Origin of the sequence: Micromonospora sp. NPDC048839 (genome assembly GCF_040649915.1) — a bacterium.
GTDB lineage: Bacteria > Actinomycetota > Actinomycetes > Mycobacteriales > Micromonosporaceae > Micromonospora.
This window is the reverse complement of record NZ_JBEZGL010000015.1, coordinates 1-46,992: the sequence shown is the minus strand read 5'-3', so window position 1 is coordinate 46,992 and position 46,992 is coordinate 1. Positions and strand designations below refer to the sequence as shown.

44 protein-coding genes and 1 pseudogene are annotated in these 46,992 nt (G+C 71.7%); 17 read left to right on the top strand and 28 right to left on the bottom strand.

The window, feature by feature from the left end:
• From AB0C25_RS25375 to AB0C25_RS25355, 5 genes are all read right to left on the bottom strand, one after another.
• On the bottom strand, positions 1-408 hold a 408-nt coding region (locus AB0C25_RS25375), incomplete at its 3' end, for a hotdog domain-containing protein (RefSeq protein WP_357376724.1).
• The gene (locus tag AB0C25_RS25370) at positions 405-1,154 is read right to left on the bottom strand and encodes an OAM dimerization domain-containing protein (RefSeq protein ID WP_357376723.1); all 750 of its coding nucleotides are present in this window, start codon (positions 1,152-1,154) and stop codon (positions 405-407) included. The genes AB0C25_RS25370 and AB0C25_RS25375, both read right to left, overlap by 4 nt.
• 134 nt (positions 1,155-1,288) lie before the next feature.
• Complete coding sequence (locus AB0C25_RS25365) at positions 1,289-2,845, bottom strand: lysine 5,6-aminomutase subunit alpha (RefSeq protein ID WP_357376722.1); 1,557 nt, start codon at positions 2,843-2,845, stop codon at positions 1,289-1,291.
• A gap of 70 nt (positions 2,846-2,915) precedes the next feature.
• A complete protein-coding gene (locus AB0C25_RS25360; RefSeq protein WP_357376721.1) occupies positions 2,916-4,481 on the bottom strand; it encodes an amidohydrolase family protein in 1,566 nt (521 codons plus the stop codon).
• A gap of 5 nt (positions 4,482-4,486) precedes the next feature.
• Positions 4,487-5,536 carry a zinc-binding alcohol dehydrogenase gene (locus tag AB0C25_RS25355; RefSeq protein WP_357376839.1) on the bottom strand — a complete coding sequence of 350 codons (1,050 nt, stop codon included), beginning with the start codon at positions 5,534-5,536 and terminating at the stop codon, positions 4,487-4,489.
• 165 nt (positions 5,537-5,701) lie between these two features.
• Here AB0C25_RS25355 and AB0C25_RS25350 point away from each other — a divergent pair, with 165 nt between their 5' ends.
• A complete protein-coding gene (locus AB0C25_RS25350) occupies positions 5,702-7,081 on the top strand; it encodes a lysine 2,3-aminomutase (protein WP_357376838.1) in 1,380 nt (459 codons plus the stop codon).
• 6 nt (positions 7,082-7,087) lie between these two features.
• Here AB0C25_RS25350 and AB0C25_RS25345 read toward each other — a convergent pair whose 3' ends face one another.
• The gene (locus tag AB0C25_RS25345; protein WP_357376720.1) at positions 7,088-7,636 is read right to left on the bottom strand and encodes a helix-turn-helix domain-containing protein; all 549 of its coding nucleotides are present in this window, start codon (positions 7,634-7,636) and stop codon (positions 7,088-7,090) included.
• Positions 7,637-7,748: 112 nt separating this feature from the next.
• On the opposite strand from AB0C25_RS25345, the gene AB0C25_RS25340 reads away from it, so the two are divergent.
• Entirely contained in the window at positions 7,749-8,693 is a 945-nt protein-coding gene (locus tag AB0C25_RS25340; protein WP_357376719.1) for an NADP-dependent oxidoreductase, read from the top strand.
• A gap of 3 nt (positions 8,694-8,696) precedes the next feature.
• On the opposite strand, the gene AB0C25_RS25335 is transcribed toward AB0C25_RS25340, so the two are convergent.
• From AB0C25_RS25335 to AB0C25_RS25325, 3 genes are all read right to left on the bottom strand, one after another.
• A complete protein-coding gene (locus AB0C25_RS25335) occupies positions 8,697-9,395 on the bottom strand; it encodes a polysaccharide deacetylase family protein (protein ID WP_357376718.1) in 699 nt (232 codons plus the stop codon).
• A 390-nt stretch (positions 9,396-9,785) separates the two neighbouring features.
• Positions 9,786-10,127, bottom strand: a complete 342-nt coding sequence (locus AB0C25_RS25330) for a YnfA family protein (RefSeq protein WP_357376717.1) — start codon at positions 10,125-10,127, stop codon at positions 9,786-9,788.
• Between the two features lie 74 nt (positions 10,128-10,201).
• Positions 10,202-10,396 carry a CsbD family protein gene (locus AB0C25_RS25325; protein WP_124856785.1) on the bottom strand — a complete coding sequence of 65 codons (195 nt, stop codon included), beginning with the start codon at positions 10,394-10,396 and terminating at the stop codon, positions 10,202-10,204.
• 156 nt (positions 10,397-10,552) lie between these two features.
• Between AB0C25_RS25325 and AB0C25_RS25320 the strand changes: the two genes are divergently transcribed.
• The gene (locus AB0C25_RS25320; RefSeq protein ID WP_357376716.1) at positions 10,553-11,164 is read left to right on the top strand and encodes a histidine phosphatase family protein; all 612 of its coding nucleotides are present in this window, start codon (positions 10,553-10,555) and stop codon (positions 11,162-11,164) included.
• Here AB0C25_RS25320 and AB0C25_RS25315 read toward each other — a convergent pair.
• The 3 genes from AB0C25_RS25315 to AB0C25_RS25305 form a co-directional block, all read right to left on the bottom strand.
• A complete protein-coding gene (locus AB0C25_RS25315) occupies positions 11,094-11,600 on the bottom strand; it encodes an Lrp/AsnC family transcriptional regulator (RefSeq protein WP_357376715.1) in 507 nt (168 codons plus the stop codon). The two genes, AB0C25_RS25320 and AB0C25_RS25315, sit on opposite strands and share 71 nt — an antisense overlap.
• Positions 11,601-11,697: 97 nt before the next feature.
• A complete protein-coding gene (locus tag AB0C25_RS25310; protein ID WP_357376714.1) occupies positions 11,698-12,840 on the bottom strand; it encodes an acyl-CoA dehydrogenase family protein in 1,143 nt (380 codons plus the stop codon).
• A complete protein-coding gene (locus AB0C25_RS25305) occupies positions 12,837-13,946 on the bottom strand; it encodes a Xaa-Pro peptidase family protein (RefSeq protein ID WP_357376713.1) in 1,110 nt (369 codons plus the stop codon). The genes AB0C25_RS25310 and AB0C25_RS25305 overlap by 4 nt, the downstream gene beginning before the upstream one ends.
• Positions 13,947-14,147: 201 nt before the next feature.
• Here AB0C25_RS25305 and AB0C25_RS25300 point away from each other — a divergent pair, with 201 nt between their 5' ends.
• On the top strand, positions 14,148-15,515 hold the full coding sequence (locus AB0C25_RS25300; protein WP_357376712.1) for a glycosyl hydrolase family 18 protein: 1,368 nt from the start codon (positions 14,148-14,150) through the stop codon (positions 15,513-15,515).
• Between the two features lie 37 nt (positions 15,516-15,552).
• Here AB0C25_RS25300 and AB0C25_RS25295 read toward each other — a convergent pair whose 3' ends face one another.
• Together AB0C25_RS25295 and AB0C25_RS25290 are read right to left on the bottom strand one after the other, a co-directional pair.
• Entirely contained in the window at positions 15,553-16,440 is an 888-nt protein-coding gene (locus AB0C25_RS25295) for a winged helix-turn-helix transcriptional regulator (protein WP_357376711.1), read from the bottom strand.
• 210 nt (positions 16,441-16,650) lie between these two features.
• A complete protein-coding gene (locus AB0C25_RS25290; protein WP_357376710.1) occupies positions 16,651-17,295 on the bottom strand; it encodes a hypothetical protein in 645 nt (214 codons plus the stop codon).
• A gap of 215 nt (positions 17,296-17,510) precedes the next feature.
• Here AB0C25_RS25290 and AB0C25_RS25285 point away from each other — a divergent pair, with 215 nt between their 5' ends.
• The gene (locus AB0C25_RS25285; RefSeq protein WP_357376709.1) at positions 17,511-17,738 is read left to right on the top strand and encodes a hypothetical protein; all 228 of its coding nucleotides are present in this window, start codon (positions 17,511-17,513) and stop codon (positions 17,736-17,738) included.
• A gap of 59 nt (positions 17,739-17,797) precedes the next feature.
• A complete protein-coding gene (locus AB0C25_RS25280; protein WP_357376708.1) occupies positions 17,798-18,724 on the top strand; it encodes a 5'-3' exonuclease in 927 nt (308 codons plus the stop codon).
• A gap of 160 nt (positions 18,725-18,884) precedes the next feature.
• Here the strand turns inward: AB0C25_RS25280 and AB0C25_RS25275 are convergent, their stop codons facing one another.
• Both AB0C25_RS25275 and AB0C25_RS25270 read right to left on the bottom strand, forming a co-directional pair.
• Positions 18,885-19,601: an isocitrate lyase/phosphoenolpyruvate mutase family protein gene (locus tag AB0C25_RS25275; protein WP_357376707.1), complete on the bottom strand. Its 717-nt coding sequence runs from the start codon at positions 19,599-19,601 to the stop codon at positions 18,885-18,887.
• Between the two features lie 41 nt (positions 19,602-19,642).
• A pseudogene (locus AB0C25_RS25270) lies at positions 19,643-19,960 on the bottom strand (GNAT family N-acetyltransferase); the annotation flags it as partial.
• 115 nt (positions 19,961-20,075) lie between these two features.
• On the opposite strand from AB0C25_RS25270, the gene AB0C25_RS25265 reads away from it, so the two are divergent.
• From AB0C25_RS25265 to AB0C25_RS25255, 3 genes are all read left to right on the top strand, one after another.
• Complete coding sequence (locus AB0C25_RS25265) at positions 20,076-20,768, top strand: DUF1223 domain-containing protein (protein WP_357376706.1); 693 nt, start codon at positions 20,076-20,078, stop codon at positions 20,766-20,768.
• 40 nt (positions 20,769-20,808) lie between these two features.
• Positions 20,809-21,210, top strand: coding sequence for a hypothetical protein (locus AB0C25_RS25260; RefSeq protein ID WP_357376705.1), 402 nt, complete (start codon positions 20,809-20,811; stop codon positions 21,208-21,210).
• Positions 21,211-21,365: 155 nt separating this feature from the next.
• Positions 21,366-24,323, top strand: coding sequence for a glycosyl hydrolase (locus AB0C25_RS25255; RefSeq protein WP_357376704.1), 2,958 nt, complete (start codon positions 21,366-21,368; stop codon positions 24,321-24,323).
• A gap of 90 nt (positions 24,324-24,413) precedes the next feature.
• Here the strand turns inward: AB0C25_RS25255 and AB0C25_RS25250 are convergent, their stop codons facing one another.
• Positions 24,414-25,751 (bottom strand): endo-1,4-beta-xylanase, encoded by a 1,338-nt coding sequence (locus AB0C25_RS25250; protein WP_357376837.1) that lies wholly within the window; start codon positions 25,749-25,751, stop codon positions 24,414-24,416.
• A gap of 400 nt (positions 25,752-26,151) precedes the next feature.
• Positions 26,152-27,936, bottom strand: coding sequence for a family 43 glycosylhydrolase (locus AB0C25_RS25245; RefSeq protein ID WP_357376836.1), 1,785 nt, complete (start codon positions 27,934-27,936; stop codon positions 26,152-26,154).
• A gap of 760 nt (positions 27,937-28,696) precedes the next feature.
• Here AB0C25_RS25245 and AB0C25_RS25240 point away from each other — a divergent pair.
• From AB0C25_RS25240 to AB0C25_RS25225, 4 genes are all read left to right on the top strand, one after another.
• Positions 28,697-28,867, top strand: a complete 171-nt coding sequence (locus AB0C25_RS25240) for a hypothetical protein (RefSeq protein ID WP_357376703.1) — start codon at positions 28,697-28,699, stop codon at positions 28,865-28,867.
• 37 nt (positions 28,868-28,904) lie between these two features.
• Positions 28,905-31,241 (top strand): beta-L-arabinofuranosidase domain-containing protein, encoded by a 2,337-nt coding sequence (locus AB0C25_RS25235; protein ID WP_357376702.1) that lies wholly within the window; start codon positions 28,905-28,907, stop codon positions 31,239-31,241.
• A 161-nt stretch (positions 31,242-31,402) separates the two neighbouring features.
• Positions 31,403-32,341, top strand: coding sequence for a superoxide dismutase (locus AB0C25_RS25230; RefSeq protein WP_357376701.1), 939 nt, complete (start codon positions 31,403-31,405; stop codon positions 32,339-32,341).
• Positions 32,342-32,464: 123 nt separating this feature from the next.
• A complete protein-coding gene (locus AB0C25_RS25225) occupies positions 32,465-33,322 on the top strand; it encodes an endonuclease/exonuclease/phosphatase family protein (protein WP_357376700.1) in 858 nt (285 codons plus the stop codon).
• Positions 33,323-33,349: 27 nt separating this feature from the next.
• On the opposite strand, the gene AB0C25_RS25220 is transcribed toward AB0C25_RS25225, so the two are convergent.
• Together AB0C25_RS25220 and AB0C25_RS25215 are read right to left on the bottom strand one after the other, a co-directional pair.
• Positions 33,350-34,237 carry an MHYT domain-containing protein gene (locus AB0C25_RS25220; protein ID WP_357376699.1) on the bottom strand — a complete coding sequence of 296 codons (888 nt, stop codon included), beginning with the start codon at positions 34,235-34,237 and terminating at the stop codon, positions 33,350-33,352.
• Positions 34,238-34,402: 165 nt separating this feature from the next.
• Positions 34,403-37,195, bottom strand: a complete 2,793-nt coding sequence (locus AB0C25_RS25215; RefSeq protein WP_357376698.1) for a DEAD/DEAH box helicase — start codon at positions 37,193-37,195, stop codon at positions 34,403-34,405.
• Between the two features lie 86 nt (positions 37,196-37,281).
• Between AB0C25_RS25215 and AB0C25_RS25210 the strand changes: the two genes are divergently transcribed.
• The gene (locus AB0C25_RS25210) at positions 37,282-38,049 is read left to right on the top strand and encodes an HAD family hydrolase (protein ID WP_357376697.1); all 768 of its coding nucleotides are present in this window, start codon (positions 37,282-37,284) and stop codon (positions 38,047-38,049) included.
• Between the two features lie 11 nt (positions 38,050-38,060).
• Here the strand turns inward: AB0C25_RS25210 and AB0C25_RS25205 are convergent, their stop codons facing one another.
• Complete coding sequence (locus AB0C25_RS25205; RefSeq protein WP_357376696.1) at positions 38,061-38,456, bottom strand: PIN domain-containing protein; 396 nt, start codon at positions 38,454-38,456, stop codon at positions 38,061-38,063.
• Complete coding sequence (locus AB0C25_RS25200; RefSeq protein ID WP_357376695.1) at positions 38,453-38,761, bottom strand: hypothetical protein; 309 nt, start codon at positions 38,759-38,761, stop codon at positions 38,453-38,455. The genes AB0C25_RS25205 and AB0C25_RS25200 overlap by 4 nt, the downstream gene beginning before the upstream one ends.
• Positions 38,762-38,885: 124 nt before the next feature.
• On the opposite strand from AB0C25_RS25200, the gene AB0C25_RS25195 reads away from it, so the two are divergent.
• Positions 38,886-39,803: an EamA family transporter gene (locus tag AB0C25_RS25195; protein ID WP_357376694.1), complete on the top strand. Its 918-nt coding sequence runs from the start codon at positions 38,886-38,888 to the stop codon at positions 39,801-39,803.
• Here the strand turns inward: AB0C25_RS25195 and AB0C25_RS25190 are convergent.
• The 6 genes from AB0C25_RS25190 to AB0C25_RS25165 all read right to left on the bottom strand — a co-directional run bounded on the left by AB0C25_RS25190 (position 39,766) and on the right by AB0C25_RS25165 (position 44,614).
• Positions 39,766-40,707 carry a diacylglycerol kinase family protein gene (locus AB0C25_RS25190; RefSeq protein WP_357376835.1) on the bottom strand — a complete coding sequence of 314 codons (942 nt, stop codon included), beginning with the start codon at positions 40,705-40,707 and terminating at the stop codon, positions 39,766-39,768. The two genes, AB0C25_RS25195 and AB0C25_RS25190, sit on opposite strands and share 38 nt — an antisense overlap.
• Positions 40,708-40,850: 143 nt before the next feature.
• Complete coding sequence (gene tatC / locus AB0C25_RS25185; RefSeq protein ID WP_357376693.1) at positions 40,851-41,804, bottom strand: twin-arginine translocase subunit TatC; 954 nt, start codon at positions 41,802-41,804, stop codon at positions 40,851-40,853.
• Positions 41,805-41,822: 18 nt separating this feature from the next.
• Positions 41,823-42,137 (bottom strand): Sec-independent protein translocase subunit TatA, encoded by a 315-nt coding sequence (gene tatA, locus AB0C25_RS25180; RefSeq protein ID WP_238646871.1) that lies wholly within the window; start codon positions 42,135-42,137, stop codon positions 41,823-41,825.
• A gap of 170 nt (positions 42,138-42,307) precedes the next feature.
• Positions 42,308-42,553: a hypothetical protein gene (locus tag AB0C25_RS25175; RefSeq protein WP_357376692.1), complete on the bottom strand. Its 246-nt coding sequence runs from the start codon at positions 42,551-42,553 to the stop codon at positions 42,308-42,310.
• Between the two features lie 10 nt (positions 42,554-42,563).
• Positions 42,564-43,619, bottom strand: a complete 1,056-nt coding sequence (locus AB0C25_RS25170; protein WP_357376691.1) for a YafY family protein — start codon at positions 43,617-43,619, stop codon at positions 42,564-42,566.
• Positions 43,616-44,614: a WYL domain-containing protein gene (locus AB0C25_RS25165; protein ID WP_357376690.1), complete on the bottom strand. Its 999-nt coding sequence runs from the start codon at positions 44,612-44,614 to the stop codon at positions 43,616-43,618. Before AB0C25_RS25165 ends, AB0C25_RS25170 begins: the two co-directional genes overlap by 4 nt.
• Positions 44,615-44,731: 117 nt before the next feature.
• Here AB0C25_RS25165 and AB0C25_RS25160 point away from each other — a divergent pair, with 117 nt between their 5' ends.
• Positions 44,732-45,757 carry a cation diffusion facilitator family transporter gene (locus AB0C25_RS25160; RefSeq protein WP_357376689.1) on the top strand — a complete coding sequence of 342 codons (1,026 nt, stop codon included), beginning with the start codon at positions 44,732-44,734 and terminating at the stop codon, positions 45,755-45,757.
• A 61-nt stretch (positions 45,758-45,818) separates the two neighbouring features.
• Positions 45,819-46,904: a DUF3866 family protein gene (locus AB0C25_RS25155; protein ID WP_357376688.1), complete on the top strand. Its 1,086-nt coding sequence runs from the start codon at positions 45,819-45,821 to the stop codon at positions 46,902-46,904.
• Positions 46,905-46,992 lie beyond the last annotated feature (88 nt).

Here is a 46,992-nt window from a genome sequence, read left to right as displayed (position 1 = left end):
ACACTCCTCGCGACTCACGGTGCCGGCGGGAACGACCACGGTGCCGGTCGCGGTGACCGCCACGATCGGCGGGTCGAGGACCTCGGCGGCGGACGCGGAGCGCTCCGGTCGGCCCCGGCACACCACCGCGCAGCTCAACTCCAGGGTGCGGCTGCGGGTGCCCACCCGCGACACCTGGGCGGTGACCTCGATGACGTCACCGGCGTGGATGGGCGCGTGGAAGCGCACGTCGGCGTACCCGGCGAACAGACCCTCGTCACCGTCGGTGCGGATACACACCTCCGTGGCGACGTCCCCGAACAACCCGAGGGCGTACGCCCCGTCGACGAGGTTGCCGGCGTAGTGGGCGTGCGAGTACGGCACATACCGCCGGTGCGTCACCGTCAACCCGAGCCGTGCGTCGGTCATGCGTTCGCCTTCCGTTGCGTGATCAGGGCGTGCACGAGGTAGCTGGCCACCTCGCCGGGCGTGGTGCCCCGACCGAAGATCCGGTCCACGCCCAACTCGTCGGTCATCGACTCGTCGAACCGGGGACCACCGACGATCAACAGGGGCCGCCGGCCCGCCGGCATCGCCTCCCGGAACGCCGCCGACATCTCCCGGGTGTTGTGCAGGTGCGCGTCGCGTTGCGTGACGACCTGCGACACGAGCACCGCGTCGGCCTTCTCCACCCGGGCGGCCTCCACCAACTCCGGCACACTCACCTGCGCGCCCAGGTTGGTGACCTTCAACTCCCGGTAGTACTCCAGGCCCTTCTCCCCCGCGATGCCCTTGACGTTGAGGATCGCGTCGATGCCCACGGTGTGCGCGTCGGTGCCGATGCACGCCCCGACCACGGACAGCTTGCGCCGCAACCGCTGCTTGACCATCGTGTTGACCTCCTTCGCCGACAGCAGCGCGAAGTCCCGTTCCACCACCTGCACCGCGTTCAGGTCGACCAGGTGGTTGACCCGCCCGTAGACCACGAAGAACGTGAACCCGTCACCCATCGGCTTGGCGTGCACCACCATCGCCGGGTCGATGCCCATCTTGTTGGCCAACTGCACCGCCGCGCCCTCGGCCCGCTTGTCGTGGACCACCGGCAGGGTGAACGACACCTGCACCATCCCATCCCCGGTGGTGTCCCCGTACGGGCGCACGATCTGCTTGCTCACGCCGCCGCTTCGCGGCGTCGTGAGCGTGGAGCTGCTGTGCTCGCCGGTTCGCTCGCTGCGCTTGCTCACGCCGCCGCTTCGCGGCGTCGTGAGCGCGTGATTGCTGTGCTGGCTGGTTCGCTCGCTGCGCTCGCTCACGCCGCCGCCTCCAGGATGTCGGTGGCCGGATTGCAGTAGTCCGCCTCGTGCGCGGCCACTCCCGCCAGGCCCTTGCCCCGGTCCGCGGGCCGCTTCATGATCCCGAAGGTGCCCTCGGCGATGGCCGTGAGCAACGTCTGCTCCCCGATGCGCTCCAGCAGGTCCAGGGCCTCACCGAGAACCTGGTTGGCGCGACGGCGGATGAACCCACCCGGCGCCGGCACGAAGTCCTCGTGCAGCCCACCGGCCGCGCCCAGCACGTACCGCACGTTCTGCAACGCGATGTCCCGGTCGGACAACCACGGCGTCACCACCGCCTCGGTCATCATCCCCACCAGCAGGATGCCCTGACCGGTCAGCGCGCCCGCCAGGTTGAAGAACCCGTCGAGCAGGTTGCCCCGGAACACGTCACCGGTCATGTGCTTCGTCGGCGGCATCCACTTCAACGGCGCGTCCGGGAACAACTCCCGGGCCAGCAGGGCGTGCGCCAACTCCAGGCGGAACGACTCCGGCACCTCCGGGTTGATCTCGAACGCGTGCCCCAACCCCAACTGCCAGTCCGCCAACCCCGCCTCGTGCGCGAAGAACTCGTTGAGCAACTGCGACACCGTCACCGTGTGCGCCTCGTCGACCGCGTCGGCGGTGGTCAGGTAGTTGTCCTCACCGGTGTTGATGATGATCCCGGCGCGGGCGTGCACCTGCCGGGAGAACCGCTGGTCGACGAACGTGCGCACCGGGTTGATGTCGCGGAACAGGATCCCGTACATCGAGTCGTTCAACATCATGTCGAGGCGTTCCAGCCCGGCCAGGGTCGCCATCTCCGGCATGCACAACCCCGACGCGTAGTTGGTCAACCGCACGTAGCGGCCCACCTCCCTCGACGACTCGTCCAACGCCGCCCGCATCAGCCGGAAGTTCTCCTGCGTCGCGTACGTGCCGGCGAACCCCTCCCGGGTCGCACCCTCGGGCACGTAGTCCAGCAACGACTGCCCGGTGGAGCGGATCACCGCGATCACGTCCGCGCCCGCCCGCGCGGCCGCCTGCGCCTGCGGGATGTCCTCGTAGATGTCCCCGGTGGCCACGATCAGGTAGATCCACGGCCGCTGCTTCGGGTCACCGTGGCGCTTGATCAGCCGGTCCCGCTCGGCGCGCCGCCGGTCGATGCGCCGAATGCCCGCGCCGACGGCCCTGCGCGCCGCCGACCGGGCGGCCGTGGCGGCCCGCCCGGCGGGCAGGTCGAACCGCACCGACCCGGCCGCGGCCTTCTGCGCCAGCAACGTCACGTCGGTGCCGCCCTCGCGGGCCAGCGCGTCGAACACCGGCACCGCGACCCCGTGACCCAACCCGACGTCCGCGGCGACCGCGTCGACGAGCCGGTTCACCCACGGAATTCCGTCCGGGTCCGCACCGGTCACCCCGGCCAACCGCAGCACCGCCCGCTCCACCGACACCGTGGTGTGGCTGCGTGCCAGGTCCACCACCGGCTGCCCGGCCCGACGCGCCAACTCCCGCGCCCGCGCCACCAACACCGGATCAAGATCAAGCTTGCTCATCGACCATCCACTCGTTCCTGTGCTTGCCGCCTCGCGGCGGCGCGAGCGCCCCGCTGCCGTGCTCGCCCGCTCACGACGACCCTTCCTCGTAGACGACCTCACCGCGCAGCACCAGCCGCCGACACACCGGCAACGGCGTCGGGTCGTCCGGACCCCGCACCTCCGGATCCTCGGCCAGCAACACCGGCAGCCCCCGCTGCACCCCCGCCGGCGTCGACCACACCGCGAACGTCGCCGGCGCACCCAACGCGAGGACCCCCTCGACGTCCAGGTGCACCGCCCGCCACCCACCACGGGTGTGCGCGGCGAACGCCGAACGCACACTCATCCGCTGCGTCGGATTGTGGTGCGCCGCCGCCGCCCGCACCGACCCCCACGGATCCAACGGCGTCACCGGAGAATCCGACCCGAACGCCAACGCCACACCCACCGAGTGCATCGCACCCATCGGGTTCGACTCCAACGACCGGTCCAACCCCAACCGCGACTCGTACATCCGGCCCGCGCCGCCCCACAACCTGTCGAACGCCGGCTGCATGCTCGCCACCACCCCGAACTCCACGAACCGCGCGATCAACCGCTTGTTCATGATCTCCGCGTGCTCGATGCGGTGCCGGGCCGCGCGCAGCCGCTCCACACCCAGCGTCGTCGCCGCCGCCGCGAACCCGTCCAGCACCGTGCCGATCGCCGCGTCACCGATCGCGTGGAACCCACCCTGCACGCCGTGCGCCGCACAGTCCAACAGGTGATCACGCACCTGCTCGGTCGTCAGGTACCCGTGCCCACACCCGGCACCGTCGCCGTACTCCTGCGACAGATGCGCCGTCCGCGAGCCCAACGCGCCATCGGCGAACAGGTCACCACCGGCGCCCACCGCACCCAACTCCCGGGCCCGCGCCGCCCCACCCAACTCACCCCAGTACCCGTACACCTCCGGCAACCCCGCACCCGAGATGCCCAACAGGCCGGTGAAGTCCTCCTCGTCGGAGATCTCCGGCCCACCACACTCGTGCACCGCCGCGATCCCCAACGACGCCGCGTGCGACAGGGCCACCCGCTGCGCGGCGACCCGCTGCGCCCGACTCACCGACCCCTGCGCCGCCGCCCGCACCACGTGGTGCGCGTCGCGACGCAACCAGCCCGACGCGTCGTAACCGACCGCCCCGACCACCTCCGGGCACGCCGCCAGCATCGCCGACGACACCAACGCCGAATGCAGCGAAGCCTGCGACAGATACACCCGCCGTCCACCAGCCGCCCGGCCCACCGCCGCCGCGTCCGGCAACGTCACATCCGACCAGCCCGACTCGTCCCAACCGTGGCCCAGCACCACCGCGTCCGCCGGCAGACCCGCCGCGAACCCGGCCACCGCGTCCAGCAACTGCCCCGCCGACCGCACCCCGGCCACATCCAGCCCGGCCAACGCCAACCCGGTGTCCGTGGCGTGCACGTGCGCGTCCACGAACGCCGGCGTCACCAGCGCCCCACCCAGATCCACCACCCGGTCGGCCGGCGGCGCGTCACCGTCGGTCCCCAACCAGGTGATCCGCCCACCGGACACCAGCAGCGCGGTGGCGCTCGGGTCGGCAGGGCAGTGCAGCACACCGCCGCGGTACAACGTCGAGGGGTTCGTCATGACTCTCAGTCTGCCGCGATCCGCGCCGCAAACAGCTGACGCACCCCCGGCTCGGCCCGCAACAGACCCAGCGCCAACTCCGCGTGCCCCGGCACGTACCCGTTGCCCACCAGCATCGTCAAGTCCGCCGCCAACCCCTCGGCGCCCAACGCCGCCGCGGAGAAGCTCGTCGCCATCGAGAAAAAGATCACCGTGCCGCCGTCCGCGGTGGCCAACACCGCCCCGTGCTCACACCCCGGCACGTCCACGCACACCACCGTGACGTCCGCCGGCGCCCCCAGGGCCGTGGTCACCGCCGTGGACAACCCCACCGGGTCCCGCGCGTCGGCCAACGCCACCACCGACGCCAGGCCGGCGGCCGTCAGCGCGTCGCGCTCCGCCGCCACCGGCACCACCCCGACGGTACGCGCGGCACCGGCCCGCCGCGCCGCAGCGAGCGACAGCGACCCACTCTTGCCCGCCCCACCGATCACCGCGACCCGCACCGGCGTCGGGTCACCGAGGCGACCGCGCTCCTCGACGTAGCGCGACACCACCCGGGCGGTCAGCGCGGGCGCCCCGCACACGTCCAGCACCGCCAGGGACAACTGCGGATCCTCGTCGTCGGGCAGCACCGCGGCGATGGACCGCGCGAACAGGATCGCCCACCCGTCACAGGGCACCTGCTCGCTGCGCCCGTCCCAGCGGGCCAACCCGTCGGTGATCACCAGGGGCGTCAGCGTCAACGACACCAGGGTCGCGACCCGCTCCCCCGCCCGGAGCCCGAGCGGGGAGCGCCGGCCGGCCTCCTCGACCGTGCCGATCAGCATGCCGCCGGACCCGGTCACCGGATTCTGCATCTTCCCCCGGGTGGAGATGATCTCCAGCACCTCGGCGCGGACCGCGTCGCCGTCTCCACCGTGCTTCTCCGACAACTGCCGGAAGCTCGCCGCGTCCAGGTTGAGCCGCTGCACCCGGATCCGCACCTCGTTCGGCCCGATCGCCGCCGACGCGTCCAGGCGCCACGCCGCCTGCGGCAGCACCCCCGCCGGTTGCACGACACGGTGCAAGCCCACCGGTGACGTCACGCCAACCTCCCCCAGCCGCCGCCCGAAGCCTCCGGTCAAGGCTCGCGTAACGGGAAAACTTACGGCAGACTAGTTTCTGCACCGAATATTTTCCAGTAGCCTTCGGGCCTTGCTGATCAGCCGCAACACCGAGGAGGGGCCGTGACCCAGACCATGCCGCACCCCCGTCACGTCCCGGTCGCCGTACCGACCGCCGGGCAGCCCTACGAATACCACCGCCGCCCCCTGGTCGAACCGGACTGGACCCGCTTCCCCGGCTGGCGCCACATCACCCGCGACCAGTGGGAATCCGCCCAGTGGCAACGCGTCAACTGCGTCAAGAACACCAAGCAGCTCCGCGCCGTCTTCGGTGACCTCATCGACGACACCTTCTACGCCGACCTCGAGGCCGACCAGCAGGCCACGGCCACCATGTCCATGCTGGTGCCACCCCAAATGATCAACACGATGGTGCCGTTCGCGACCCCCACCACCGAGGCGCTGCTCGCCGACCCCATCCGCCGCTACATGATCCCGGTCGCCTCCGACCGACGCACCGACTGGCCCTCACACCCCTACGCCAGCCGCGACAGCCTCCACGAGCACGACATGTGGGTCGCCGAAGGCCTCACCCACCGCTACCCCACCAAGGTCCTCGCCGAACTGCTCTCCACCTGCCCCCAGTACTGCGGACACTGCACCCGCATGGACCTCGTCGGCAACTCCACCCCCGCCGTCGACAAACTGAAACTCACCCTCAAACCCGTCGACCGCTACGACGCCCACATCGCCTACCTCAAGGCCCACCCCGGCGTCCGCGACGTGGTCGTCTCCGGCGGCGACGTCGCCAACGTCCCCTGGCGCAACCTCGAGTCGTACCTCATGCGCCTGCTGGAACTGGAAACGGTCCGCGACATCCGGCTCGCCACCAAGGCCCTCATGGGCCTCCCCCAGCACTGGCTGCAACCCGATGTCGTCGAGGGCCTGGAGCGCGTCGCCCGCACCGCCGCCCGCCGCGGCGTCAACCTCGCCATCCACACCCACGTCAACCACGCCCAGTCGCTCACCCCACTGGTCGCCAAGGCCGCCCAGACCGCCCTCGACGTCGGCGTCCGCGACGTCCGCAACCAGGGCGTCCTCATGCGCGGCGTCAACGCCACCACCCCGGAACTACTCGACCTCTGCTTCGCCCTCCAAGGCGAAGCAGGGATCCTGCCGTACTACTTCTACATGTGCGACATGATCCCCAACGCCGAACACTGGCGGGTCCCGGTCTGGCACGCCCAGCAACTCCAACACGACATCATGGGCTACCTCCCCGGCTACGCCACCCCCCGCATCGTCTGCGACGTCCCCTTCGTCGGCAAACGCTGGGTGCACATGCTCACCGACTACGACCGCGAACGCGGCATCTCCTACTGGACCAAGAACTACCGCACCTCCATCGAATCCGCCGACCTGGAGGCGCTCAACAAGCGCTACGCCTACTACGACCCGATCGACACCCTCCCGGCCGACGGCCAGCAGTGGTGGACCGAGCACCGCGACGACTGACCACCGTCAGGCACGGATACCGGCGACGACGAGGTCCGCCACCAGACCGATCACCCGGACGCTCGTCGTCGCCGGCAACCGCCGTAGCGACGCGATGGCCAGCAGACCGGCCCGGACATCGTCCGCGCCGACGCCGTCGCGCAGCACACCCGCGGCCCGCGCCCGCACCACCAGCACGTTCAACGCCTGCGCGTGTTCCCGCCGCTCCTTCTGAAACGCCGCACCCAACTCACCCGGCCCCAACAGCACCTCGTTGAGCTCCCGGTCATGGATCTGCCGCTCAGCGAACTCGCGCACCACGCCGGACAACGCCCGCCACGGGTCCGGGTCATCGAGCGCGCGGCGCATCCGCACACCGCAGTCGTCCACCCGCTCGGCCAGGACCGCCGCCACCAACTCCGTACGCGTCGGGAAGTGCCGGTACAGGGTCGCCACACCAACCCCCGCCCGTCGCGCCACCTCCCGCATGGGCACCTCAAGCCCCGCCGACGCGAACGCCTCCCGAGCCGCCGCCATCACCCGATCACGGTTGAACCGGGCATCAGCACGCCGCATCTGAGACATCCCCGACTCGCCCCACTCTCACTTGACCACACAGCGGAACAGCTGCTCCGTTTCCGGCCTACGGTACGACTACCACCATGTCAACCAGGCAGAGGAGCCCTAGATGTTCGCCGTGCAGTACGACCAGTTCGGCGGTCCCGACGTACTCCACCTCGGCACCACCGACGCGCCACAGCCGCGGACCGACCAGATCCGCATCCGCGTCCGGGCCGCCGGCATCTCCCCCGTCGACGTCGGCCTCCGCTCCGGCCGCACCCCGATGAGCGCCCGGCTACCGTTGCCACACATCCCCGGCGTCGACGCGGCCGGAACCGTCGACGAGATCGGCGACGACGTCGACGGCGTGACCGTCGGCGACCACGTCTTCGGCATCGTCGAACTGGCCAGGCTCGGCGGCGCCAGTGCACAGTTCGCGGTACTCCAGCTCTGGTCGCACAAGCCCACCGCCATGCCGTGGGCCCAGGCGGGCGCCGCGGGCACCAGCATCGAGACCGCCACCCGGGCCCTCGACCTGCTGGACCTGCGGCCCGGCATGACGCTCCTCGTCGACGGCGCCGCCGGCGGTGTCGGCAGCATCGCCGTCCAACTCGCCGCCGCCCGTGGCGTCCACGTCATCGGCACCGCCCGCGCCGAGAACCACGACTTCCTCCGCCAGCTCGGGGCGACACCGGTCACCTACGGTCCCGACCTCACCAACCGCCTCGACGCCCTGGGCGTGACCCGGATCGACCGCGCCCTCGACGTCGCCGGCGCCGGGTCCCTGACCGAACTGCTCCGCCTCACCGACGACCCCACAGCAGTGCTCACCCTTGCCGACTTCACCGCCCCCACACACGGCGTACGCCTGTCCATGGGCCAACTGGCCGGTGAGCCCGACGGCCGGCACGGCCTGAGCGCCGCCGCCGAGCTGTTCACCGAGGACCGGTTCAGGGTGCCGATCGAGGCGACCTTCCCCCTGGAGAAGGCGGCCGACGCACACCAGACGGCCGAGCACGGGTCCCGCCGCGGAAAGATCGTCCTGACCATCGACGACGTACCGGAAAGCTGAGCCTCAGCCCTTCGCCAGCACCTCGGACAACGGCGCCGGCACCAGCCCGCGCTCCCGCAACCCGGCCAGGATGTGCGGCAACGCCTCATCGGTCATCGCCGCGTTCGCCTCGGTCACGTGCATGATCACCACCGACCCGGGGCGGACCTTGTCCAACACCGCCCGCACCAACGGCTTCCACGCCGTCGCGAACGGATCACCGCTGACCACGTCCCCGTCGACGACCGTCACACCCAGCGGCGCCAGGGCATCCAGCGTCGCCGCGTCGTGGCACAACCCCGGAAAACGGAAGTACCGGGTCTGCCGACCCCCGTACGGCTTGATCACCTCGAACGTCTTCGCCACATCCCCGGCCAACTTGTCCACCGGCAGCGAGGGCAGGTCGTAACAGTCAGCGGTGAACGCCGCGTGCCCGTAGGTGTGGTTGGCCAACTCGAAGCGCGGATTGCCGGCGATCCGTCGCGTCACGTCCGGATACCGCTGCACCCACTTGCCGGTCAGAAAGAACGTCGCCGGCACCTGATCCCGCTCCAGCAGATCGAGGATGCGCAGGTTCGCGTACGACGTCACCCGGCCGGCCCGCAGGCTGGCCAGCATCCCGTCGGTCATGTCCGCGTCGAAGGTCAACGCGACCTTGTCGCCCGTACGCGGCCCGTGATCGACCACCTGCGCCCTGGTCCCCACCCGCGTCGCCCCAGGCACCGTTGGAACTGTCGGAACCGTCGGTGCTGGAGCGGTGCTGGCGCTGGCCGACGAACCGACGAAGACCGGCCCGTCCGGCGGCGGCACGCGTGAAGCCGTGCAGGCGGCGCTGCCGACGACGACCACCGCAACAAGGACGCCACCCAACGGGCGAATCCAAGATCGAATCACACAGCAGATCATCGCAGAAGTGAACGATGCTCACTGTCCCCCAGCACCGCCCCGAGCCGCCGAACTACCGTACCGTCGCGTCGCCGCTGATCCCGGGTTTCTTGATACCGCGCTGTCCCACCCGCCCGGACATCCCGACATCAAGAAACCCGAGTGGATCACCCAACCAGCGGGCTATCGCCGAGCCCTCAGCGGGCTACGCCGAGCTGCTGCGGGCTGCTACGCCGGGCCACCACGGGGGGCGTACATGATGACCGCCACGCCGAGCAGGCAGAGCGCCGCACCGGCCAGGTCCCACCGGTCCGGACGGAAACCGTCGACCACCATCGCCCAACCCAACGAGCCGGCCACGAACACCCCGCCGTACGCGGCCAGGATCCGGCCGAAGTTCGCGTCCGGCTGGAACGTGGCGACGAAGCCGTAACAGCCCAGCGCGACGACGCCGGCCGCGATCCACCACAGCCCGCGCTGCTCCCGCCAGCCCTGCCAGATCAGCCAGGCGCCGCCGATCTCGGCCACCGCGGCCAGCGCGAACAACACCAGGGAACGCAGTACGGTCACCGGCCGACATTAACCGCAGCACACGACGGGTCCCCGGGCGGCCATGCCGCCCGGGGACCCGTGGACCGCTCAGGTCACTTCGTGAAGGAGTCCTTCATGTTGCGACCCGCGTCCTTGACGTTCTGACCGGCCTGCTTGGCGCGCGCGTCGCTCTCCTGGCTGGCGCCCTCGCCACGCATCCGCTCGTTGTCGGTCATGTCGCCGACGCGCTCACGTGCTGCGCCGGCCATCTGCTCGACCTTGTTCTTGGCCTTCTCGGTGAAGCTCATCGCGCCTCCTCGGTCTGGCGGTTGTCCTCGCTCGCTTGCCCGGTCTCCGGGTGCCGAAACCGGTGGTGCCGGTCGGCACACCCGCTAAGGCATCCTAGGAAGATAGGTTGAGGGAGGGCCGCCTGTCGGCAACGGCCGCGATGGTTAACTGGCCGTATGGGAGAGCTCCTGCTGATCCGGCACGGCGAGACCACCTGGAGCGCCAGCCTCCGGCACACCTCGTACACCGACCTCGAGCTGACTCCCGACGGCGAGCGGCAGGCCCGTACCCTCGCCGCGTTCCTCGCCGGCCGGCGGTTCGCGACAGTGCTGGCCAGCCCCCGCGCCCGGGCGCTGCGCACCGCGCAGTTGGCCGGGCTCACCGTCGACGGGGTCGACGAGGACCTCAGCGAGTGGAACTACGGCGAGTACGAGGGCCGCACCACCGTCGACATCCACGCCGACGACCCGCACTGGAACATCTGGACCGACGGCTGCCCCGGCGGAGAGTCACCCGCGCAGGTGGGCGAACGGCTCGGCCGGGTGCTCGCGCGGGTCACCCCACTGCTCGACCGGGGCACCGTCGCGCTTATCGGCCACGCGCACAGCCTGCGCGTCCTCGGCGCCCGCTGGATCGGCCTGCCCCCGTCCGCCGGCGGACGACTGCGCCTGGAAACCGCCACGGTCAGCGCGCTCGGTCACGAGCACGGCCGGCAGGTCATCCTGCGGTGGAACCAGCCGGCTCCTCCGGCGCCCGGGACCGCGACCGACTCGCTACCGCAGCGGTGACCTTCGGCGGGCGATTCTCGTACGGGGTGGACAACACCACGGTCGTCCGGGTCGTCACGTTCGCCGACGTGCGGATCTCCTGCAGCAACCGCTCCAGGTCGGTGGGGCTGGCCACCCGCACCAACAACATGTAGAAGTCCTCCCCCGCCACCGAGTAGCAGGAGTCGATCTCGGGCAGGTGCGCGAGACGCTCCGGCGCGTCGTCCGGCTGCGACGGGTCGAACGGGCGGATCGCCACGAACGCCGTCAGCGGCAGGTCCAGCGCCTCGAACGACACCCGCGCGGCGTACCCCTTGATCACCCCACGCTGCTCCAGCCGGCGCACCCGCTGGTGCACGGCGGACACCGACAACCCCACCTTCTCGGCCAGGTCGGTGTACGACAGTCGGCCGTCGGCGGTCAGCGCGGCGACGATGGCGCGGTCGATCTCCTCCACGGCGTGCAACCTACCGGGAAAACCGCCGCACGGCGACGCGGCACCCGAGCGGCGGGCCGCGGCAGATTCGCCGTGGCCCCACCAGCCCGCGTCGACCTCAGCCCTGGGCGAGGGCCCGGGAGATCACCAGGCGCTGGATCTGGTTGGTGCCCTCCACGATCTGCAGCACCTTGGCCTCACGCATGTACCGCTCCACCGGGTGATCGGCCACGTAGCCGGCGCCGCCGAGCACCTGCACGGCGTCGGTGGTCACCCGCATCGCCATGTCGGTGGCGAAGAGCTTCGCCTTGGCCGCCTCGATCGCGTACGGGCGGCCGGCGTCACGCAGCCGGGCCGCGGCGAGGGTCAACGCGCGGGCGGCGGAGATCTGGGTGGCCGCGTCGGCGAGGAGAAAGCCGAGGCCCTGGAAGTCGATGATGGACCGGCCGAACTGCTGCCGCTCCCGGGCGTAGGACACCGCGTAGTCCAGCGCCGCCTGGGCCAGCCCGACCGCGCAGGCGGCGATGCCCAGGCGACCGGAGTCGAGCGCGGACATGGCGATGGTGAAGCCGGCGCCCTCGCCGCCGATCAGCCGGTCGGCCGGCACCCGCGCCTCGTCGAAGACGATCTGCGCCACCGGCGAGGCGCGCAGCCCCATCGTCCGCTCGGCCGCCTGCGGGCTGATGCCGGCCGTGCCCGCGTCGGCGAGCAGGCAGGAGATCCCCTTCGGCCCGGATCCTCCGGTGCGGCAGAAGATGTTGTAGAAGTCGGCGCTCCCCGCGTGGGTGATCCACGCCTTCGTGCCGGACACCAGGTACGCGTCCCCGTCGCGAACCGCCCGGGTGCTCAGCGCGGCCGCGTCCGAGCCACCCTGCGGCTCGGAGAGGCAGTACGCGCCCAGCAGCTCGCCGCCGATCATGTCCGGCAGCAGCTTGCGCTGCTCGTCGGTGCCGAACGCGAACACCGGGTAACAGGACAGGGTGTGCACGCTGACCGCCTCGGCGACCGCGAGCCAGCGGCTGGCCAGGATCTCCAGCACCTGCAGGTACACCTCGTAGGGCTGGGCCGCTCCGCCGTACTCCTCGGGGTAGGGCAGGCCGAGCAGGCCGGCTCGGCCCAGGGTCCGGAGCACGCCGCGGGGGAATTCGGCGCGCTCCTCGAAGGCGGTGGCGTTCGGCGCGAGCTCGCGGTCGGCGAGCTCGGTGGCGAGACCCAGCAGGTCGTGGGCCTCGTCGGTGGGGAGGATCCGGTCGACAGTCATAGCGCGATGAGCTCCGTGGGGGTGGTGTTGAGCCGTTGCACGCCGTCTGTGGTGCAGACGACGATGTCCTCGATGCGGGCGCCGTGTCGGCCCGCCAGGTAGATGCCCGGCTCGATGGAGAACGCCATCGCCGCCTCGATCGGGCGGTCGTTGCCCGCCACCAGGTAGGGCTCCTCGTGACCGTCGAGACCGATGCCGTGGCCGGTGCGGTGCAGGAACGCGCGGCCGTAGCCGGCGGCGGCGATCGGGTCCCGGGCCGCGGCGTCGGCCGCCGTCGCGGTGATCCCGGGTCGCACCGCGGCGACCGCGGCGCGCTGGGCGTCCTGCAGCACCGCGTAGTAGTCCAGGAAGTCCGCCGGCGCCGGCCCGCCCACCACGTAGGTGCGGGTGCAGTCCGAGCGGTATCCCGAGGCCATCGTGCCGCCGATGTCGACCACCACGGGCTCTCCGACGCCGATCGGCCGATCCGAGGTGCCGTGGTGCGGGCTGGCGCCGTTCGGGCCGGCGGCCACGATGACGAAGTCGACCCGGACGTGTCCGGCGGCCCGGATCGCCGCGGCGATGTCCGCGGCGACCTCGGCCTCGGTGCGCCCGGGGCGCAGCCACTGCCCCATCCGCAGGTGCACCTCGTCGATCGCCGCGCCGGCCTCGGCGAGCGCCGCCACCTCCGCCGGGGACTTGCGCACGCGCAGCTCGCCCAGCACCTCCCCGGCGAGGCGTTGCGCGGCACCGGGCAGGGCGGCGCGCAACGCGAGGACCTGCTCGGCCCACATCCGGTCGGCCAGCCCCACCGCCGCCGGCGGGCCGTCGAGGGCGGCGACGACAAGCGGGTACGGGTCGGTGCCGTCGAGGTGGTCGACGATGCGGACGCCGGTGGCCGGCGCCGCCTCGGCCGCCGGACGTTCCAGCGTGGGCACGATGAGGGTCGGCTCGCCCTGGGCGGGCAGCACCAGACAGGTCAGCCGCTCCCCCGCGTGGGCGTCGTAGCCGGTCAGGTACCGCAGGTCGGAACCGGGGGTGAGCAGCAGGGCGTCCAGCCCCGCAGCGGCGGTGGCGCGCTGCGCGGCGATCAGCCGATCCGGCGGGTACAGCTCGTCGAGTCCCACCCCATCAGCTTAACGGTCGTTTGGGTAAACCCCCATATTGGCACCAGTGCCGGGGAAATCCACAGATGTTGATTGACGCGGACAGTTAACACTCTTTAAGATTTGGCTGCCTCGAGGCCCACCCGATCCTGCGTCCCGCACCACCCGCCCGCGACAACCCGCGTGGGCGGGTGTCGTCCCCCGCCCACGGGAAGGCCCCCGATGTCCTCACCACTGCGCCGCGCCCTCGCCGCCGGCCTCCTCGCGCTGGCCACCGCCGGCGCCACCCTCACCGTCACCTCCACCGCCGCGCAGGCCGTGGTGCTGCCGAACAACTTCAAGAGCGTCGGCTACATGCCCTCCTGGGCTGGCAACATCAACACCATCCAGTACAACAAGCTCACCCACATCAACTACGCCTTCATCCTGCCCAACGCCGACGGCAGCCTGCAGGGAGTCGACGGGGGCCGGCTCTCCTCGCTGGTCTCGCAGGGGCACGCCAACAACGTCAAGGTCTCGATCGCGGTCGGCGGCTGGAACGACGGCAACGACTCGGCCTTCGAAGCCCTGGCGGCCAACTCCGGCAGCCGGACCAACTTCGTCAACAACCTGGTCAACCTCGTCAACCAGTACAACCTCGACGGCGTCGACATGGACTGGGAGTACCCCGACCCGGGCGCCTCGGCCAACAACTACACGGCGCTCATGACGCAGCTCGGCAGCGCCATGCACAGCCGGGGCAAGCTGCTCACCGCCGCCGTGGTCTCCGAGGGCGGCAGCGTGCAGGGCGTGCAGACCGCAGTCTTCAACCAGGTCGACTGGCTCAACATCATGGCGTACGACGGCGGCAGCCCCCACGCCAACTACGACTGGTCGATCAACAGCATCAACCTGTGGAAGGCGCGTGGCCTGCCGGCCAGCAAGGCGGTGCTCGGCATCCCCTTCTACAGTCGCCCGGTGTACTACAACTACTCGTACATCGTCGGCCTGGACCCAGCGAACGCCAACCGGGACTGCGCCACCATCGGCGGGTCGCAGCAGTGCTGGAACGGCATCCCGACGGTCAAGCGCAAGACGCAGTGGGCGCTGGCCAACGCCGGCGGCGTGATGAACTGGGAGCTGAGCCAGGACACCAGCGGCTCGACCTCACTGCTCAGCGCCATGTACGACACCATCATGGGCGGCACCACCCCGCCGCCGACCGGGCGTACCGGCCGGATCACCGGCCTCGGCGGCAAGTGCGTCGACGTGGCGGCGGCCAGCACCGCCAACGGCGCCGCCATCCAGCTCTACGGCTGCAACGGCACCAACGCCCAGACCTGGACGGTGGCCAGCGACAGCACGCTGCGCGCCCTCGGTAAGTGCGCCGACATCGCCAGCGGTTCCACCGCCAACGGCGCGAAGGTCCAGCTCTGGGAGTGCAACGGCAGCGGCGCCCAGGTGTGGCAGGCGCAGTCCAACGGCACCCTGCGCAACCCGCAGTCGAACAAGTGCCTGGACGTCACGGACAACAGCTCCGCCGACGGCACCCGGCTGCAGATCTGGGACTGCTTCGCCGGCGCCAACCAGCGCTGGACGCTCCCGGCCTGACCGGCATGGTCCGCGGTCCCCGGTCGGCGCCCAAGCGTCAGCCGGGGACCGCCGCGTGCTCCCGGGCCAGGGTGAGCATCTCCTGCACCGAGCCGGCCGGGTCGGTGACCGGGAACTGCACGGCGCGCACCACCGCCGACGGGTCGACGAGCAGCGTCAGCCGCTTCAACCGGGTCACCCCGCCGGCCCGGAAGACCGGCAGCAGCAGGCCCGCGGCCAGGCGGCCATCCTCGTCGGACAGCAGCGGAAACGGCAGTTCGGCGTACGCGGCGAAGTCGGCGAGCTGGTCCGGTCGCTGGGTGCTGATCCCGTGCACCCGCACCCCGGCGGCCTGGAAGTCCGAGTGACGCGTGGCGTACGTGCGCGACTCCAGGGTGCAGCCCCGGGCGCCGGGGATCTCCCCCCAGCCCGGCGGATAGCCGGGCGTTCCCGGCGCGTACGCCCCAGGGAAGAGGTAGAGGACCGCCCAGGTGCCCATCGTGGCCAACGCGACCGGCCGACCGTCGGGACCGGGCAGGGCGACCTCGGGCAGTCGCCGCCCGACCAGGTGGTGCGCCCGGTGCGCCTCGGCGGAGTCGGCGTCGGCAGTCGCGGTCAGATCGCCGTCACCCATGAGGTGCCTCGTTCCCCAGTCCTGTAGGGCGATCAGCACCGGAAGCAGCCCCTCGCCCCGAGCGGTGAGCAGGTAGTCGTACCGCGGTGGGTGCCGCGAGTAGGACCGACGCTCGAGCACCCCGTGCTGCACCAGGGCGGCGAGGCGTTCGGTCAGCGCCCGCCGGCTGACGCCCAGCTCGCGTTGCAGCGCGTCGAAGCGGGTCGTTCCCCCGGCGACGTCGCGCACGATGAGGAACGTCCACCAGTCCCCCAGCACGCCGAGCGCCTGCGCGATGCCGCAGTCCGCATCGGCGAGATCCTCTCGCCGCACCCGTTACCTCCGTCGGTCCCCACCGACTATAGTGCGTTCCAGATTGGAACGCACCAGTCCGACGAACGGGGGCCGACGACGTGCGCGTCGACGATCGGGCCGGAATCTTCTGGCGCTGGTGGACCGCCGGCACGACCAGCATGGTCGTGCCGGCGGTCGGCACGGTGGCCCTGCCACTGACCGCGCTCACGAGGGCTTTGTCGCTGCGGATCAGCCCGCGCGCGACGCCGCCATCCGCAACGCGGTCGCGGAGTCCGGCGGGCCGAGCACGATCCACGAGCCGTCCACGAAGAGCAGGGCGAGACGCCCGATCATGCCGCCGGGCAGCGCGTCGAGGCGGACCAACGACTCCAGGCCCACCTGCCAGGCCACCTCCAGTGGCACGTCGCGGTCCACCGGGCCGGGCCCCTGCCAGGCCGCCCGCACCTGGCTGGCCGCCGCCGACAGGCGATCCCGCAGACCGCCAGCGGCGGGTACCCGCGTCCCGACCGGTCGCGCGCGGCGGAGCACCAACACCCGGCGGTGTGTCAACGCCAGCACCCGCACCACGCTGGGCTCGGGCAACTGCTCGTCCAGCCCGACCCCCAACGAACCCGGCGGACCGCCGAGCACCCCGTTGCGGGCCGCCTCGTACCACTCCACCTCCGGCCCGGTGGATGCGGTCACCCCGACGGCATCCCCGGCCAGCCCCTCCGCCACCCGCAGCGGGTTGAACGCGGCACGGAACACCTCCCCCGCCGACCGGCGGCCCGGGACGCGGCCGACCCAGCACGCCTCCCGCAGGGTCTCGCCCGGCGCCAACACGGCTCGCACCTGAGTGAGCAGCTCTGCTCGGCGCGCCGCCGGCTCGTCCATCGACCCTCCCCGCGTCACGGCACCCGGCCGGCTTCCGGGTCCGTCCTGACGCGGCTGCGCGACGAGCGTACCGATGACGATCCGACCTGGCTGCCCCGCCGCGACGGCCTGGCCGGGCCACCCACAGGCACCATGATTTCCCGTTCGAACGGGCGGACGGGGCCATAGCCTGGATCCGGGATGCCCGCGCGGGCGTCCCCGGCCGGGAGGATCGCGTGGCACCGAAAGAGCAGGACCGGGAAGCGACCCGCCGACGCCGTCAATTGTGGGCGGGGGTGCTCGCGCTCGTCGGGCTGGTCCTGCTGATCATCGGTGTCACCGTGGCCGACGGCGTCGCAGCCTGGGTCGAGGTGCTTGTCGCGATCCTGCTGCTGGTGACCAGTTACGTCGTGCAGCACGTGGCCCGACGCGCGACCGTCTACCGGCACGACGAGCGGCGCTGACACCCGCCGACGGCCGGGCGTACCCCGGATCGTCGGAGGCTTGTGCCAGGCTGTCCGGCGTGGCACACCAACCCCCGATCCTGCTGATCGACGCAGCCAGCCTCTACTTCCGGGCCTACTTCGGCATCCCGGAGTCCGCCGCCCGCACCGAGGACGGCACCCCGGTCAACGCGGTGCGTGGCTTCCTCGACATGCTCGCCACCCTCATCCGCGGACGCGGCGCCGACCGGATGGTCTGCGCCCTGGACCACGACTGGCGTCCCGCCTGGCGGGTCGATCTGCTGCCCTCCTACAAGGCGCACCGGGTCGCCCCGCAGGGCGGCGAGATCGTTCCGGACACCCTCTCCCCGCAGGTGCCGATGATCCTGGAGGTGCTCGCCGCGGTCGGCATCACCGCTGTCGGGGCGACCGGCTACGAGGCCGACGACGTGCTCGGCACGCTCTCGGTCACCCAGCCGGGCCCGGTCGAGGTGGTCTCCGGCGACCGGGACCTGTTCCAGCTCATCGACGACGCGCGGCCGGTCCGGCTGCTCTACGTCGGGCGCGGCGTCAGCAAGCTCGACGACTGTGACGACGCCGCGGTGCGGGCCCGCTACGGCGTGCCCGCCGACCGGTACGCCGACTTCGCCGCGCTGCGCGGCGACCCCAGCGACGGGTTGCCCGGCGTGGCGGGCGTCGGCGAGAAGACCGCGGCTCGGCTCATCGAACGCTACGGCGACATCGCCGGCATCCTGGCCGCGCTCGACGACTCCGACTCGTCCTTCGCACCGGGCCTGCGCACCAAGCTGGCCGCGGCACGCGACTACCTGGCCGTCGCGCCCACGGTGGTCCGGGTCGCGCTGGACGTGCCGTTGCCGGAGCTGCCCACCGCGCTGCCGACCGCGCCTGTCGATCCGGACCGGCTGCTGGAGCTCGCCGGCCGCTGGAACCTGGCCGGCTCCACCCGCCGACTGGTGGACGCCCTCGCCGCCCGCGCCGACGCCTGACCGCCGAGGCGGCCGCGCCGGACCGCCGACTGCGCCGACCGCCGCCGTGGCTACGCCGGATCGCCGGTGCCCAGGGCCGACCGTCGAGGCGGCTACGCCCGACCGCCGAGGCGGCTACGCCCGACCGCCGAGCGGGGCTGCGCGCCCGACCGGCGAGGTCTCAGGCGCGCAGCCCCGCCGCCAGGTCGCCGATCGCCCCCATGGCGTAGCGCTGCATGCCCGGGCCGAAGGTGATGCGGGTCGCGCCCCGCCGGCCCAGTTCGGCCACGGACTCCCGGTCCGGGTCGGCGGCCATGTTGAGCGGTCCCGTGATGCCCTCCCGCAGCGCCGGGAGCACCTCGAGCGGCGCCAGGATCGGGTAGACGCAGTCAGCACCGGCCGCCACGTAGAGGCGGGCTCGCCCCACCGCGTCGGCCGGGTCGCCCGTCCCGACCAGGAACGTGTCGACGCGCGCGTTGATGAAGAGCGCGTCGCCCGCCTCCGCCCGCACCTCGGCCAACCAGTCCGCGTGCCGCCGCGGATCCGTCAGGGTGCCGTCACCGGCCGAGTCCTCCAGGTTGCAGCCGACGACGCCCGTGTCCAGGAGCCGACCCACCAGCTCGGCGGGGGCGAGGCCGTAACCGCTCTCCACGTCGGCGGAGACCGGAACGGGGACCGCACGGACGATTCGCGCCACTGCCGCGAACATCTCGTCCGGCGGTGTGGCGCCGTCCTCGTAGCCGAGCGAGGCGGCGACCCCGGCGCTCGGGGTCGCGAGTGCCGGGAAACCGGCGTCGGCGAGCACCCGGGCGCTGGCCGCGTCCCAGGGCCCGGGCAGCACGAGTGGGTCGCCGGCGGCACGGTCGTGGTGCAGGGCGCGGAAGGTGGCCACTGTCATCGTTCGGCTCCCAGGGATGAGCAGGTCAGGCCCGTCGAACTCTATTTGATCTTCCGGGTGGAGCGGACCACGATGCCCTCGTACTCCGGGTGCTTGACCAGCCAGTCGGCGAGGAACGGACAGATGGGTACGACAGTCCGCTTCCTGGCCCGCGCGTCGTCCATCACCGTACGGGCCAGGGTCGAGCCGACGCCCTTGCCCTCGAAGGCCGGGTCGACCTCGGTGTGGGTGTAGGCGATGATGCTGCCGGTCAGCTGGTAGGTGACAAACCCGGCGATCGTCCCCGCCTCGTCGCGCGCCTCGAATCGCTCCCGCTCCGGCGCGTCTGTCACGGTGATCTGCATCCGATCATCCAACCACCCGCCCCGCCACCGCTCACCGCGCGGCCGAGGTCAGGTGACGCCGCGCGCATTGTCCCGGCGGTAACGGGAAACGCACCGCCGCCGGTCGAGACGTCGGGAGGAGGCGTGCCAGGTGACGAACCCGTCGACAGACCTCGGCTTCGCCGTCGTGGAGATGTTCACCTCGCAGGGCTGCTCAAGCTGCCCTCCCGCGGAGGAGGTGCTGACCGAGATCGAGCGTGACGCCCGGGATCGGGGACAGCCGGTCTTCGCCCTCGGATTTCACGTCGACTACTGGGACGACCTGGGCTGGCCCGACCGTTTCGCGGACGCGGCGTACACCGCACGGCAGGAGGCGTACGCCCGCGCCTATGGCACCGGGCGTCTGTACACACCGCAGATGGTCGTCAACGGCACCGTCGAGTTCGTCGGATCGGACCGGCGGCGTGCGGCGGGCGCGATCGCGTCCGCCCTGGCGTCGAGCGCCACCACAGCGGTCACGCTCCGGGCGGAGGACCTCGGCGGGCGGGTGGCGGTGGACTACCAGAGCGCGCCGCCGCCGGAGGGCGCGGTGCTGCACGTGGCGATCGTGGAACGTGGCCTGGACAGCGAGATCGCCCGGGGGGAGAACGCCGGGCGGACGCTGCGACAGGACAACGTCGTCCGCGCCTTCACGTCTGTGGACCTACGTGCCGAGCGGGGACGGGTGGAGGTGGCGACACCACCCGATCTCGATCCGCGCGCGGCCGCTGTGGTCGGCTACGTGCAGGAGGACGGTCACCGGGGTGTCCTCGGCGCCACCGCCGTCGACCTGTCCACCGCGTAATCTCGGCACATGCTGATCGCGTGTGGTGCGGGGGGCCTCGGTGGCTGACGCCGACGACGTACGCCGGGTGGCGCTGGCCCTGCCGCACACGGTGGAGATCCCCAGTGACGGCTTCGACTTCCGGGTGGCCGACAAGGGCTTCATCTGGTCCTACCCGGAGCGCGTCCCCGGACAGCCCCGGGTGATCCGACTCGACATCGCCGTGCTGTTCGTCGGCGACGAGGCCGAGAAGCAGGCGCTCCTGCTCGGCGAACCCGACCTCTTCTTCACCACGCCCGGCTACGCCGGACTGCCCCTGGTGCTGGTGCGACTGGCGGCGGTCGACTTCGAGCGCCTGAGCGAGCTGGTGACGGATGCCTGGCGGATGCGCGCGCCGGAGGCAATGCTGAGCGACCTCGACGTATCTGACGGGTCGGTCATTGCGAGAAGTGTTGGTAAATAGCGACATCAGCACGCAACGGGTTTGACACATTGACGGGGATCTAGGTGCTCCACTACCGTTGCCGTGAGAGCGCTCTCTCGCCTGACCTTCTCCCTAATTCAGACGCAACGCGTCGGACCCGGCACCTGCCGCACCCGGCGCGCGATGGAGGCACCATGAAACCTCCCGCCCCCCACCGCCGCTGGGCCCTGGCCATCGCGACCGCCCTGGCCCTGGTCGTCGGCGGTCTCACGATCCCCGTCACCCGCGCCGCCGAGGCCGCACCTGTCGGCGCCGGCAGCTACACCACCACCCCGGTCGGCGCGCTCCCCAGCGGCTGCGGCGCGATGGCCAGCAACCCCCGGCAGTTCGCCACCGCCAACGCGCCCGCCGGACCGATCCCCACGAACGACTGGTGGTCCTCGCTGCTGTGGAAGCGCACCGACTGCTCCTTCAGCGAACCACTGCACGCCCACCCGATCTCGTACGACACCTTCACCGACGGCCTGGGCTTCTCCGCCAACTCCACGCCCACCATCAGCGGCACCGCGACCGGCGTCGGTGAATACCACTACCCCTACGTGCAGGACATCCGGGTCGGCGTGGCCGGGCTCGGCGCACCCCAGGTCAGGGTGGACGGCTGGACCGACTGGACGGTCAGCCCACACTGGAGCGACGGCACCCGCACCATGCGCGCCACCATCGGCCACGGGCTGCCCTTCGCGTACTTCCAGACCACCGGCGGAGACGCGGTGATCGGCACCGCCGGCACCCCCGACGTGTGGTCCGCCAGCGGCGCCACCATCGGGTTCCGGGTCAACGGGCACGACTACGTCGCGTACGCGCCCAGTGGGGCCAGCTGGACCGTCGCCGGTGGCCGGATCTCGTCCACCCTCGCCGGTCGGGGCTACTTCTCGGTGGCCCTGCTGCCGCCGACGTCCAGCGCCACGGAGCGCGCCGATCTGGCCGCGACCTACGGCCGCTACGCACACGCCCACGTGACCGGCACCCAGGTGTCGTACGCGTACAACCCGGCGACCAGCGGCCTGACCACCACGTACGCGTTCACCACGACCGCCCGGGAGGGCTCCGCCACGCAGACCGTGGTCAGCCTCTACCCGCACCAGTGGAAGTCGCTGAGCGGGTCCACCGCCATCACCCCGACCTACCCGTCGGCGCGCGGCCGGATGAAGGTGCTCACCGGCGTCAACCAGTTCCGCACCGCCATGACGTTCCAGGGCGTCCTGCCGGAGTTGCCGGCCGTCGGCGACGGCAGCGGAAGCGATCTGGCCACGTTGAACAGCCAGCTCACGGCCACCCGCGCGAACCCGATGGACCAGCGCGGCAACGACACGTACTGGACCGGCAAGGGGCTCGGCCGGGCCGCGCGGATCGCCGAGATCGCCGACCAGGTCAACGACACCACGACGCGCGACAGCGCGCTGAACGCGATCCGCGGCACGCTCACCGACTGGTTCACCGCGTCCAGCGGCAAGACCAGCCGGGTCTTCTACTACGACAACAACTGGGGCACCCTGATCGGCTATCCGGCGTCGTACGGCTCCGACCAGGAACTCAACGACCACCACTTCCACTACGGCTACTTCATCGCCGCCGCCGCCACGCTCGCCAAGTTCGACCCGACGTGGGCCACCGCCAGCCGCTACGGCGGGATGGTGGACCTGCTGATCCGCGACGCCAACAACTACCAGCGCGGCGACACCCGCTTCCCCTACCTGCGGGACTTCGACATCTACGCCGGCCACGACTGGGCGTCCGGGCACGGCTCGTTCGGCTCCGGAAACAACCAGGAGTCCTCGTCCGAGGGAATGAACTTCGCCAACGCCCTGATCCAGTGGGGGCAGGTCACCGGCAACACCGCCGTCCGTGACGCCGGTGTCTTCCTCTACACCACGCAGGCCGCCGCCATCCAGGAATACTGGTTCGACTCCAGCGACCAGAACTTCCCCGCCGCCTTCGGGCACTCCACGGTCGGCATGGTCTGGGGCGACGGCGGCGCGTACGCCACCTGGTTCAGCGGCGAACCGGAGATGATCCAGGGCATCAACCTGCTGCCGGTCACCGGCGGACACCTCTACCTGGGCAACAACCCGGCGTACGTGCGGACCAACTACGCCGAACTGGTCCGCAACAACGGCGGGCAACCGACGGTGTGGCAGGACATCCTCTGGCAGTTCCAGGCCCTCGGTGACCCCGACGCGGCGCTGGCGAACCTCCGCGCGAACCCCGGCTACACCCCGGAGGAGGGCGAGAGCCGGGCACACACCTTCCACTGGATCCGCAACCTCGCGGCCCTCGGGTCCGTCGACACGACGGTGACCGGCAACCACCCGCTGTCGGCGGTGTTCTCGCGCAACGGGGCACGCACCTACGTGGCCTCGAACCCGACCGCCGCGCCGATCACCGTGACGTTCTCCAACGGCACCAGACTCACCGTGGCGGCGGGCCGGACGGCAACCACCGGGGCGTACACCTGGAGTGGCGGCAACGCGTCCGGCGGCGTACCGCCGACCACCCCACCCACGACCGCGCCACCGACCACGGCCCCACCCACGACGGCGCCACCGACCACGGCCCCACCCACGACGGCGCCACCGACCACGGCCCCACCCACGACGGCGCCACCGACCACCGCGCCGCCGACGACGGGCGGTCCCACCCGGTACCTGCTGCCCGGGGGCGGGTTGGGCGCGGCCGGTAGCGCGGCCACGACGACGGTCGCGGCAGCCAACGGCAACCACGACGGTACGCCCACCAACGCCCAGGTCTTCACGGCGACCGGCCTGAACCTCGCCTACTCCGGCGGGCAGACCGCGTTCGACCTGTTCGTGGATGCCGGGACGGCGGTCGGCAACGGTGTGCAGGTGCGGATCTCCTACGACCTCACCGGCAACGGCAGTTGGGAACGGGTGGAGACCCTGCGTTACTTCGCCACCGACCCGGTCCCCGGCTACGAGCGCTACACCCAGAGCACCGGCCTGGCCTCGGCCACCGGCACGTTGGGCACGCTGAGCAACGGCACGGTCCGGGTGGAGATCTGGTCGGCGATCGGCAACAACCCCAGCACCGTGGGCATCGGCAACCAGTCGGTGGTGCGGCTGCCGTACTCCTGATCGGCTCGTGCATCGCGAACGGCCGGTGTACGGGACCAGGAACGGTCCCGCACACCGGCCGACGGGGACGGGTCGGTCAGTCGTGCTCGGTCAGGAGGCGGTGCAGGTGGGCGTCATGCCAGCCCCGCTGCCGGTGCCCTGGAAGCCGAACTCGGTGACCTGGCCGGCGCCGAGCCGGCCGTTGTAGTTGACGTTGGCGAACCGCACCGTGCCGGTGGAACCACTGGCCGTCGCACTCCAGGTGTTGGTGACACTCGCACCACCGGGCAGCGTGACGCTGACGTTCCAGCCGTTCGTGCCGGCCGCGCCGGCGGTGACCTTGACGCTGGCCACGAAACCACCGGTCCACGAGTTCAGTGACACCGATGCCGTGCAACCACCCGGCGGAGGGGTCGTCGGCGGAGGAGTCGTGGGCGACGGGCTCGTCGGCGGAGGGCTCGTCGGCCCCGGGGTCGTCGGCCCCGGCGTCGTGGGCGACGGGGTGATGCCCGGGCCGGCGTTGAGGGCGTTCAGGGTGCTCGTGTACGCGGCCTTCTTGTTGCCGCTGCACTCGAAGAGCAGGGCGTTGTCCGACCCACGCCACGAGTCACAGTCGCGCACACCCCACGTCGTGATACCCGTGCACCGCGAGACGTTCATGCACGCGCGGGTGACCCCGGCGTAGATGTTGGCCTGGTTGCCACCACCCATCACGTCCAGCTCGGTGATCTGCACGTCCACGTCGAGATCGGCGAAACGCTGCAGGTTCGCCTGGTAGTCACCGGACAACGACGTGCCCAGGTGCGACTGGAACCCCACACAGTCGATCGGCACACCACGGGACTTGAAGTCCCGCACCATGTTGTAGATCCCGGTCGACTTCGCGTTGATCCCATCGGTGTTGTAGTCGTTGTAACACAACTTCGCACCCGGATCCGCCGCCCGCGCCGCCCTAAACGCCGCCTCGATCCAGTCATTACCCGTGCGCTGCAGGTTCGAGTCACGCCGCGCACCACTGTTACCGTCGGCGAACGCCTCGTTCACCACGTCCCACGAATGGATCTTGCCCTTGAAGTGGGTCGCGACCTGCGTGACGTGGTTCATCATCGCGCTACGCAACGCGCTACCGGACATGTTCTGCGCCCAGCCGGGCTGCTGCTGATACCACAACAGCGCGTGGCCCCGCACACTCTGACCGTTGGCCTGCGCATGCGCGACCAACCGGTCACCACCGGTGTAGTTGAACCGACCCTGCTGCGGCTCGGTCGCGTCCCACTTCATGTCGTTCTCAGCCACGACACTGTTGAACTCGCGGTTCAGAATCGTCACGTACGCGCTGTCGGAAAGCTTCTGCCCCGCGACGGCCGCGCCGAAGTAGCGACCCTTCTCGGCCGCCGACGCCTTCAGGGTCGTGCCGGCACTGGCCGTGGAGGTCAGCGTCATCGTCATTCCGGCGGCGAGTGCGCCGGTGGCAGCGACGGTCACCGCCAATCGCAGGACTCTCTTGTGATTCATGCGAATTCCTTGTCTGTGGTGGTTCGGTGATGGAGACGGGTCGGCTCGCGGTGGCGACACCAGGACGAACGAGAGCCCGGTCGCCAGCACGGCACCGGTGGTGGGAGACCCCGACACGACGTCCGGCATGCCCTGGGCGGACGTTGTGCTCCGAGGTGCGACCAGCAGGCTCGCCCGGTGAACCACAGGTGCGGCCGCCCTCAAACATCGACTGTGAGCGATAACATGCCGTTCGTCAAGTCGTAACGATCCGCCGTCGCGGGCGGGCCGCTCCGGTCATCCCGGCCGGGGCTGTGCTGCCGGAGCCGTCCGCAGACGGCTCCGGCAGCACACGTCACTGGAACGAGGCGTCGTCGACGAGGAGGCCGTCGGTGCCCGCCGCCGTCTCGACGTAGAAGGTCGCATTGGACAGCGTGCCGCTCCACGACACGGTCGTCGTGCCGGTGAGCAGGGTCCAGCCGTTGGCGTTCACCCCCGCGGCCGGGGTGAGCTGGACGAAGTTCGTCGTACCGTTCGCGGTCAGCGACAGGGTCGCCTTGGCCGACGGCGTGCCGCTCTGCGCCCGTACCCAGACGTTCGTGGTGTAGCTCTTGCCGTTGGTGAGCTTCGAGGTGACGTCCTGGCCGGGGCCGTTCCACGCCCCGGTCCGGCCGGTGATCGACAGCGACCCGCTGCCGCCGTGGGCGACCGACGTGTTCCGGGAGAGCGTCCCGCTGCCGTGCACACCCCAGCCGGTCGTGCCGTTCTCCACGTCACCGTTGGTGAGCACTGTGCCGCTGCCGCCGGTGCCGCCGAACTGCCACCAGTTGATGTTGAACAGGTTGCCGCTGCCGCCGGCGAAGCGGAGGTACAGGTCGTGGGTGCCGGTGGCGCCGTTGACCGCGCAGGTGCTGCTGGTCCAGGTCTGCCAGCCGCCCGTGCCGCCCACGGTGCAGGTGCCGACGACCGGGCCGCTGGCACTGTCGAGGCGGACCTCGATACGCCCACCGCTGGTGGCCGAGGCGACCCGGGCGGTGAACGACGTCGCGCCCGCGCCGAACGCGACGCCCTTGACCTTGACGTAGTCGCCGTTCTCGATCCACCCGACGTTCACACCGCCCTCGCTGGCGACCTCCGTCTCGATCCCCGAGCCCCACGCGATCGTCTCGGCCTCCTGGCGCACGTACGGGTTCAGCGTCCCCACCTGCGGCGCGCCGGTCGTGCTCATCGTGATCGTCGGGAACATTCCGGTGGAGGTGTAGGAGAACCTCTCCACCGCCACCGACCGGGTGTAACCACTCCCACCGGGCAACGCCCCGTTGTGATAGAAGAAGTACGAGCCACCGTTGAAGTCGACGACCCCGGCGTGATTGGTGAAGCTGGCGCCCTGCCGCGGCATGATCGTCCCCCGGTACGTCCACGGCCCGGTCGGACCGGGAGCCGTCGAGTACGCGATGAACTCCGAACAACACTCCGCCGCGAACACGTTGTAGTACAACCCGCCGCGCTTGAACACCCACGGCCCCTCCTCGTACAGCGTCGGCCGACTCGCGTTCCCCGTCCGGGTGCCGAACCCCGCGGTGGTCAACGGAATCCGCGTCACGCTGCCCGAGTAGGAGATCATGTCCGCGTTCAACCGCACGTACCACAGACCCGGATTACCCCAGTACAGGTACGCCTGGCCGTCGTCATCGACGAACACGTTCGGGTCGATCTCGTTGTTGCCCACCAGGGGCCGCCCGAGCGCGTCCCGGAACGGCCCGGTCGGGCTGTCCGCCACGCCGACGCCGATGACCATCTGTCCGTTCGACCGCTGCCGGACCGGCACGTACCAGTAGAACTTCCCGTTGCGCGCGACCACGTGACCGGCCCACGCGTTGGCATCCGCCCAGGCGAACGTCGCCAGACTCATCGGCGATCCATGATCGGTCCAGTTCACCATGTCCGCCGACGAGAACACCCGCCAGTCACGCATCGTGAAGTACGTCGACCCGTCCTCGTCATGACCCGTGTACAGATACACCCGGCCGTTGTGGACCATCGGGGCCGGATCAGCGGTGTACACGTGCTGGACGATCGGATTGTCCGCCGTGGCGGCGCTGGCCGGGGCCAGTGCGAGGACGCAGACGAGGCTCGCCAGCCAGGCGACGGCACGCCTGAGCCCGTGGGTGGTGGGGGTGGTGGTGGCTCGAGTTCTCACCTTCACGATTACTCCCGGAGAGAGTGCGCTGTGCGCGAGGTCCGCGTCGAGTCGACGAGTCACCGCCACCCGGGTTGCCGGTCGAACGAGCTGCACCATGCGCGTGGGACGGAGCATGGGCGGCACCCGTGTTAGCGCTAACAGATCTTCGTCGATGCCTTCCTTGACGGTTGACCTGGACTTTTGGGCGATGCGGAGCGCCCGTCGTAACGACATCGCCGCAAGGATGTAGCGACGATGACATCCAAGATTTACGATGCAACGTACTGAGCTGTGCAGCCGACGTCAACGGGGGCGGTCGCCGCCCGCCGGCATCGACTGCCCGTTACGCGCTGTTATCTTCTGGTGGCCAGAAGCCCCATCCGTGTCCATTCCGGACCGACGGCGATCCCCTCGACCGTCGCCGACCAGCGTCCACGGCGCGCCACCTCCGAGCCGAGGCGGCGGGGTGATCGGCGCGGGGCACTCGGGGGTTGCGGGCGTGTTAACGACCAACTATGTTAGCGATCACATCGATGTGCCGCGATAGGCCTCCGGGCAGCCCATCGCGTCCACGGCGACCCTGCTCCACCACCACCGCACCCGCCGTGCGTGTTTCCGCTGACGACCCGCCGCCATCGATGCGCCGCCACCAGCCGGCCCCCGACCACCGCTCGGGCGGCCACCACACCCGTCCCGCGCCTCGGAAAGGTCGCCTACCGTGCCGCTGACTCGACGCACTTTCACCCAGGACGCTCGGTCCACCGCCAGCGGCGCACCGAGTCTTGCGAGCGCCGCCGTCGCCGCGCCGACGACCGCCGGCACCGACGCGCACCGCGGCAGCTCACGCGCCGCCGACCGCCAGCACGCCACCGTTCGCACCACCCCGTAGCGCACCCGTCCCCGTACCGAATTTCCTGGAGGTTCCCATGCCATCCCTGCCCCTCAGCCGCCGCCACCTCCTTCAGGCCGCCGGTGCCACCGCGGTGGTCTCCGCGGCCGGCACCACCCTCGTCGCCGGCAGCGCCGCGGCCGCCGTGGTCCCGCCGGCCCGGGCGGACATCGGCGTCTCGGCGTACGCGTTCGACCTCGGTCAGGTGCGGCTGACCTCCGGCCGTTGGATGGACAACCAGTCGCGGACGCTCAACTACCTGCGGTTCGTCGACGTCGACCGGATGCTCTACAACTTCCGCGCCAACCACCGGCTGTCCACGAACGGCGCCGCCACCAACGGGGGCTGGGACGCGCCGAACTTCCCGTTCCGGACCCACATGCAGGGCCACTTCCTCAGCGCGTGGGCGTACGCGTACGCGGTGCTGGGCGACACCACCTGCCGGGACAAGGCGAACTACATGGTCGCCGAGTTGGCCAAGTGCCAGGCGAACAACGGTGCCGCGGGCTTCAGCGCGGGCTACCTCTCCGGCTTCCCGGAGTCCGACATCGCCGCGGTCGAGGCACGAACGCTGTCCAACGGCAACGTGCCCTACTACTGCATCCACAAGACCCTCGCCGGGCTGCTCGACGTCTGGCGCTACATCGGCAACACGCAGGCCCGTACGGTGCTGCTGTCCCTCGCCGGCTGGGTCGACACCCGGACGTCGCGGCTGAGCTACAGCCAGATGCAGTCGATGCTGGGCACCGAGTTCGGGGGCATGAACGACGTGCTCGCCGACATCTACCAGATGACCGGCGACAGCCGGTGGCTCGCCACCGCGCAGCGGTTCGACCACGCCGGCATCTTCGACCCGCTGGCCTCCGGCCAGGACCAGCTCAACGGCAAGCACGCCAACACGCAGGTGCCCAAGTGGATCGGCGCCGCCCGGGAGTTCAAGGCCACCGGGACCACCCGTTACCGGAGCATCGCCAGCAACGCGTGGAACATCACCGTCGGCGCGCACACCTACGTCATCGGCGGCAACAGCCAGGCGGAGCACTTCCGGCCGCCGAACGCGATCGCCGGCTACCTCACCAACGACACCTGCGAACAGTGCAACACGTACAACATGCTCAAACTGACCCGGGAGCTGTGGCTGCTCGACCCGAACCGGGCCGACTACTTCGACTACTACGAGCGCGCGCTGATGAACCACCTGATCGGCGGACAGAACTCGGCCGACAGCCGCGGCCACATTACCTACTTCACCCCGCTGCGGCCGGGTGGTCGTCGCGGCGTGGGCCCGGCGTGGGGTGGCGGCACCTGGAGCACCGACTACAACTCGTTCTGGTGCTGCCAGGGCACCGGCCTGGAGATCAACACGAGGTTGATGGACTCCATCTACTTCTACAACGGCACGACGCTGAGCGTGAACCTGTTCACGCCGTCGGTGCTGAACTGGACCCAGCGCGGCATCACGGTCACCCAGACCACCAGCTTCCCGGTCAGTGACACCACCACGCTGACCCTGTCCGGCTCGATGAGCGGCTCCTGGAGCATCCGGGTGCGGATCCCGTCCTGGACCAGCGGTGCGACGATCGCGGTCAACGGCACGGTGGAGAACGTCACCGCCACCCCGGGCAGCTACGCCACGGTCACGCGCACCTGGGCCGCGGGCGACACCATCACCGTGCGGCTGCCCATGCAGGTAGCCATCAAGGCCGCCAACGACAACGCCAACGTCGGCGCGGTCACGTACGGCCCCACGGTGCTGGCCGGCAACTACGGCAACACGGCGCTGAGCACCCTGCCCACCCTCACCGTCTCCTCGATCACCCGGACCAGCACCAGTTCGCTGGCGTTCACCGCCACCGCCAACGGGTCCACGGTGAACCTCGCCCCCTTCTACGACGCCCACGGCTACAACTACACGGTCTACTGGAACACCAGCGGCAGCGGCGGTGGCCCCACCGGCAGCTACCGCCTGGTCAACGTCGGCACCGGGCTGGTCCTCGGTGTCCAGAACATGTCCACCGCCGACGGCGGCCTGGCCGTGCAGTGGAGCGACAGCGGCACCGCCGACCACAACTGGGTGGTCGTGACCGACGGCAACGCGGTCCGGTTCCGCAACGCCCACAGCAACAAGGTGCTGGGTGTGGAGAACATGTCCACCGCCGACAACGCCCGGGTCCTGCAGTGGGCGGACAACGGCACCGCCGACCACAGGTGGATCCTCGTCGACAACGGCGACGGCACCTACAAGATCCGCAACGTCAACAGCAACAAGCTGCTCGCCATCCTGAACGGGTCGACCGCGATGGGTGCGCAGGCCGTGCAGGATTCGGACAACGGCAGCGCGGACAACCGCTGGCGGCTGGTCCGCAACGCCTGACGATCCGCCCAGCTCGCCGGCTCGCCGGCGCGGTCACCCCGAGGACCGCGCCGGCGACGCCGGGCGAGCGGGCGGCGGCGGTCGTACAGTGGCAGGGTCCTGGCCCCAGTGATCGTGGCGGATGTGTCGGCTCGTGCCACCGTCCGCCCGGAAGGAGCACAGTGAACCGACCTCTTCGGGCCGCGCTCGGCGGTGCCCTGACCGCCGCCCTCCTGACCTGCGTCGCCGTCGCCCCCGCGCAGGCACACCCCGCCGGGCGGCTGCCCACCGTCCTCGACCTGCCCGACGGGTTCGCACCCGAGGGCATCGCCACCGCCGGCCGGTACGCGTACTTCGGCTCCCGCGCCACCGGCGCCATCCAGCGCGTCGACCTGGTCACCGGCCGGAGCACGACGATCGGCGCACCCACCGGCACCCCGTCACTCGGCCTCAAGATCGACCCGCGCGGCCGGCTCTTCGTCGCCGGGGGCACCGCCGGCGACGCCCGCGTGCTCGACACCCGCACCGGCGAGGTGCTGGCGCGCTACCAGTTCGCCACCACCCCGACGTTCGTCAACGACGTCATCCTGACCCACGACGCCGCGTACTTCACCGACTCCAACCGGCCGGTGCTCTATCGGCTGCCGCTCGGTCGTGGCGGCGCCCTGCCGCCCGCCGACAGCTTCACCACCATCGCCCTGACCGGGGCGTACGAGCAGGTCGGCACCGGTGTGAACCTCAACGGCATCACCACCACACCGGACGGCAGTGCGCTGATCGTCGTGCAGTCCAACACCGGGACGCTGTACCGGGTCGACCCGGCGACCGGCGCGACCACCGTCGTGGACGTGCCCGGCTACACCTTCACCAACGGCGACGGGCTGCTGCTGCGCGGGCGCACGCTCTACGTCGTGCAGAACAGCCTCAACCAGATCGCGGTGACCACGCTGAACTCAGCGGGCACCAGGGGCACGGTCACCGGCACCATCACCGACCCGAACTTCGACGTGCCCACCACCGTCGCCGAGGCGTTGGGCCGGCTCTACCTGCCCAACGGCCGCTTCACCACGCCACCGACCCCGACCACGCCGTACACGGTCGTCGCGGTCCGCACCCGCTGAGGTGGGCCGAGGGGGTACGCGCACCGCGGGTGCCCCCTCGGCCACCCCGGCGGCGAGGGCCGGCCGTCAGTAGGATCACGGGCACCTCGGCGACGACTGCCGCCCCCTGCACCCGGAGCCCGCGTGGCCGACCGCCGCTCACACCGCCGTCTGCGTCGCGCCCTGGCCGTCGGCTGTCTGCTCGCCGTCGCCGCACTGCCCGCCGGGCCGCCGGTGGCCAGCCCGACGGATCGCACCGGGCCGACGGTCCTGCGGGTGCTGCAGATGAACCTCTGCAACAGCGGCCGCGCCGGGTGTTTCACCGGCCGATCCCTGCAACGGGCCACCGAGGTGATCAGCACCGAGGCGCCCGACCTGGTCACCCTCAACGAGATCTGCCGGGACGACGTGGCCGTCCTGGAGCGGGTGTTCGCGACGGTCCACACCGGGCGGCCGGTCGTCTCCGCGTTCCAGGCCGCCGGTGACCGCCCCAGCGCGGGCGACACGCGGTGCCGCAACGGCCAACCGTACGGCGTGGGGCTGCTGACGCGGGCGCGGACGCCGGACACCACGCGCGCCGTGTACCGCGGGATCCACCCGACGCAGGACCTCGCGGACCCCGAGGAACGAACCTGGCTGTGCGTCGACGTCGACGCGGTCCTGCTCGCCTGCACCACGCATCTGGCGGCCACCGGTTACGCGGTCGCGCTCGCCCAGTGCCGCCACCTGCTCGGCACGATCCTGCCGCCGATCCGCCGGCGGAGCGGACACGTGCCCGTCCTGCTGAGCGGCGACCTCAACCTGCGCGCCGGCGGCGACCCCGACGTGCGGTCCTGCGTGCCGCCCGGTCACCAGCGGATCGACGACGGCGCGCGGCAACACATCGTGGCGACGGCCGACGTCGGCCTCTGCTGCCGCAGGTCGGTGCCGATGCGCGGGGCGACCGACCATCCCGGGCTGCTGGCCACCCTCCGGATCGACGGCGGCCGGCCGGCGACCTGACCCCGCTTCGGCCGTACCGCGTCCCGGTCAGCGGGGTGGGGTGTCCCGGCGGGACGGGAACGGGGTGCCCGGTTGACCGAGGGTGGAGCGGGCGCGCAACCCGACCGGGTCCGGGGCGGCGTCGGGCGTCGTCGCGGCAGCCGGCTCCGGGACCCGTCGCCCGTCGAGGTACGCGGCGGCGGCCCGGTCGTCGTCGGTCGGGGCGGCGAGCAGGGCGTAGAGCAGACCGACCACGCCGAAGATCACCGCCACCATGATCGGCACCAGCAGGGTGCTCACCTGGGCGCCGGTCACCCCGCCCACGCGTTCGTGCCGGTGCACCGACAGGGCGCTCATCCCGGTGAAGTGCATCCCGTTCACGGCGATGCCCATGACCAGCGCGGAGGCGAAGATCGCCAGCCCGCGTCGGACGGTCATCGCGAGCCACAGCGCGACGGTGGACGCCACGACAGCGATGACCACCGAGAGCACGACCCGGACGGAGTCGTAGCCGAGGCTGCCGTTGAGGCGCATCGCCGCCATACCGGTGTAGTGCATGGAGGCCACCCCGGCGCCGGTGAAGACGCCACCGGCGACCAGGCGTACCGGATTCAACCGACCGGTGCCCACGATGGCCAGGCCGATACCGACCGCCACCACGGCGATGGCCGTGCTCGCCGCGGTCAACGGCACGTCGTAGCGGATCCGGGTGCCCTCGACGGCGAAGCCCAGCATGGCCATGAAGTGCATCGCCCAGATGGCGGTGCCACCCAGCGCCCAGGCCGCCAGCAGACCCCACCAGGCCCGCTGGCCGGCCGTACGCGCGGTACGGATGCGCCCCGCGCACACCAGCCCGAGAACCGACCCGAGCACGGACAGCGCGTAACTCAACGCGGGCGTGATCCACCCATACTCAAAGTGATTGATGTCCGCCACAGCGGTCTTCTCCCCGATCGTTACCGACGCGTCAACAAAGGCGCTCGGCAATGATCAGGGGTGGCGTGATCAGGCGCAACAGTGCCCCCCAAGCTATTCGGGGGGTGCTGTCGCGGTGACTGTCCGAAGCGCCGATTCGTCGGCGATCGTAACTGAATGTGACGATCAGGTGGAGGTGTGGTACGCCAGCACGCCCCGGTTGACGGCCGCGATCGCCTGCCGGGCGGTGGACCGCAACTCCGGCGAGGCGCCGCCGGAGTCGGCGAGCTGACCGAGCAGATCGACCACCTGCCGCGCCCACCGGACGAAGTCACCGGCGGGCATCTCGCCGTCGATCTCGTGACCACTGCCGAGCACCTTCGCCAGCGCCTCGCCCCGGGCCCACCGGTAGACCGGCCAGGCGAAGCCCAGATCGGGCTCCCGGGTCGCGGTCAGCCCGCGGGCCGCCTCGTCGGCCTCGATCTCGCCCCAGAGCTTCACCGTCTCGTCCACCGCGTCGGCCACCGGCCCCCGCGGCAACGACGCCCGCTCGTCGACGTCGCGACGCGCCTCGAAGACCACCACCGACACCGCGGCGGCCAACTCGGCCGGGGACAGGCCGTCCCACACCCCCCGACGCAGGCACTCGGCGACCAGCAGGTCCGCCTCGGTCCAGATCCGACCGAGCATCCGACCGGCGTCGGTGACCGCGCCGTCGCGCGCGAGGTAACCGCGGTCGGTCAACAGCGCCACGATCCGGTCGAAGGTCCGCGCCAGGGACCCCGTCCGCCCGGATACGCGCTCGCGCAACTCCTCGGTGTCGCGCTCCAGCCGCCGTCGGCGCTCCGCCCAGCGGGCGTGGTCCTCCCGCTCCGGGCAGGCGTGGCACGGGTGGTGACGCAGCTCGGTGCGGAGCTGGGCGATCTGGTGATCGTCGCCGGCCGTCTGCCGGGAACGGCCACCCCGCCGACCGCCGTGCCGGTCCAGGCCGGTGCTGCTGACCTCGGCGGCGAGATCCCGCCGGGCACCCGGTGAACGGTGGTTGAAGTGCTTGGGCACCCGGATCCGGGCCAGCACCTCGGCCGGCGTGGTGAAATCGCCGGGGCTGACCCGCCCGGCCCACCGGTCCTGGGTGAGCACCAGCGGCCGGGGCTCGCCGAACCCGCCGGTCGCCGGGTCCAGAACGACGGCCAGCCCGGCCCGCCGACCGGACGGCACCCGGATCACGTCGCCGATCCGCAGCCGCTCCAGCGACGCCACCGCGGCGGCCTTGCGCTGGGTCTGCCCCTGCCGGGCGATCGCCTTCTCCCGGTCCGCGATCGCCACCCGCAACGCGAAGTACTCGTCGAAGTCGCCGTGGTGGCAGGCGGCCTCCGCGCCGTACGCCTCGATGGTCTCGGTGTTGCGCTGCACCTGCCGGGCCAGACCGACCACCGACCGGTCCGCCTGGAACTGGGCGAACGAGGACTCCAGTAGCGCCCGGGCCGGCTCCGCGCCGACCGTGCCGACCAGGTTCACCGCCATGTTGTACGACGGACGGAAGCTGGAGCGCAGCGGGTACGTGCGGGTGGACGCGAGCCCGGCCACGTGCCGTGGGTCGGTCTCCGGGGACCACACCACGACGGCGTGCCCCTCCACGTCGATGCCCCGGCGGCCGGCCCGACCGGTGAGCTGCGTGTACTCCCCCGGGGTCAGGTCGACGTGCGCCTCGCCGTTGTACTTGACCAGCCGCTCCAGGACCACGCAGCGGGCCGGCATGTTGATGCCCAACGCCAGGGTCTCGGTGGCGAAGACCGCCTTGACCAGGCCACGGACGAACAACTCCTCGACGATCTCCTTGAACACCGGCAGCATGCCGGCGTGGTGGGCGGCCAGGCCGCGCTCCAGGCCGTCGAGCCACTCCCAGTAGCCCAGCACCGTCAGGTCCTCGCCGGGGATCGCGGTCACCCGCGACTCGACCACCCGCCGGATCTCGGCCCGCTCCTCCGCCGAGGTGAGCCGCAGACCGGCGGCGAGGCACTGCTGCACCGCGGCGGCGCAGCCGGCCCGGCTGAAGATGAACAGGATCGCCGGCAGCAGCCCCTCCCGGTCCAGCCGGTCGACGATGTCCGGGCGCATCGGGCCCCGCCACCGCGGGCCACGTCGGCCGGAGCCCGGCCCGGCGCTGCGCCCCTCCCCCAACTCCAGGCGGCGTACCTGGTCCCGGGTGTAGCGCAGCAACTCCGGGTGCACGTCGTGCTTACGGGCGGCGTCGGCGTCGTGGAACAAGTCGAACATCCGCTTGCCGACAAGCATGTGCTGCCACAACGGCACCGGTCGGTGCTCACTGACCACCACCGCGGTCTCGCCGCGCACGGTGACCAGCCAGTCCGCGAACTCCTCGGCGTTGGACACGGTCGCCGACAACGAGACCAGGGTGACCGAGGCGGGCAGGTGGATGATCACCTCTTCCCACACCCCGCCACGGAACCGGTCGGCCAGGTAGTGCACCTCGTCCATCACCACGTACGCCAGCCCCTGCAGGGTGCTGGAGCCCGCGTAGAGCATGTTGCGCAGCACCTCGGTGGTCATCACCACCACCGGCGCGTCACCGTTTATCGCGTTGTCGCCGGTCAACAGGCCGACCTGCTCGACGCCGTACCGGGCGACCAGGTCGTGGTACTTCTGGTTGGACAGCGCCTTGATCGGCGTGGTGTAGAAGCACTTGCGCCGGGCCGGCGGCTCGTCGCCGGGCACCGGGTCGTCGGGCCGCCCGCGCAACGCCAGGTGGACCGCGAACTCCCCCACCACGGTCTTACCGGCTCCGGTGGGGGCGCAGACCAGCACCCCGCTGCCCCGCTCCAGTGACTGACACGCCTCCCGCTGGAAATCGTCGAGGTCGAACCCCAGATCGAGGGCGAACTCGTCCAGCGCCGGAAACTCTGCGGCCTGTGCGGCCCGGCGGCGCGCCGCTGCGTACCGCTCGGCGGGGCTCGACATGGCACCAAGATTAGTGCGTGCCGGGACAGGACACCCGACAAGGCCGACCCGTTGGGCCATCCGAGGCGGTCGGTAGGGTGCACGGCGTGCCGGACCATGCCGAACCGCCCCAGACTCGTCCGCCGGTCAGCCCCGAGACCGACGCCCCCCGGGCGTCCCGACGGCCCGTCAAGGCGGTGCTCTTCGACTTCCACGGCACCCTGGCCCAGGTGGAGGAGCCCCGGCAGTGGGTGCTGGCGGCCGCGGCGGCGTGCGGGGTCACCCTGGACCGGGTCCGCGCCACCTCGCTGGCCGACCGGCTGCTGACCGCCGGTCGCGCCGGCGGCCCACTGCCGGCGCGGGTGCCACCCCGGCTGGCCGAACTGTGGGCCGACCGGGACCTCTACCAGCACGCCCACCGGGGCGCGTACACCGGGCTGGCCGAGACCGTCGACGCCGGCATCGAGGGCTTCGCCGACGCCCTCTACGACCGGCTGCTGACCGCCGAGGGCTGGGCGCCGTACCCGGACACCGCGCCGACACTGACCGCGCTGCGCGCCGCCGGAGTGCCCGTGGCGGTGGTCAGCAACATCGGCTTCGACGTACGACCGCACTTCGACACCTGGGGGCTGACCGACCTGGTCGACGCGTTCGTGCTGTCGTACGAGGTGGGGCGGTGCAAACCCGACCCGGCCATCTTCTGGCGGGCCTGCGGGATGCTCGGTGTCGACCCGGAGCAGACACTGATGGTCGGTGACACCCCGGCGGACGCGGGCGCGGTGGCGGCCGGCTGCGCGGTGCTGGTGCTCCCCACCGCCGACCCGGGTCGGGAGAACGGGCTGGGCGCGGTGCTCGACCTCGCCCTGCCGGGCTGACCCGCGCGCCGTCAGGCCGGAATGTGAATCACCGGTAGCTCGTCGCCGTACCGGTCCTCCCCGGTGAGGATCGAGGCGTCGTGTTCGAGGACGGCCAGCGCCGTGGTGGCCAGGTCGGCACGGCCCGTCACCGTGCGCCAGAAGCTGAGTTCGTGCCAGGAGTGCCCCTCGGTCGAGAGCACCTCGCAGGCGTCCAGGCTCAGCAGCCGGTGCAGGGTCGCCCGTTCCTTCGGGTCAACGACGATCGCCAGCGTCTCCGCCGCGGTCACGGCGGTGACGCCGAACCTGTTGCGGTCCTGGATGACCTCGTGCAGGGGCTCCCCGACATGCACCGACCCCGCCAGGTACGCCAGCAGTGCCGACCGGTCCAGCACGAGTCGGACCGGTCGGTCGTCCTCGGTGCTCACGCCGCCGGTTGTTCGCGCGTGCCGGCGGCGGCGTCCCGCGCGTGCTGGCGGGCCCGCTCCCGAAGCGCGCCGCGGCGCTCCGGGGACCAGTCGGCCTCCACGGCGGCACGGCGGGCGCGCGCCTCGGCCACACCCTGCTCGGTGATGGTGATGCCCTGGTGGGCCAACTCCGCGTCCAACGCGTCCAGCCGCATCCGGTCCCGCACGGCCCGGGTGATGTAGGCGCTGGCGTTGGACTCGCGCTCCAGGCGCTCCGCCACGTCGGGTGGCACGGAGATCGACAGCTTCCGCATCGCGCTGGTCATACCAGGAACCGTACGCCGGTAGCACCGCGTTGGCGACCAGGAACGGCCGTGTCGGCCCCGCCGGGGTTCGCCTTTCGGCAGGTCGACACCGGCGCGAGGGGGCCGGAACCGACCGCCTACCGTCGTGCGCGTGACCGAGACGCTGCTGCCCACGCCCACGCCGGCCGACACGTCACCGGCCCGGCGCGGTGGCGTCGTCGCCGTGGGGCTGGTGCTCGGCGGGGCGCTGTCGGTGCAGTTCGGGTCCGCCGTGGCCGCGCTGCTCTTCCCGCGTACCGGGGTGGCCGGCGCGGTGACCCTGCGGCTGACCATCTCGGCGGTGCTGCTGCTCATCGTGTGCCGGCCCCGACTGCGCGGGTACGACCGGTCGGCCTGGCTCGCGGCGGGCGCGTTCGGGCTGGCGCTGGCCGGCATGAACTCGCTGTTCTACCAGGCCATCGAACGCATCCCACTGGGGCCGACGGTGACGCTCGAGGTGCTCGGCCCGTTGGCGCTGTCGGTGTTCAGCGCCCGGCGACTGGCCAGCTGGGGCTGGGCGGGGCTCGCCCTGGCCGGGGTGGCGCTGCTCGGGCAGAGCGGCTTCGACCGGCTGAACCCGGCCGGGGTGGCCTTCGCGTTCGGCGCGGGCACCATGTGGGCCGCGTACATCGTGCTGAGCGCCCGGGTCGGCGGCCGGTTCCCGGGCGCGGACGGGCTGGCCCTGGCGCTGACCGTCGCCGCGCTCGTCACCCTGCCGCTGGGCATCGTCGACGGCGGCGCGGTCCTGCTCGACCCGCCGGTGCTGGCGCTCGGCGCCGTCCTCGCGGTGCTCGCCTCCGGGCTGCCGTACACCCTGGAGCTGCTGGCGCTGCGACGGATGTCGACCGCCACGTTCGCGGTGCTGATGAGCCTCGGCCCGGCCGTCGCCACGCTCGCCGGGTGGCTGGTGCTGCGGCAGGCCCTCACCCTGCTGGAGTGCGCCGCCATCGTGCTGGTCATCGCGGCCAGCATCGGAGCGGTACGGGTCAACGCAGCAGCCGCACGGCGCCCGGAACGGCGCTGATCGTCACCGGCAGCTCCAGGGACCGTTCCCCGTCGGCGTACGTGACGATCCCGTCGGCGGCCAGCTCCACGGTACGGGCCCGGTAGCTGGTCACCAGGGGGTGACTCACGTGGGTGCCCTGGTAGATGCGTGGCTTCACCCGGATCAGCGTCCGGCGGTTGACCCGACCCGCCACCACCACGTCCAGCAGCCCGTCGGTCGGGTCAGCGGCGGGACAGATCCGCATCCCGCCTCCGTACGTCGGGCAGTTGCCCACCGCCACCAGCACCGCGTCGAGTTCGTGCGGCACCCCGTCGAGGCGCAGCGTGTAGCGGCGGGGCCGCAGCCGGGCCAGCTCGACCAGGATCGCCAGGTCGTACCGGCGGGGGCCGCGCGGCCAACGCATCCGGTTGGCCCGCTCGTTGGCGATCGCGTCGAACCCCGCCGCCAGGACCGCTCCGAACCACCGCTCGGCGCCGTCGGCCCCGGTCATCCGGGCCAGATCGACGATGTGGGTCCGGCCGGCCCGCAACGCGGACGCGATCACCTGCACCGCCGCCACCGGGTCGGCGGGGAAACCGGTGTCGAGGGCGAAGTCGTTGCCGGTCCCCGCCGGCACCGGGCCGAACGGCACGTCGGTGCCGGCGACCGCCTGCATCGCCCGGTGCACGGTGCCGTCCCCACCGATCGCGACAAGCGCGCCGATGCCGTCGGCGACGGCGGCGCGACAGGCGGCCTCCGCCTCGCCCGGACCGGCCGCCGACAGCACGCGGACCGGCCGGCCGGCGGCGGCCAGCCCGTCCAACAGCCGGGGCAGCAGGGCCCGGTGCCGCCCCCGACCGGCGGTCGGGTTGGCGAGCACCGCCACGGGGCCACCGGGGATCGGGGCGCGGTCGGCCGGGGCACCGGCGGGCGGGCCGGGCAGGTGATCGTCTGCGGTCACGGGCAGCACCGTACCGGTCGGACACCCCCCGTTTGCCGGGGGCAGGCGCGGACACCACCGGTAACGCGGCGACGCCGCCCCCGGGGAACGGAGACGGCGTCGGCTGACCGGGCGGCGCGGGGCCGTCAGGTCATGTCGTCGTAGCGCCGCTCGATCGGCGCCGGTGCGGCGACCGGCTCGGGCACGCCGATCGGCTCGGCCGAGTCCACCCGCTGCCCGGCCACGACCGGGTCCGCGTCGAACTCCAACGGCGACACCTCGTCGTCGTCGATGCCGGCGTAGATCTCCTTGCCCCGCCCACGCCGCTTGTCATTGAGGAACGCGATGCCCACCGCCACGAAGTACAGCAGTGACAGGGAGAGCGCCAACAGCGTCATGCCGAACGGACCCGGATCCGGGGTCGCGATCGCGGCGAAGGCGAAGGAGATGAAGATGACCGCCCGCCACCAGCTCAACAACCGGCGGGCGCTGGCCACCCCGGTGAAGTTGAGCATCAACAGGATCAGCGGAAACTCGAACGCCACCCCGAACAACAGGATCATGTTCGTGACGAACGAGATGTAGCGGGTGACCTCCAACTGGGTGGACAGACCGGTGACGCCCGCCTCCAACAGGAACGCGAGGCCCTTGTCCACGACGAGGTAGGCCAGGACGGCCCCACCGGCGAACAGCGGAGCCGCGATCGCCACGAAGACGTACGCCCACTTGCGCTCGTGCCGGTGCAACCCCGGCGCGATGAACGCCCAGAGCTGGTAGAGCCAGACCGGCGCCCCGACGATCAACCCGATCCAGAGCGCCAGCTTCAGCTTCAGGATGAAACCGTCGGCGGGAGACAGCTGGAGGAACGAGCGGCAGTTGCCGAGTGCGTCTCTGGCACCCGGCAGGCTGCAGTAGGGCTCCTTCAGCAGGTCGAACGCCGGCTGAGCCAGGAAGTAGCCGACGATCAGGCCGACCACGATCGCCAGCGAGGCGCGGAACAACCGGTCGCGCAGCTCGCGGACGTGCTCGATGAGAGTCATGGAGCCGTCGGCGGCCCGCTCGAACGACTTCGGGGCGCGTTTGCGCAGTGCGAAGGCCACGGTGGTGGGGCCCTTCGGTCAGTTGTCGCGGACGCGGTGCACCGGGTCGACGACCGGCTGCTGCGTCGGCGCCTGCTGGTACGGCGCCTGCTGCGGCTGCCCGGTGTACGGCGCCTGCTGCCCGGCGTGCGGCGGCAGCGGCTGGTAGCCAGCCTGCGCGTCGGCCTTCTCGGCGAGGTCGCGGTCGTCGTCCTGCAGGCTCTTGGTCTCGGCCTTGATGATCCGCAGCGACCGACCCAGTGAACGAGCAGCGTCGGGAAGCCGCTTCGCCCCGAAGAGCAGGATCAGCACAACCACGAGAACAGCGATGTGCCACGGCTTGAGGGCACCCATGAGAAGCTCCAGTCGCTCTGTGTCCGAGGGGTGGTACGCAGCCCATCGTACGTGCGGATCGGCTGCCTGACACCCGCCGGGTGGGGGTGGTTCGACCCGAAGGGTGAAGTCTTGACCAACGCGCGATGATCCGTCAACCGCCGCCGGGCACCCAGCTCGGCGGGGCGCGATCAGCCGTGCTTGGCCTTGATCACCGCGAGCCGCTGGGACGTGGTGTCGAGCTGGCGTTGGACATCCTCGGCGCGCTGCTGCAACACCTCGGCGGTCTCCCGCAGCGCCTCGGCCTCGGCGGCCCGTCGCTGCAACGCCACCGCGGCGCGACGCAGCCGAGGCAGCCGAGTCAGCACCGGGCGTACGGCCAGCACGAGCGCCACGAGCGGGAGCAGCACCACCGCGAGCACGATCCAGATCAGCACGGCGGCCAGCCTACTGGGTGCGGCCGGCCACCGCCGGGTCGCCCGCCGTCGCGCTCGTCGCGTCGACCTCGGGCACCCGAGGTACGGCGGCGGGGGCCGGCACCGCGTAGGCGTCCAACGCGGCGGCCGCCGCCGCTCGTACCTGCTCGGCCAGCTCGGCTGGGGCGACCACGACGGCGTCCGGGCCGAGGCCCAGCACGAACCGGCGGGCCCAGCCCAGGTCGGTGACCCGCAGGGAGACCAGCCACTGGTCGCCGTCACCGGCCTCGACCCGCTCGCACGGATAATATTCGGTGATCCAGCGCTCGCTCCGGCCGATACGCAGCGTGATCAGCGGCAGGTCCGGCGAGGGGCGGAAGACCCCCTCGGTGAGGTCGTGTGGAACGGCCTGCGGCGGGACGGTGGCCGGCTCGGGCAGCTCGGTGATCGCGTCGATCCGGTCGGCCCGGAACAGGCGGACCGCCTCCGCGCGCCGACACCACGCCTCCACGTAGGCCCGGCCGCCGACCATCAGCATCCGCAGGGGGTCGATGACGCGGTCGGTGGTCTCGTCCCGGGCGGCCGTGTAGTAGGTGATCCGCAGCGCCCGGCCGCCCTCCACGGCGGCCCGCAGCGCCTCGACCCGTCGGGTGTCGCCGGGCAGCCGGACCGCCACCGGCGCGCCCACCAGGTCACCGGCGTCCTCGATCTTGGCCAGGGCACGTTCGACGGCCTCGCGGTTGGCCACCCCGGGCGTCTCGGCGAGCATCCGCAACGCCACCACCAGCGCGAGGGCCTCGTCCGGGGTGAGCCGCAGCGGCCGGTCGATACCGGCGTCGTAGGTGATCGTCACCCGGTCACCGTCGAACGCCATGTCGATCAGGTCACCGGGACCGTAACCGGGCAGCCCGCACACCCAGAGCAGCTCCAGATCCTCCCGCAGTTGGCGCTCGGTGACGCCCAGGTCACCGGCCGCCTCGGCGATCTCGATGCCGGGTCGGGCCAGCAGGTAGGGAACCAGGTTGAGCAGGCGCGCCAGCCGGTCGGCGGACGCGCGGGAACCGCCCCGGGCGGCCGGGCGGGTCACCGGGCACCGCCGGTGACGGCCAACTCGTCGTGCCGGACGGCGATCTCCTTGAGTCGTTGGATGACCGCGTCGCGGACCTCCGGTGGGTCGAGCACCCGCACGTCCGGGCCGTAGCCGACGAGGTGGCCGGCCAACCCGTCCGGGTCCGCGTACGGCAGGACCAGGCGGTCGCCGTCCGGCCCGGTGGTCACCTCCACGGCCCAGCGGCGCAGCCCGGCGGCGCGGCCCACAGCGGCCAGCACGGTGGCCCGGCCGGTGCGCTCCACCGGACCCGACCAGCGGGCCACGTGGCTGATCAGGTCGACGTTCGGCGGCGGCTGGTACGCGCCGGGCACGCCGGTCACGCGGACCGCGCCGACCACCCGGGACAGTCGGAAGCAGCGGGTCGCCGCCCGGTCCAGGTCGTGGCCGACCACATACCACCGACCGCGCCAGCAGACCACGCCCCACGGTTGCAGCCGCCGCCGGCTGGGCGCGTCCCGGTCGGGCACCCGGTAGTCGAATCCGACCTCGCGGCGGTCCCGGGCCGCGGCCGTCAGCGGCGCGAACGCCGGATCGACGGTCACCATCGGCTCCAGGCCCAGGGTGGCCTGCGGATCCACGTCCACCCCGGCGGCGCGCAGCTTGGCCAGCCCGGACGACGCGGCGGCGGCCAGCCCGGCGTGCTGCCACAGCCGGGCGGCGATGCCCACCGCGGCGGCCTCGTCGGGCTCCAGCAGGATGTCGGGCAGCGCGTACTCGCGGTGGGCGATCCGATAACCGGGCTCGGCGTCGAAGGCGCTCGCCGTGCCCGTCTCCAGTGGCACACCCAGCTCACGCAGCTCGGCCTTGTCCCGCTCGAACTTGCGTTGGAACGCCTCGTGGTCGCGCGCGTCGTCCGGGTCGTGCTCGTAGCCGGGCACGGTCGCGGCGATCTGCGCGGCGGTCAGGAACCGTCGCGTGGACAGCAGGCAGATCACCAGGTTGACCAGGCGTTCGGTGCGGGTCCGCGACACCCGGTAGACGCTAGCAGCCGACACGCCCGCGACGTGCACCCACGCGGGTGTGCCGCACACTTGTTCGGATCCGGCCTCCCCCAGCGCCCCGCCGTTTCCGGTCATAGGGTGATCCTCATGTCGCAAGCGGAGGACAGGATGTCGCAGGCGGAGGCCAGGCCGGAGAGCGAAAGCGTCGGCACGGTGATCGTCGCGGGTGTCGCCAACCTCGCCATCGCGATCGCCAAACTGATCGCCGGGCTGATCTCCGGATCGGCCGCGATGCTGTCCGAGGCCGCCCACTCGGTCGCCGACACCACCACCGAGGTGCTGCTCTTCCAGGCGCTGCGCCGCGGCGCCCGGCCGGCTGATCAGCGACACCCCTTCGGGTACGGCAAGGAAAGCTACGTCTGGGCGTTCTTCGCCGCGATGTTCACCTTCGTCGCCGGGGCCGGTTTCGCCGTCACCCACGGCGTCACCACGATCCTGGTGCACGAGCACAGCGGCGACTACCTGGTCTCGTACATCGTCCTGGCGGTGTCGTTCGTCATCGAGTCGATCTCCCTGGCCCGGGCGGTGCGGCAGGTCCGCCGCGAGGCGCGACGCTGGCACACCACGCCGCGGCGGTTCCTGCGGCTCACCGCCGACACCACCGTCAAGGCGGTCTTCCTGGAGGACAGCGCGGCGCTCATCGGTCTGCTGCTCGCCGGGGCCGGCGTCGGCCTGTCGCACGCCACCGGCGACGAGGTGTGGGACGGCGTCGCGTCGATCCTGATCGGGCTGCTGCTGCTGACGGTCGCCGGGATCCTCGCCGGCAACAACCTGTCGCTGCTGGTCGGTCGGGCCGTCCCGGAGCGGCTGCGCCGCGAGATCGAGCAGGACCTGGCCGGGCTGCCCGAGGTGGAGCGCATCGACACCCTGTTGACCATGCAACTCGGCCCGCAGGACATCCTGGTCGCGGCGAAGGTCGACTTCCGCGACGAGGCCACCGGCGCGCAGATCGAGGCCACCGCCGACGAGGCCGAGCGACAGCTCACCGAGCGGTACCCGGAGATCCGCTTCGTCTTCCTCGACCCCACCCGCTCACTGCCGGGGGCCACCGGCACCGCACGACACACCCAGGCCGGGCCGACCCCGGACGCCGGCGGCCCCGAACCGACCTGATCCGCCACCACCGCCGTACCCGGGCGCGGGCCGTGCGGGCCGCGCGGCTAGCGTGCCCGTCATGGTGCGATGGCGTACGGGGACGGTGGCGACGCTGCGACGGCAGTGGACCGGGGCGGTGGAACTCGACGTCGACCTGCCCGACGGCACACGCATGCGGGCGCTGGCGTACCCGGAGCTGGTCGGCACACCCGAGCCCGGCGACCGGGTGCTGCTCAACGCCGGCGCGCTGCTGATGGGTTTGGGCACCGGCGGGTACGCCCTGGTGGTGGCCCTGCCGGACCGACTGCCGCCGGACCCGCCCGAGGTCGGCGACACCCGCGACGCCGGGCACCTGGTCAAGGCCCGTTACACGCCGTTGCAGCCGATCCTGCTCGGCGTCGACGAGGAGGCGTCCCCGCACCGCGCGGTACTCGCCGACGCGGACGACCTTGGCGGCCTGCCGGTGGTCACCGCCGATCTGCACTCGGCGCTGCCGGCGATCCTGGCCGGCATCCGGGCCGACCTCCCCCAGGCGCGAGTGGCGTACCTGCTCACCGATGGTGGGGCCCTGCCCGCCTGGTTCTCCCGCACCCTCGCCGGGCTGCGCGCCGACCTGGCCGGAACGATCACCGTCGGACAGTCCTTCGGCGGCGACCTGGAGGCGACCACGTTGCACGGTGGCCTGCTCGCCGCCCGGTACGTGCTGGGCGCCGACCTGGCCATCGTCGCCCAGGGTCCCGGCAATCTGGGCACCGGCACCCGGTGGGGGTTCTCCGGTGTCGCCGTCGGTGAGGCGGTCAACGCGATCGCCACCCTTGGTGGACGGCCGGTCGGCTCCCTGCGGATCTCCGACGCCGACCCCCGCCCCCGGCACCGGGGCGTGTCCCACCACAGCCTCACCGCGTACGGGCGGGTGGCCCTCGCCCCGGCGGAGCTGGTCGTGCCCGATGACCTGGACCCGGCCCTCGCGGCCGAGGTGGACGCGTCGTTGGCCCCCCTCGCCGCCCGGCACCGGATCGTCCGGGTGCCCACCGCCGGTCTCGACGCCGCGCTGCGCGCCAGCGCCGTGCCCCTGTCCACGATGGGCCGTGGTCTCGACGCCGACCACGCGTACTTCCTGGCCGCCGCCGCAGCAGGCCGCCACGCCGCCACCCTGCTGCCCTAACTCGAAAATCGAACCGTGCGTAGACACGCGGCAGCATCCCGCGTCGCGAAGCGGCGTGGGATGGGTCGTGGTGTGGCGGTGGTTAGGC

Bases quoted from the DNA above. Each gene is read 5' to 3' on its own strand.
- tatA (WP_238646871.1), bottom strand. From the start codon at position 42,137: ATGGGTGCCCTCAAGCCGTGGCACATCGCTGTTCTCGTGGTTGTGCTG.
- AB0C25_RS25360 (WP_357376721.1), bottom strand. From the start codon at position 4,481: ATGACGAACCCCTCGACGTTGTACCGCGGCGGTGTGCTGCACTGCCCT.
- AB0C25_RS25350 (WP_357376838.1), top strand. From the start codon at position 5,702: ATGCCGCACCCCCGTCACGTCCCGGTCGCCGTACCGACCGCCGGGCAG.
- AB0C25_RS25340 (WP_357376719.1), top strand. From the start codon at position 7,749: ATGTTCGCCGTGCAGTACGACCAGTTCGGCGGTCCCGACGTACTCCAC.
- AB0C25_RS25215 (WP_357376698.1), bottom strand. From the start codon at position 37,195: ATGTCGAGCCCCGCCGAGCGGTACGCAGCGGCGCGCCGCCGGGCCGCA.
- AB0C25_RS25300 (WP_357376712.1), top strand. From the start codon at position 14,148: ATGTCCTCACCACTGCGCCGCGCCCTCGCCGCCGGCCTCCTCGCGCTG.
- AB0C25_RS25155 (WP_357376688.1), top strand. From the start codon at position 45,819: ATGGTGCGATGGCGTACGGGGACGGTGGCGACGCTGCGACGGCAGTGG.
- AB0C25_RS25310 (WP_357376714.1), bottom strand. From the start codon at position 12,840: ATGACTGTCGACCGGATCCTCCCCACCGACGAGGCCCACGACCTGCTG.
- AB0C25_RS25320 (WP_357376716.1), top strand. From the start codon at position 10,553: ATGGGAGAGCTCCTGCTGATCCGGCACGGCGAGACCACCTGGAGCGCC.
- AB0C25_RS25250 (WP_357376837.1), bottom strand. From the start codon at position 25,751: ATGACGATGACGCTGACCTCCACGGCCAGTGCCGGCACGACCCTGAAG.
- AB0C25_RS25160 (WP_357376689.1), top strand. From the start codon at position 44,732: ATGTCGCAAGCGGAGGACAGGATGTCGCAGGCGGAGGCCAGGCCGGAG.
- AB0C25_RS25200 (WP_357376695.1), bottom strand. From the start codon at position 38,761: ATGACCAGCGCGATGCGGAAGCTGTCGATCTCCGTGCCACCCGACGTG.
- AB0C25_RS25325 (WP_124856785.1), bottom strand. From the start codon at position 10,396: ATGAGCTTCACCGAGAAGGCCAAGAACAAGGTCGAGCAGATGGCCGGC.
- AB0C25_RS25365 (WP_357376722.1), bottom strand. From the start codon at position 2,845: ATGAGCAAGCTTGATCTTGATCCGGTGTTGGTGGCGCGGGCGCGGGAG.
- AB0C25_RS25345 (WP_357376720.1), bottom strand. From the start codon at position 7,636: ATGCGGCGTGCTGATGCCCGGTTCAACCGTGATCGGGTGATGGCGGCG.
- AB0C25_RS25255 (WP_357376704.1), top strand. From the start codon at position 21,366: ATGAAACCTCCCGCCCCCCACCGCCGCTGGGCCCTGGCCATCGCGACC.
- AB0C25_RS25235 (WP_357376702.1), top strand. From the start codon at position 28,905: ATGCCATCCCTGCCCCTCAGCCGCCGCCACCTCCTTCAGGCCGCCGGT.
- AB0C25_RS25290 (WP_357376710.1), bottom strand. From the start codon at position 17,295: ATGGACGAGCCGGCGGCGCGCCGAGCAGAGCTGCTCACTCAGGTGCGA.
- AB0C25_RS25275 (WP_357376707.1), bottom strand. From the start codon at position 19,601: ATGACAGTGGCCACCTTCCGCGCCCTGCACCACGACCGTGCCGCCGGC.